The 42395-nt window shown below is 72.8% G+C and carries 31 protein-coding genes and 1 pseudogene; 30 read left to right on the top strand and 2 right to left on the bottom strand.

The window, feature by feature from the left end:
• From E1269_RS26840 to E1269_RS26770, 15 genes and pseudogenes are all read left to right on the top strand, one after another.
• Positions 1–188, top strand: a pseudogene (locus E1269_RS26840) (ATP-dependent Clp protease ATP-binding subunit ClpX); the annotation flags it as partial.
• 139 nt (positions 189–327) lie between these two features.
• Positions 328–1905: an N-acyl-D-amino-acid deacylase family protein gene (locus E1269_RS26835; RefSeq protein ID WP_203434114.1), complete on the top strand. Its 1578-nt coding sequence runs from the start codon at positions 328–330 to the stop codon at positions 1903–1905.
• 248 nt (positions 1906–2153) lie between these two features.
• Entirely contained in the window at positions 2154–3755 is a 1602-nt protein-coding gene (locus E1269_RS26830; protein WP_131900369.1) for an ABC transporter substrate-binding protein, read from the top strand.
• Positions 3752–4771 (top strand): ABC transporter permease, encoded by a 1020-nt coding sequence (locus E1269_RS26825; RefSeq protein WP_203434113.1) that lies wholly within the window; start codon positions 3752–3754, stop codon positions 4769–4771. The genes E1269_RS26830 and E1269_RS26825 overlap by 4 nt, the downstream gene beginning before the upstream one ends.
• Positions 4771–6777 carry a dipeptide/oligopeptide/nickel ABC transporter permease/ATP-binding protein gene (locus tag E1269_RS26820; protein ID WP_131900367.1) on the top strand — a complete coding sequence of 669 codons (2007 nt, stop codon included), beginning with the start codon at positions 4771–4773 and terminating at the stop codon, positions 6775–6777. The genes E1269_RS26825 and E1269_RS26820 overlap by 1 nt, the downstream gene beginning before the upstream one ends.
• Complete coding sequence (locus tag E1269_RS26815; RefSeq protein WP_131900365.1) at positions 6774–7757, top strand: ABC transporter ATP-binding protein; 984 nt, start codon at positions 6774–6776, stop codon at positions 7755–7757. Before E1269_RS26820 ends, E1269_RS26815 begins: the two co-directional genes overlap by 4 nt.
• Positions 7754–11131, top strand: coding sequence for a serine hydrolase (locus E1269_RS26810; RefSeq protein WP_131900363.1), 3378 nt, complete (start codon positions 7754–7756; stop codon positions 11129–11131). Before E1269_RS26815 ends, E1269_RS26810 begins: the two co-directional genes overlap by 4 nt.
• A gap of 1 nt (position 11132) precedes the next feature.
• Entirely contained in the window at positions 11133–12011 is an 879-nt protein-coding gene (locus E1269_RS26805) for a serine hydrolase (protein WP_131900361.1), read from the top strand.
• 44 nt (positions 12012–12055) lie between these two features.
• Complete coding sequence (locus E1269_RS26800; protein WP_131900380.1) at positions 12056–13216, top strand: M20 family metallopeptidase; 1161 nt, start codon at positions 12056–12058, stop codon at positions 13214–13216.
• Positions 13217–13248: 32 nt separating this feature from the next.
• Positions 13249–14187, top strand: coding sequence for a GNAT family N-acetyltransferase (locus E1269_RS26795; RefSeq protein ID WP_203434112.1), 939 nt, complete (start codon positions 13249–13251; stop codon positions 14185–14187).
• Positions 14184–15305: an o-succinylbenzoate synthase gene (gene menC, locus E1269_RS26790; RefSeq protein ID WP_131900357.1), complete on the top strand. Its 1122-nt coding sequence runs from the start codon at positions 14184–14186 to the stop codon at positions 15303–15305. The genes E1269_RS26795 and menC overlap by 4 nt, the downstream gene beginning before the upstream one ends.
• 114 nt (positions 15306–15419) lie before the next feature.
• Positions 15420–17114: a PucR family transcriptional regulator gene (locus E1269_RS26785; RefSeq protein ID WP_131900355.1), complete on the top strand. Its 1695-nt coding sequence runs from the start codon at positions 15420–15422 to the stop codon at positions 17112–17114.
• A gap of 73 nt (positions 17115–17187) precedes the next feature.
• A complete protein-coding gene (locus E1269_RS26780; protein ID WP_203434111.1) occupies positions 17188–18828 on the top strand; it encodes a hypothetical protein in 1641 nt (546 codons plus the stop codon).
• A 33-nt stretch (positions 18829–18861) separates the two neighbouring features.
• Positions 18862–20298, top strand: coding sequence for a GuaB1 family IMP dehydrogenase-related protein (locus tag E1269_RS26775; RefSeq protein WP_131900351.1), 1437 nt, complete (start codon positions 18862–18864; stop codon positions 20296–20298).
• Positions 20295–21221, top strand: coding sequence for an NADP-dependent oxidoreductase (locus E1269_RS26770; protein ID WP_239001041.1), 927 nt, complete (start codon positions 20295–20297; stop codon positions 21219–21221). Before E1269_RS26775 ends, E1269_RS26770 begins: the two co-directional genes overlap by 4 nt.
• Before the next feature lie 30 nt (positions 21222–21251).
• Here the strand turns inward: E1269_RS26770 and E1269_RS26765 are convergent, their stop codons facing one another.
• Positions 21252–22244, bottom strand: a complete 993-nt coding sequence (locus E1269_RS26765) for a ketopantoate reductase family protein (protein ID WP_131900349.1) — start codon at positions 22242–22244, stop codon at positions 21252–21254.
• Between the two features lie 44 nt (positions 22245–22288).
• Between E1269_RS26765 and E1269_RS26760 the strand changes: the two genes are divergently transcribed.
• From E1269_RS26760 to E1269_RS26750, 3 genes are all read left to right on the top strand, one after another.
• On the top strand, positions 22289–24910 hold the full coding sequence (locus tag E1269_RS26760) for a valine--tRNA ligase (RefSeq protein ID WP_131900347.1): 2622 nt from the start codon (positions 22289–22291) through the stop codon (positions 24908–24910).
• A 98-nt stretch (positions 24911–25008) separates the two neighbouring features.
• Positions 25009–26343: a bifunctional folylpolyglutamate synthase/dihydrofolate synthase gene (locus tag E1269_RS26755; protein WP_203434110.1), complete on the top strand. Its 1335-nt coding sequence runs from the start codon at positions 25009–25011 to the stop codon at positions 26341–26343.
• Entirely contained in the window at positions 26340–26690 is a 351-nt protein-coding gene (locus E1269_RS26750; RefSeq protein WP_203434109.1) for a DUF4233 domain-containing protein, read from the top strand. The genes E1269_RS26755 and E1269_RS26750 overlap by 4 nt, the downstream gene beginning before the upstream one ends.
• 150 nt (positions 26691–26840) lie before the next feature.
• Here E1269_RS26750 and ndk read toward each other — a convergent pair whose 3' ends face one another.
• Positions 26841–27248, bottom strand: coding sequence for a nucleoside-diphosphate kinase (gene ndk / locus E1269_RS26745; protein WP_131900345.1), 408 nt, complete (start codon positions 27246–27248; stop codon positions 26841–26843).
• Positions 27249–27702: 454 nt separating this feature from the next.
• Between ndk and E1269_RS26740 the strand changes: the two genes are divergently transcribed.
• From E1269_RS26740 to E1269_RS26685, 12 genes are all read left to right on the top strand, one after another.
• A complete protein-coding gene (locus E1269_RS26740; protein WP_131900343.1) occupies positions 27703–28434 on the top strand; it encodes an SAF domain-containing protein in 732 nt (243 codons plus the stop codon).
• Positions 28435–28438: 4 nt separating this feature from the next.
• Complete coding sequence (locus E1269_RS26735) at positions 28439–29218, top strand: CpaE/TadZ family protein (protein WP_131900341.1); 780 nt, start codon at positions 28439–28441, stop codon at positions 29216–29218.
• Between the two features lie 6 nt (positions 29219–29224).
• Positions 29225–30529 (top strand): TadA family conjugal transfer-associated ATPase, encoded by a 1305-nt coding sequence (locus E1269_RS26730; RefSeq protein WP_131900339.1) that lies wholly within the window; start codon positions 29225–29227, stop codon positions 30527–30529.
• Positions 30526–31392 (top strand): type II secretion system F family protein, encoded by an 867-nt coding sequence (locus tag E1269_RS26725; protein WP_131900337.1) that lies wholly within the window; start codon positions 30526–30528, stop codon positions 31390–31392. Before E1269_RS26730 ends, E1269_RS26725 begins: the two co-directional genes overlap by 4 nt.
• A complete protein-coding gene (locus tag E1269_RS26720) occupies positions 31389–32312 on the top strand; it encodes a type II secretion system F family protein (protein WP_131900336.1) in 924 nt (307 codons plus the stop codon). Before E1269_RS26725 ends, E1269_RS26720 begins: the two co-directional genes overlap by 4 nt.
• A 45-nt stretch (positions 32313–32357) precedes the next feature.
• Positions 32358–32588: a hypothetical protein gene (locus tag E1269_RS26715; RefSeq protein WP_203434108.1), complete on the top strand. Its 231-nt coding sequence runs from the start codon at positions 32358–32360 to the stop codon at positions 32586–32588.
• 16 nt (positions 32589–32604) lie between these two features.
• Positions 32605–33015, top strand: a complete 411-nt coding sequence (locus tag E1269_RS26710) for a TadE family protein (RefSeq protein WP_203434107.1) — start codon at positions 32605–32607, stop codon at positions 33013–33015.
• Between the two features lie 47 nt (positions 33016–33062).
• A complete protein-coding gene (locus E1269_RS26705) occupies positions 33063–33437 on the top strand; it encodes a TadE/TadG family type IV pilus assembly protein (protein ID WP_203434106.1) in 375 nt (124 codons plus the stop codon).
• Positions 33434–33901: a TadE/TadG family type IV pilus assembly protein gene (locus tag E1269_RS26700; protein ID WP_203434105.1), complete on the top strand. Its 468-nt coding sequence runs from the start codon at positions 33434–33436 to the stop codon at positions 33899–33901. Before E1269_RS26705 ends, E1269_RS26700 begins: the two co-directional genes overlap by 4 nt.
• Positions 33898–36909: an AfsR/SARP family transcriptional regulator gene (locus E1269_RS26695; protein WP_131900332.1), complete on the top strand. Its 3012-nt coding sequence runs from the start codon at positions 33898–33900 to the stop codon at positions 36907–36909. The genes E1269_RS26700 and E1269_RS26695 overlap by 4 nt, the downstream gene beginning before the upstream one ends.
• 266 nt (positions 36910–37175) lie before the next feature.
• Entirely contained in the window at positions 37176–37448 is a 273-nt protein-coding gene (locus E1269_RS26690; RefSeq protein WP_131900330.1) for a WXG100 family type VII secretion target, read from the top strand.
• A 219-nt stretch (positions 37449–37667) separates the two neighbouring features.
• Positions 37668–42302, top strand: a complete 4635-nt coding sequence (locus E1269_RS26685; protein ID WP_203434104.1) for an FtsK/SpoIIIE domain-containing protein — start codon at positions 37668–37670, stop codon at positions 42300–42302.
• Positions 42303–42395 lie beyond the last annotated feature (93 nt).

Raw genomic sequence — 42395 nt, 5'->3', positions numbered from 1 at the left:
GGACCGGGGCGCGGGGGTTGCGGGCAATCCTGGAAGAGGTGCTGTTGCATTCGATGTATGAGGTGCCCTCGCGTGATGATGTGGCCCGGGTAGTGATCACTCGGGAGGTGGTGGGGCAGAACGTGTTGCCCACGCTGGTGCCGCGGGAGGGTCCGCGTAAGCGGGAGCGTCGGGAGAAGACCGCCTGACCCGAGCCGCATGGCCCTTCCCGACCCCAGCTGAGCCGCCGTAGACGGCGCCGCGTTGTCGCCGGCGCCCAAAGACGCGGGCAATCTTGGTGCCCACGCCCACAGATCGCTCCCCACCGGGTCTGAGACGCTGGGCCCTGTGACTCCTGAACCCCTGGTCTTGAGCGGCGGCACGGTGTTCGACGGGCTCGGCTCCCCCGGCACGGTCGCTGACGTCGTCGTCGAGAACGGTGCGGTCCGCGCGATCGAGCCTGCCGGCTCACACCGCCCCACTGGTGTCCGCGTCATCGACTGCGACGGCCTTTACGTCGCTCCGGGCTTCGTCGACGCCCATTCGCACAGCGACATGGTCCCGCTGATGGACCAGCCACAACCCTTCAAGCTGCTGCAGGGCGTCACCACCGAGATCGCCGGCAACTGCGGGTTCAGCTTCGCGCCGCTCACCGACGAGTCCGCGGCCGTCGTCCGCGCCATGTACGCCGAGCTGGCCTGCGGTGTCGACGTCGGCGCCGGGTCATTCGCCGAGTTCCTCGATCAGGTCGAGAAGAGTGGGCCAACCAACCACCTGGCGTACCTGGTCGGCCACCACACGTTGCGGGTGACCGCCAACGGGGCCGGCGACGAGCTGCGTCCGGGCGCGGTCGACGAGATGTGCCGGCTGGCCGCGGAGGCGTTCGAGGCCGGCGCCGTCGGTTTCTCGACCGGCCTGATCTACCCGCCCGGATGCTTCGCCGACCAGGCCGAGGTGATGCGGATCGCCCGCGTCGCCGGCGCCTACGGCCGCACCTACGCCACCCACATGCGCGACGAGGGACGCTTCGTCGAGGACGCCATCGACGAGGCCGTGGCGATCGCCCGGGCCGGCGGCATCCGGTTGCAGATCTCGCACTGCAAGGCCGCCGGGAAGGCCGCACACGGCAAGGGTGCCGCGCTGCTGGAGCGGCTCGAACAGGCGCGGCTGGCGGGCGTGGACGTCATGGGCGACCAGTACCCGTACCTCGCCGGCGGGACGGTGATGCTGGCGCTGCTGCCCAACGACGCCGTCGCCGGTGGCGCCCATGCCATGGTCGCCCGGCTCGGCGACCCGGCCGAGCGGGAGCGGCTGCGGACCCAGGCGGCATTGGGCCGTCCGGCCGACGGCATGTGGGCCAACACCGAGCCGTCGAAGATCCTGGTCACTACGCACCGCGACGCGTCCGTCGTGGGCCGCACCGTCGCCGAGGCGGCCGGCTCAGCGGGTGACGCCGATCCGTTCGACACCCTGTGCGAGCTGCTCATCGCCGATCCCGGCGCCATGATCGTCCTGGAGATGATGGCCGAACCGGACGTGCGCGCCATCATGGCCAGCCCGCTCGTCGGCATCGGCTCGGACAACGGCCCGCCGATCGGCATGCAGCACCCGCGCACGTACGGCTGCTTCCCCCGGCTGTTCGGCACATACGTCCGCGAGGAACAGGTGCTGACGTGGCCGGAGGCGATCCGCAAGGCGTCGTCGCTGATCGCCCGGCAGTTCGGGCTGGCCGGTCGGGGCGTGCTGCTGCCCGGTGCCCACGCCGACGTCACCGTCTTCGACCCGGCCACCATCGGCCACGGCGGCTCCTACGTCGAGCCCGACGTGCCCACCGAGGGCATCCGCACGGTCCTGCTCGATGGCCGGGTCGTCGTCGACGACGGGGTCTTCACCGGCGAGCGGGCCGGTCGCGTCCTGCGGGCCTGACCCGGCTGCCGATCGCCGGCTCGGCGTCCATCACGAGGGCGTCCCGCGCATCACCAGGGCTTCCCGCGCGTCACCAGGCTTACAAGCATGGTGCGACACGAGATTTCGTGCTGAACGTGATCATTTCGATCGGGGGGAGTGGGTGAGGTGGACGAGATATGGGGGTGTGACTCGTCGGTCTCGACAAAGACGTAGGACCACGTGGAGGGCCAGTCTGGCCCGAACACCTGCTCGCGAAGGAGTTGGCCATGCGCATCGGTCCTAACGTCGCACTCGCCGCCGCCCTGACGGTGCTCCTCGCGGCTTGCGGCGGTGACGGCGGCGGCAACGGGGCCGGCACCGACGAAGGCGGCGAACCCGTTGTCGACGGGACCTTCACCACCGCCGTCGCCGCCGATCCGGGCAACCTGCACCCGCACCTGACGGTGCTGGCGGCCACGCGCGCCGTCGACGCCTACATGTACGACAAGCTCGTCTACTTCACCGTCGAGGGCGAGGCGCTGCCGTGGCTGGCGGAGTCGTGGGAGGCCACGGCCGACTCCGTCACCTACACCCTGCGCGACGGCATCACCTGTTCCGACGGCACGCCGCTGACGGCGAGCGTCGTGGCGGCGAACTTCCAGTTCGTGGTCGACGACGCGAACGTGTCGCCGGTGCGCGGCGTGCTGGTCCCGGCCGAGCTGACCGCGACCGCCGACGACGCCGCCCGCACGGTCACCATCACGGTGCCGACGCCGGACCCGTTCCTGCTGGAGAGCACCGGCGATCTCTTCATCGCCTGCCAAGCCGGCCTGGACGACCCGACGCTGCTGGAAGAGACCGGGATCGGCACGGGGATGTTCGAGCTGACGGAGATGGTCCGCGACGACCACTACACGTTCCAGCGCCGCGACGACTACGCGTGGGGGCCCGACGGGAGAGCGGCCGCCGACCCCGGCACGCCGGCGACGGTCAACATCCGCGTCATCGCGAACGAGTCGACGTCGGCGAACCTGCTGCTCTCGGGCGAGCTGAACTCGGCCTCGGTGGTCGGGCCGGACCGGCAGCGGCTGGAGGGGACGTACGAGCAGGTCACGCTGCGGGCGATCGTCGGCGAGCTGTTCTTCAACCAGGCCGCGGGCAATCCCGGCGCCGACGACGCGGTCCGCGCCGCGCTCGCTCAGGCGCTGAACTACGAGGAGCTCATGTCGGTGATCACCGGCGGCTACGGGCAGCGGTCCGAGGCGCTCGCCGTCATCGACCCGGTGGCGTGCCGCTACGACGCCGTCGACGGCAACCTGCCGGAGCAGGACACCGAGGCGGCCGCCGCCGCGCTCGACGCGGCCGGCTGGACGGCGGGCTCGGACGGCGTGCGCACCAAGGACGGCGCACCGCTGGAGCTCGAGCTGATCTACAACAGCACGCGGGGCGACACCACTGCCGCGGCGGCCGAGCTGATCGCGTCGACGTGGTCCGACCTCGGTGTCGCCGCCACCACTCGCGGGATGCCGCCGACGGAGTACAACGAGGTGGTCTTCGGCACCGGGGCGTGGGGCGCGGCGCTGCTGCCGGTGAACCTGCGGCTGCCCAACCAGGTGGTGCCGTTCCTCTCCGGTCCGGCGCCGGCCGAGGGCGGGGTCAACCTCGCCTCGATCGACAACCCGGAGTACGCCGCCGCCGTCGCCGAGGCGATGACGCTGCCGGGCCAGGAGGGCTGCGCGAAGTGGCAGGAGGCCGAGGAGGCGCTGTTCGCCGCGAACGACGTGGTGCTCTTCGCCGACGAGACCATCCCGACCTTCCTCGACGGCGCCACCGTGGAACCCGGCGGTGACGGACCGGTCCCGGCGACGATTCGCCTGACGGCCTCGTGACGAGTACGCCCGTCACCCCGCCCGCCGCCCCGGCGGCGTCGGCCCCCTCGGCCGTGGCAGGGTGGGTCGGCAACCCGTGGGCCCGGTTCCTGCTGCGCCGGGCCGGGCGGCTGCTCGCGTCGCTGGCCGTGCTGGTGACGCTGGCGTTCCTGATGATCCACCTGATCCCCGGGGACCCGGTGCGGGCGGCGCTCGGCGTCACCGCCCCGCCGGACCTGGTCGAGGCGCGGCGCGAGGCGCTCGGGCTGAACGACCCGCTCGCCGTGCAGTTCGTGGACTACCTGCGGGCGCTGTTCAGCGGTGACCTAGGCGTCTCGATGACCTCCGGGGTGTCGGTGTCGGAGACGATCGGGCAGCGGCTGCCGGCGACCGCCGGCCTGGCGGTGGTGGCGTTCGTCGTCGTCATGCTCGCCGCCATCCCGCTCGGCCTGGCGATGGCCGTCCTCACCCGGGGCGGGCGCCGGCGCGGTGTCGAGCTCGGCTTCACGTCCACCAGCGCGGTGGTCGCGGCGATCCCGGAGTTCCTGCTGGCCGTCGGCCTGGTGTTCGTGTTCGGCGTGACGCTCGGCTGGTTCCCGGTCGCCGGTCGCGAGGGCGCGGCCTCGTACGTGCTGCCAGTGCTGGCGCTGGCGCTCGGGCCGGCGCTGCTGATGGCCCGCATCGTCCGGGTCGAAGCGCTCGCGGTGATGGATGAGGACTTCGTCCGCACCGCCCGGGCCAAACGGCTGCCGCCGCTGCGCGTCTACCTGCGCCACGTCTTCCCGAACGCGCTGACCTCGACGCTGACCATCGGCGGGCTGCTGCTCAGCGGCATGATCGTCGGCACGGTCCTGGTCGAGAACGTGTTCGCCTGGCCCGGCATGGGGATGACGATCGTCTCCTCGATCCTGGCCAAGGACTACCCCGTCGTGCAGGGCATCGTGCTCGTCTACGGCGCCGCGGTGCTGCTGGTCAACCTCGTCGTCGACGTGCTGCTGGCGATCGCCGACCCGCGCTCGACGATCAGGGAGGGCTGATGGGGCGGGCACAGTGGCGGGCGGCGCTGCGTAACCCCGTCGGCGCCGTGGCGGCGGGCCTGCTGGTCCTGCTGGCGATCCTGGCGATCGTCGCGCCGATCCTGTGGGGCGACGCCGCGGAGGCGACCGACCCGGCCGCGCTGTCACAGGGCTCGACCTCCGACCACCCTCTCGGCACCGACGCACTGGGCCGCGACATCATGTTCCGGGTCCTGGTGGCGACGCGGTACTCGCTCGGCCTGGCGCTGCTGGCCACGGCGATCTGCGTGGTCGCCGGCGTGATCCTGGGCGTGCTACCGGCGGTGCTGGGACGTCGCTCCGGCCGGCTGGTGGTCGCGGCGGTGAACCTCGCGGTCGCGTTCCCGGCGCTGCTGCTGGCGCTGTTCTTCGCGGTGATCTTCGGCGTCGGCGCGCGGGGAGCGGTGCTGGCGATCGGCCTGGCCGGTGCGCCGTCATTCGCCCGGCTGGTGCAGACGAACGTGGCCGCGGTGTCCGGACGCGACTTCGTGGCGGCCGCGCGGGTGGCCGGGGTCGGCCGGTTCCGGCTCATCGTGCGGCACCTGCTGCCGAACGTCGGCGAGCCGCTGGTGGTCAACGCGACCGTGCTGGCCGGCGGAGCGCTGCTGGCGTTCGCCGGGCTGTCCTTCCTCGGCCTGGGCGTGCAGCCGCCAGCCTACGACTGGGGCCGGCTGCTGGGTGAGGGCCTGGACCGCATCTATATCAACCCGTCCGCGGCGCTGGCCCCAGGTGTTGCGGTGGTGATCGCCGGGCTGGCGTTCACGCTGCTCGGCGAGGCGATCGCGCAGGTGGTCGGCATCCGCACGACGCGCCGCATCCTGCCGCGCAGGTCGGCGACACCGCCGGCGGACCCCGCGGACGGCGCGTCGACCGCGACCGCGCCGGCCCCGACCGAGCCCGCACCGGACGCCGTCCTCGCCGTCGAAGGGCTGCGCGTCGGCTTCCCCGGCGCCGGGCCGGACGGCTGGACGTACCCCGTCGACGGCGTCGACCTCACCGTCCGGCGCGGCGAGACCGTCGGGATCGTGGGCGAATCCGGCTCCGGCAAGAGCCTGACCGCGCTCAGCCTCGCCCGGCTCGCACCGGAGCGGGCCGTCGTCACCGCCGACCGGCTGGACGTCGTCGGTCTCTCGCTCGCCGGCGGGGACGGGGACGCGCTCGGCGACGAACCCCCGCGTGACGACCCCGCGGTCCGCAAGCACCTCGGCACCCGGCTGGCCATGGTGTTCCAGGACCCGATGACCTCGTTCAACCCGTCGATGCGGGTGGGATGGCAGCTGGCCGAGGTCGCCCGAGTGCACGAGGGCCAGGGCCGGCGGGCGGCGCTGGCCCGGGCGATCGACCGGCTGCGCACCGTCCGGGTACCGGCGCCGCAGCGTCGCGCCCACCAGTACCCGCACGAGTACTCCGGCGGCATGCGCCAGCGCGCCATGGTCGCGATGGGCCTGATGAGCGAGCCGGAGCTGATCATCGCCGACGAGCCGACCACGGCCCTGGACGTCACCGTCCAGCGGCAGGTGCTGCGGCTGTTGCGCGAGGTGCAGCGCGAGACCGGCGCGGCCGTCGTGCTCATCTCGCACGACATCGCGGTCGTGGCGCAGCTGTGCCAACGCATCGTCGTCATGTACGCGGGCCGGGTGGTCGAGGAGCTGCCGGCCGACCGGCTGGACCGGGCCGCGCACCCGTACACGCGGGCGCTGCTCGGCTCGGTCCCGGACCTGACCACCGACCGGGAGCTGCCGCTGGCGACCGTGCCGGGCCGCCCGCCGGACCCGGCGTCGCGCCCGGCCGGCTGCGCGTTCGCGCCGCGGTGCTCCTTCGCCGACGACGTCTGCCGGGCCGACCCGCGGCTGGCCACGGTGGCGCCGGACCAGCGCGCGGCCTGCTGGCACCCGCGCCTGGACGACCAGAAGCAGCACGGCCAGGAGCCGCACGGCCAGGAGCCGCACGGCCGACAGCCGCACGAGGAAGGGGTGAGCCGGGCGTGAGGGAACTGTCGTTCCACGGCGTGACGGTCCGGTTCGGCGCGGGGCGGTCGGCGCTGGCCGCTGTCGACGGGGTCGACCTCACCGTTCCCGCCGGCTCGGTGGTCGGCCTGGTCGGCGAGTCGGGCTCGGGCAAGTCGACGCTGGCCAAGGCCGCCGTCGGGCTGGTGCCGACGACCGACGGGGAGATCCGGCTCGACGGTGCGCCGCTGCGCGCCCGCCGTGACCGGCGCCGCCTGCAGATGGTCTTCCAAGACCCGTACGCCTCCCTGGACCCGCGGATGACCATCGGCGCCTCCATCGCCGAGGCGGTCCCCGGCCGCCCCGGCCGGACGGGGCGGGCCGCGGAGGTGGCCCGCCTGCTCGAGCTGGTCGACCTCGACCCGTCCCGGGCGGGTTCGCTGCCGTCCGGACTCTCCGGCGGACAGCGCCAACGCGTCGCCCTGGCCCGGGCGCTCGCGGCCGAGCCGGACGTGGTGCTGGCCGACGAGATCACGTCGGCGCTGGACGTCTCGGTCCAGGGGTCGGTGCTGAACCTGGTCCGCGACCTGCGCCGGCAGCTCGGCCTGACCATGCTGTTCATCTCGCACAACCTCGCCGTCGTGCGCTACGTCAGCGACGTCATCGCCGTCATGTACCTGGGCCGCATCGTGGAGGCCGGGCCGGCTGCGGAGGTGCTGACATCGCCCCGGCACCCGTACACGCGGACCCTGCTCGATGCCGCGCCGCGCTTCGGGGTGGCGCTGGACGACCCCGTCCCGGCCGACAGTGAGCTCCTGGACGACGAGCCGCCGTCGCCGCACGACCCGCCGCCGGGCTGCCGCTTCCACCGTCGCTGCCCGATCGGCCCGCTCACCGTGCCCGAACGCACCGTGTGCGTCGAGAAGGACCCGCAACCCGCCGCCGCGGACCGGCCGCACCGGGCGGCCTGCCACTTCGCCTCCGACGCCGCGCCGGCCTCCCTGGAGGTGCCCGCCCGATGACCCGACCGCTCGTCGAAGCCGACGTCCTGGACCTGCGGGTCCCCGCCGAGCCGGCCCTGTCACCAGACGGCACGCGCGTCGCGTACACGCTGCGCACCTGCGACGCCGCCGCCGACGAGAACCGCTCGGCGCTGTGGCTGGTCACCGTGGAGGCCACGGACGCGCCGCCGCGGCGGCTCACGAACGGTCACCACGACAGCGCACCGGCGTGGTCGCCCGACGGCACTCGCCTCGCGTTCCTGCGCGCCGACGGCGGCCCAGTGCAGCTGTGGGTGCTGCCGCTGGCCGGCGGCGAGCCGGAGCGGGTCACCGACCTCCCCGCCGGCGCCGGCGCGCCGGTGTGGAGCCCTGACAGCGGACGGATCGCGTTCACCGCGCCGGTCGACACGCTGGCGCTCCCGGGCGAGGACGATGCCGCCCGAAGCCGCCGTTCCACCGCGCCGATCGTCATCGACCGGACCGGCTTCAAGGCCGACGGCGCGGGCCTGCTGCGCGGCATCCGCCAGCACGTCCACGTCGTCGACCTCGACGCCGGCACCACCACGCGGCTCACCGGCGGCGATTGGCACGCTGGCGGTCCGGCGTGGTCGCCGGACGGCACCCGGCTCGCCTTCAGCGCGGCCACCGCGCCGGACGCCGACCTGACCGGCGAGTCCACCGTCCACGTCGTCGACGCCGCCGGAGGGGGCACGCCGCGCGAGGTCGGCGCCGCGGTGCGGCTGGCCGGGACGGTCACCTGGACGCCGGACGGCGCCTCGCTGCTGGTGGCGGGCCGGGAGGAGGTGAGCGTCGGCCCGAACCGGCTGCTGCGCGTCCCGCTGGACGGCGGGCCGGTGGTCGACCTCATCGCGGAGCTGGACCGCACCGTCATGCCCGGTGGCCCTGGCTATCCCGGCGGGCTGCCCCAGGTGGCCGCGGACGGGAGCACCGTGGTGTTCTGCGCTCGTGACCGCGGCTGCACGCACGTCTTCGCCGTCGACCTCTCCGGCGGGCCGGTCCGGCCACTGGTGACCGGCGCGACGCGGGTCGTGTCCGGGCTGTCCGTCGCCATCCGCGAAGGCCGCGCCGCCGTCGTCGTCGCCGATCCCGCGTCCTACGGCGACCTCGCCGTCGTCGACCTCGCCACCGGGCGGGAGACGCGGCTGACCCGTTACGCGCCCGAGGGCGTCGAGCTACCGGTCGCCGAGGAGCGGGTCTTCACCGTCGTCGACGGGACGCAGGTGCACGCCTGGCTGCTGCGGAACCCGGCGACGGCGACGGCGCCCGGGCCGCTGCTGGTCGACGTGCACGGTGGCCCGCACAACGCGTGGAGCCCGGTGCCCGACTCCGGTCACGCCTACCACCAGCTGCTGGTCGAGCGGGGGTGGTCGGTGCTGCTGCTCAACCCGCGGGGCAGCGACGGCTACGGCTCGGCGTTCTACACCGCGGCGGTCGGCGCCTGGGGCCTGGCCGACGAGCGCGACTTCCTCGAGCCGGTGGACCAACTGGTGGCCGAGGGCGTCGCGGACCCGGCCCGGCTGGCGGTGTCCGGCTACAGCTACGGCGGCTACCTGACCTGTTGGCTCACCGCCCGTACCGACCGTTTCGCCGCCGCCGTGGCCGGTGGCATCGTCTCCGACACCGCCAGCATGGCCGGCACCTCCGACGTCGGCCACCTGCTGGTCGGGATGGAGATCGGGCTGCCCTACGAGGACCGCGAGCCGACCGCGGCGCAGTCGCCGTTCGAGCGGGTCGCCGCCGTGACCACCCCGACGCTGATCCTGCACGGCCTGGCCGACGACCGTTGCCCGCCCGGACAGGCCGAGCAGTGGTTCGGCGCTCTGCGCGCCCGCGGCGTGCCGGCGCGGCTCGTGTTCTACCCCGAGGCGTCGCACCTGTTCATCCTGCAGGGGCGTCCCTCGCACCGGCTGGACTACTCCCGCCGGATCGTCGACTGGCTGACCCGCCACACGACGCCCGCGCACCGCACGACGGCCGCGCGACCCACCACGAAGGAGGCCCTGATGGCACCCACCACCCTGGACGCGGAGCACTGGCAGCGGCGGCTGGCCGAGCTGGCCGCCCGGTACAACGTCCCTGGCGCGACCCTCGGGATCGCCGCCGGCGACCGGAGCGTGGAGCTGGCGCACGGGCTGACCAACGTCGACATCGGGGTCGAGGTGACCCCGGACACCCTGTTCCAGACCGGCTCGATCACCAAGGTGTGGACCGCGACGGTGGTGATGGCGCTGGTCGACGCCGGCAAGCTCGATCTCGACGAACCGGTGGTGAACTACCTGCCCGAGCTGTCGCTGGCCGACGCCGAACTGACCGCTCGGGTCACCATGCGGCACCTGCTGACGCACACCAGCGGCATCGACGGCGACTTCTTCCTCGACACCGGCCGCGGCGACGAGTGCCTGGAGCGCTATGTCGCGGCGCTGGCCGGGTTGCCGCCGAACCACCCGCTCGGTGCCACCTGGTCGTACTGCAACGCCGGATTCACCCTGGCCGGCCGGGTGATCGAGAAGCTCAGCGGCCAGACCTGGGACGCCGCCATGCGCGACCAGCTGTTCGCACCGCTGGGCCTGACGCGCACCGTCACCCTGCCCGACGACGCTCTGCTGCACCGGACCGCCGTCGGCCACGTCCACGAGGGTGACGAGGAGCCGCGCCGGGCCCCGGTCTGGGTGTTGCCCCGGTCGGCCGGACCGGCCGGGCTCATCGCGTCCACCGTCGGTGACGTGCTCGCCTTCGCGCGGATGCACCTGGCCGGAGGCGTCGCCGCCGACGGCACTCGGGTGCTCGCCGCGGAGACGGCGGCGGCGATGCGGGAGGAACAGGTACGGCTGCCCGACCCGTACACGCTGGCAGACTCCTGGGGCCTGGGCTGGTTCCGGCTGGACTGGAACGGCACCAGGCTGTTCGGGCACGACGGCAACACCATCGGGCAGTCGGCGTTCCTGCGCATCCTGCCCGAGCAGGACCTCGCGGTGACGCTGCTGACCAACGGCGGGCACACCCGCGACCTCTACGAGACCCTGATCCGGGAGATCTTCCGCGAGGTCGCCGGCATCGAGATGACGGTGCCGCTGAGCCCGGCGTCGGAGTCCGGCGCCGACGTCGCACGGCACGCCGGCACGTACGAACGCACCGGCGTGCGCATCGACGTCTGGCAGGACGGCGACCGCGGCCGGCTCCGGATCACCAGCACGCAGGATGTCGCCGGCCTGGACCAGGAGCCGAAGGAGTTGGAGCTGTTCCCGGTGCGCGACGACATCTACGCCATGCGCCTGCCCGGCAACGAGACCTGGACCCCAGTGACCTTCTACACGCTGGCCGACGGCTCGCCGTACGTGCACCTGGGTGTGCGGGCCACCCCGAAGGTCGGCTGAGGTGGTCGGGCCGGACGTGGTCGACGCCGTCAAGGGCGCGTTCGCCGACGCGGGCGTGACCGGTCACCTGCACGCCGTCGACATCGACAGCGGCGCCGAGGCCGGCCTCGACGCCGACGCCCCAGTCGTGACCGCCAGCGTGTTCAAGGTGCCGGTGCTGGTGGAGCTGTGCCGGCAGGCCGCCGCCGGGGAACGGTCGCTCACCGACCGGGTCCGGGTGCCGGCGGCGCCGCGGACGCTCGGACCCACCGGGTTGTCGGTCATGCTGGACGACATCGAGCTGTCCCTGCGTGACCTCGCGTACCTGATGATGAGCGTCAGCGACAACCACGCCACCGACGTGCTCGTGCGGCTGCTCGGCATCGACCGCATCAACGCCGGCCTCGCGGCGCTGGACCGGCACGACACCGTCGTCATGGGGGACTGCGACTACCTGTTCTCCACCATCGCCGAGGACCTCGGCGGCTCGATCGACGCCATGGACGAGGCGCCGTCGCTGCTCGGCCTGCGCGCGCTGACCGCCGAGCAGACCAACCGCAGCACCGCGCGGGACACCACCGCCCTGCTGCGGCGGGTCTGGACCGACGACGGCCTGGCGCCCGATGCGGCCGCGGAGGTCCGCCGCATCATGGCCCTGCAGGTGTGGCCGCACCGGTTGACCTCGGGGTTTCCAATGGACGACGTCAAGATCGCGGCGAAGACGGGGACCTTGTCGCACGTGCGCAACGAGGCCGGCGTGGTGGAGTACCCCGACGGTTCGCGGTTCGCCGTCGCGGTGTTCCTGCGGCTGCCCGGGCGGGAGTTCCGCAACCCGGCCGCCGACGCGGTCATCGGCCGGGCCGCGCGGATCGCCGTCGACCACCTGCGGGCGGCCAGATGAGCGGCGGCGCAACGACGGGCGCGGCGACCGGTGGTGCCGAGAAGATGGCCGACGACCTCGGGCTGCTGGTGCGGTGCGAGTCGCCGTCGGCGGACATCGCCGCGGTCGCGGCCAGCGCCGACGTCGTCGCCGAGCTCGGCGCGCGGCTCACCGGGGTCGCGCCGGAGCGGATCGTCGTCGACGGACGGACCCACCTGCGCTGGCGGTTCGGCCCGGCCGGCGCCGTGCCGGGCATCCTGCTGCTGGGCCACCACGACACCGTGTGGCCGCTGGGTTCGCTGGCCGAGCACCCGTGGCGGGTGGCTGACGGGCGCGCTTACGGGCCGGGCTGCTTCGACATGAAGGCCGGGCTGGTGCAGCTGTTCCACGCGCTGGCGTCGCTGGACTCGCTGGACGGGGTGAGCGTGCTGGTCACCGGCGACGAGGAGCTCGGCGCGCCGTCGTCGCGGCCGCTCATCCTCGAGGAGGCCGCCCGGGCGGACGCGGCCTTCGTGCTGGAGGCGTCGGCCGACGGCGGTGCGCTCAAGACCGCGCGGAAGGGCGCGTCCTGGTACGAGGTGCGCGTCCGCGGCCGGGCGGCACACGCCGGACTGGAGCCGTGGAACGGCGTCAACGCGGCGGTCGAGTTGGCGCACCAGGTGCTGGCGATCGCCGCGCTCGACCGGGGCCCCGACGGCGCTACCGTCACCCCCACCGTGGCCATCGCCGGGACCACCGCGAACACCGTGCCCGGGACGGCGACGGTGCACGTGGACGCACGGGTGCCCACCGTGGCCGAGCAGCGTCGGGTCGACGACGCCCTGTCCGACCTGGTGCCGCGGCTGCCGGGTGCCCACGTCGAGGTGGTGCGCGGGCCGCGGCACCCGCCGTTCGAGCCCGTGGCATCGGCGGGGCTCTTCGCGCTGGCGTCGTCGGTGGCCGTGCGGCTGGGGCTGCCCGCGCTCACGTCGGCGCACGTCGGCGGCGCGTCGGACGGGAACATCGTGGCCGGCGCCGGGACGCCGACCCTCGACGGGCTGGGCGCGGTCGGCGCGGGGGCGCACGCGCCCGGCGAGTACGTCGAGGTTGCCGAGATGCCGCGGCGGGCGGCCCTGCTGGCGGGACTGGTGACCGCGGTCCGCTCGGCGGAATGGGTGGCCTCCGAGCCGGCGGGCTGGTCGCCTGGGACGAAACCGGGTAGCCGGCATGATACGGCCCGACCATGACGAAACGGCCAGATGGGGGCAGCATCGAAGCTGTGGTGCACGATGTGGGCAGGCCGGTGCCGGAGGGGGAGCTCGCCGTGTCGCACGAACCGGCGTTCGCACCGGCGGACGAGGCTGCGCGGGCGGACGAGGCTGCGCGGGCGGCCGAGCTCGCCGCGCGGCGGTCCGGGGTCCAGGTGCGGCTGCTCGACGCCCTGGCGGAGCTGGAGCAGGTGTATGAGCTGTTCGACCGGATCTGGCAGCCGGACGCGTCGAACCCCCCGGTCACCGTCGAGCACCTGCGGGCCATGACCCACGCCGGCAACTACGCCGCGGGTGCCTTCCTCGACGGTGAGCTGGTCGGGGCCTGTGTCGGGTTCTTCGCCTCGCCGCCCGGGCATGCGCTGCACTCGCACGTCGCCGGTGTCGCCGCCGCCGCCCGCGGCCGGCACGTCGGCTTCGCCCTCAAGGTCCACCAGCGGTCCTGGGCGCTCGAGCGCGGGCTGCGCGACGTCACCTGGACCTTCGACCCGCTGATCCGCCGCAACGCGTACTTCAACCTGGCCAAGCTGCGGGCCCGTCCGCAGGAGTACCTCGTCGACTTCTACGGCGACATGGACGACGCCATCAACGAGGGACAGGGCTCGGACCGGCTGCTGGTGCGGTGGGCGCTCGGCGACCCCGCGGTGGTGGCGGCCTGCTCGTCCGGCGGCGGGTCCGGTCCGGACGAGCCCGCCGGTGCCGTGGCGGCGCTGACGGAGTCAGCGTCGGGCCGGCCGGTCGCCGCGCCGGCCGCGGCCTGGGAGCGGGCACCGTCGTGCCTGGTGCGCACGCCCACCGACATCGAGGCGCTGCGTCGCGCCGACCCGGTGCTGGCCCGGCAGTGGCGGTTGGCCATGCGCGACGTGCTGGGTGGGATGCTCGGCTCGGGCGCCCAGGTGGTGGGCTTCACCGGGTCCGGCGCGTACGTCGTCGAGAGGACGGACGGATGAAGATCACCGGGTTCGAGCTGCGCCGGGTCGCGATGCCCCTGGTGGCGCCGTTCCGGACGTCGTTCGGGGTCGAGACCGCCCGCGACGTGCTGCTGGTCCGGGCGGCCACGCCCGACGCCGACGGCTGGGGCGAGTGCGTGGCGATGCGTGAGCCGCTGTACTCGCCGGAGTACGCCGACGGCGCCGCCGACGTCATCACGCGGTTCCTCGCGCCGCGGTTGTTCGCCGCGGGGTCGGTGGCGCCGGACCGGGTGGCGTCGGTGCTCGAACCGGTGCGCGGGCACCGGATGGCCAAGGCCGCGCTCGAGGCCGCCGTTCTGGACGCCTGGCTGCGGGCGCGCGGGGAGTCGTTCGGCGCGCACCTCGGTGCGGTGCGAGACCGCGTCCCGGCCGGTGTCTCCGTCGGCATCATGGACACCATCCCGAAGCTGCTCGACGCCGTCGCCGGCTACCTCGACCAGGGCTACCCGCGCATCAAGCTGAAGATCGAGCCCGGCTGGGACGTCGAGCCGGTACGCGCGGTGCGGTCGCGGTTCGGCGACGACCTGCTGCTGCAGGTGGACGCGAACGCGGCGTACACGCTGGCCGACGCCCAGGTGCTGGCCCGCCTCGACGACTTCGGCCTCCTGCTGATCGAGCAGCCGTTGGCCGAGGACGATCTGCGCCAGCACGCCGCGCTGGCCCAGCTGATCCGCACGCCGATCTGCCTCGACGAGTCCATCGAGTCGGCCAAGGACGCCGCCGACGCCCTGATGCTCGGCGCGGCGCGCGTCATCAACATCAAGCCCGGCCGGGTCGGCGGCTACCTCGAGGCCAAACGCATCCACGACCTCGCCCGGGCCCACGGGGTCGCGGTCTGGTGCGGCGGGATGCTGGAGTCCGGCATCGGCCGCGCCGCGAACGTCGCGCTGGCGGCGCTGCCGGGGTTCACGCTGCCCGGCGACACGTCCGCGTCGGACCGCTACTTCGCGCAGGACCTCACCGAGCCGTTCGTGCTGGAGGAGGGCCACGTCCGCGTGCCTGCGGGTCCCGGCCTCGGCGTGACTCCCATCCCGGAGGTCCTCGACGACCTGACGACGTCGACCACCTGGCTCCCCGCCGAGCCCGCACCGCGTTGATCATGGAGTAGGTCAGCTTCCGTTCGTTCGAGTCGACGAACGGGCCCCGGCTTCTCGTAGGATGCGACGAACCTTCAGGTGCGACGGCCGTGCTTGGGTTCAGGAGTGTTGCCCATGACCGTGTTGCGAGCGCGGGCGACCCTCGGGCGCGTCCTCGACGATCTCGGGTCGACGCTGCTCGAAGTGGTCGCCGGGCGGGTCGACCCGGGGCTGTCGGTGGGCGGGGTCGTCATTCACGACCCGCTGGACCCGCCGGCCATGCCTGGCAGCGCGCTCGTGCTGGGCGTGGGGCTGGCCGGGCCGGGCGAGATCGCCGACGTGGTCCGCGCGGTCGCCGCCGACGGCGCGGTGGGGTTGGTGCTGCGGCTGCCGGTCGACATCGACGCGGACGTGCGGGCGGCCGTCGACGAGTCGGGGCTGGTGGTGTTCGGGCTCACCCGGGGTGCCTCGTGGGCGCAGGTGGCGGCGCTGCTGCGGTCGCTGCTAGCCGTCGACGACCTCGGCGGCGTGGACGACGAGACGCTGGCAGGGGCGGGGGCGGGTGACCTGTTCGCGCTGGCCGGAGCGGTTTCGGCGCTGTTGGACGCGCCGCTCACCATCGAGGACCTGAGCTCACGGGTGCTGGCGTTCTCCGCGGACCAGGAGCGGGCCGACGAGTCGCGCAAGGAGACCGTGCTCGGCCGCCAGGTGCCCGAGCGCTACCTGCGCGAGCTGGAGCGGCGCGGGGTGTTCCGGGCCCTCTACGCGTCGGACCGGCCGGTCTACATGGACGGTATCGAGGGCACCCAGCTGCCGCGGGTCGCGATCCGGGTCCGTGCCGGCGACGAGATCCTCGGCTCCATGTGGGCCGCGGTTCGCGGTCCGTTGTCCGCCGAGCGGGAGCAGGCGTTCGTCGACGCTGCCAAGCTGGTGGCGCTGCACCTGCTGAGGCAGCGAGCCGGCGCCGACGTGGAGCGCAGGCTGCGCGCCGAGCTGGTCGCCACGCTGCTCGAGGGCGGGTCGGCCGCGCCGGAGGCGGCCAGCCGGTTGGGCCTGGCGGCCGGGCCGGCGTGCGTCCTCGCGCTCGGCGTGCCCGAAGCCGGCGCGGAGTCCGGCACCGCGACCGCCGATGCCGCGAGCCTCGACGCCCCGAGCGTCGAGGCCGACCTCCAGCGAGTGAGCGGCGCGTTCGCCCTGCACTTGGCCGCGGTTCACCCGCGCTCCGCGGCCGCGCTCGTCGGCGGCGTCGTCTACGGCGTCGTTCCGCTGGCTGGCGACGACGCGGACGCCAACCTGCGAGCGGTCGCCGTCGCCGAGGAGTTCCTCAACCGGATCGGGAGCCGCACCCGTGTCGTCGTCGGCATCGGGGACGTCGTCGCGGGGGCGGCGGGGCTGCCGCGGTCGCGCGCCGACGCCGACCGCGCACTGCGGGTGCTGCGCACGCAGCGGTCCTGCGGGTCCGGCCCGCGGGTTGCCCGTCTCGCCGACGTGCAGATCGCGTCGTTCCTGCTCGAGCTGGGTGGTGCGATGGTGGCTGAACGACGGGTCCCGTCCGGCGCCGTCGCCCGGCTCGCCGCGTACGACCGCCGGCACCGATCCGCCATGGTCGAGACGCTCTCCGCCTGGCTGGACGCGTTCGGTGACGTGACGGTGGCCGCGGCGGCCATGCACGTGCACACCAACACGTTCCGGTACCGGCTGCGCCGGGTCGGCGAGATCGCCGGGATCGACCTGGCCGACCCGGAGGCGCGGTTCGCGGCGATGCTCGAGCTGCGGCTGCGCGACGTCGTCGAGCCGTCCACCGTTGATCACCTCGGGGCGGAGCCGTAGGGTCGGCCGCATGCCCTCGCCCCGGCCCCAAGACTTGAGCCCCGCGCAGCTCGGATTCGTCCGACAGAGACCGGTGGCGTGGCTCAACCCGGGCCTGCTGGCCGGCACCGCGCTGCGGGTCATGCTCGCGTACATGTTCGGCGGCTACCTCGACAAGCGTGAGCTGCAGGCGGCGCTGTCCGACCGTGACTTCGACCACTCCGCCGGCGAGGAGATCTGGTTCGACTACACCGCCGACGTCGGCGACGGCTTCGACGCCACCTACACCGTCGCGTACCTGCTGGCACAGCGGCGGCTGACCGTCGAACCGGCCGGCGATGGTGGCGCCGAGGGTGCCCCGCTGGAGCTGCCGCGCGGCGAGCTCTTGGTCCTCGGTGGCGACCAGGTGTACCCGACGGCGTCGAGCCCGGGGTACGAGAACCGCTGGAAGGGGCCGTACCGCGCGGCCATGCCCGAGCCGGCGGCGGATTCGCCGACCCTCTTTGCGCTGCCGGGCAACCACGACTGGTACGACGGCTTGACGGCGTTCCTGCGGCTGTTCGCGCAGCGCGACCCCGTCGGTGGCTGGCGGACCACGCAGGCGCGCAGCTACTTCGCGCTGGCCCTGCCGCACCGGTGGTGGCTGCTGGCCATCGACATCCAGCTGTCGGCGTACATCGACGAGCCGCAGCTGGACTATTTCCGCACGGTCGCCGAGGGCCTGGGCCCGGACGACCGCATCATCCTCGTTCCCGCCCAGCCTTCTTGGGTGAAGACGCACGAATCGCCGGACGCCTACGACAGCGTCGACTACTTCATCCGGACCATCATCGAGCCGACCGGCGCACGCATCCCGCTGCTGCTGGCCGGCGACGTGCACCACTATGCCCGGTACGCCGGAGGTGGCCCCGACGGACGCGGACGCCAGCTGCTCACCTGCGGTGGCGGCGGCGCGTACCTCGTCGGCACCGACCACCTCCCCGACACCATCGCCGTGCCGCCGGAGCAGACCATCTCCCGCCGCAGCAGCACCCCGCGCGCCTACGAGCTGGCCGGTGCCTACCCGACGCGGCCGCACTCACGCCGGCTGGGCTGGGGGATCTTCGCCCGGCTGCCGCGGCGCAACCCCGGGTTCGTCGGCCTGGTCGGCGTGATGCAGACGCTGCTGATGCTCGCGTTCGTCACCTCGCCGGGGCGCTGGATCACGCCGGCGACGGTGGCCGGTGTCGGCGCCGTCTTCGCCGGGACGCTGCTGTTCGCGCTGGTGCTCGGCACCCGCGGACGCCGGCACTGGATCGCCGGCGTGCTCCATGCCGTGCCGCACATCGCGTTGGGGGTGGCCGGTGCCGCCACCTGGTCCGCGCTGCCGCTGGACGACCTGCCCAACCCGTGGAGCACGCTGCTGGCGTTCGTCGTCTACCTGCCGGTCATCGGCATTGTCGACGCCTGGCTGGTCGGGGTGTACCTGCTGGTTGCACGGTACGTCGACGTCAACGTGAACGAGCTGTACGCAGGTCTGGGCATCGACGACCACAAGAGCTTCCTGCGCCTGCACATCGACCGCGACGGCACTCTCACCGTCTACCCCGTCGCCGTCGAGAAGGTGGCGCGGAGCTGGCGCGCGGACCCGTCCGGACCGGCGGATTCCTCGTGGATCGTCCCCGACCGGCCGGTCCGCACCCGGCTGGCCGAGCCACCCGTCGTCGTCGACCGTGCGAAGGTGTTTCCTGGGTAGGGTGAACCGAGGCCGACCTGGGGAGATGGGCGTATGAGGTTCCTTCACGACCGAGTTCCAGAGCAGGACCTCACCTACAGCGATGTCTTCCTGGTCCCCACCCGGTCGCGGGTCGGGTCCCGGCTCGACGTCGACCTCACCACCGACGACGGCAGCGGCACCACCATCCCGCTGATCGCCGCCAACATGACCGCTGTGTCGGGACGGCGGATGGCTGAGACGCTCGCCCGCTGCGGCGGCATGGCGGTCATACCGCAGGACATCCCGGTCGACGTCATCGCCGACGTCATCGCGTGGGTGAAGCGCCGGCACGTCGTCTACGACACCCCGCTCACCATGCCGCCCACCGGCACCGTCGGCGAGGCGTTCAACCTGCTGCCCAAGCGCGGCCACGGCGCCGTCATCGTCGTCGAGGACGGCCGCGCGGTCGGCGTCGTCACCGAGGCCGACTGCCAGGACGTCGACCGATTCACCCAGCTGCACTCCGTCATGTCCACCGAGCTGCTGACCGTGCCGGCCGGCATCGCCGCGGAGGACGCGTTCAACCAGCTGCACGACGGACGGCACCGGCTCGCCCCCGTGGTCGACGGCGACGGGCGCATCGTCGGCATCCTGACCCGGGAGCGCGCGCTGCGGGCCACCCTGTACCAGCCGGCGCTCGACCCGGACGGACGGCTGCGCATCGGCGCCGCGGTCGGCATCAACGGCGACGTCGAGGGCAAGGCGAAGGCGCTGCTGGCCGCCGGCACCGACGTGCTCGTCGTCGACACCGCGCACGGGCACCAGGAGCGCATGCTCGACGCGCTGCGCCGGATCCGCGCACTGGACCCGCCGTTGCCGGTGGTCGCCGGCAACGTCGTCACCGCCGAGGGCGTCACCGACCTCGTCGACGCCGGCGCCGACATCGTCAAGGTCGGTGTCGGGCCGGGCGCCATGTGCACCACCCGGATGATGACCGGCGTCGGCCGGCCGCAGTTCTCCTCCGTTCTTGAGTGCGCCGCGCGGGCTCGCGAGCTGGGCGTCCACGTGTGGGCCGACGGCGGTGTGCGGCATCCGCGCGACGTCGCCCTGGCCCTGGCCGCCGGCGCCGACAACGTCATGATCGGCTCCTGGTTCGCCGGCACCTACGAGTCGCCCGGAGATGTGCAGCGCGACGGCGAGGGCCGGTTGTACAAGGAGAGCTTCGGCATGGCGTCGGCGCGCGCGGTCAAGCTGCGCACCGCCGAGGACACCCCGTTCGAACGCGCCCGCAAAGGCATGTTCGAGGAGGGCGTGTCGACGGCGCGCATGTACCTGTCACCGTCGCGGCCGAGCGTGGAGGACCTGGTGGACACCATCGTGGCCGGCGCGCGCAGCGCGTTCACGTACGTCGGCGCGGGGACGCTGGCGGAGTTCCGGGAGCGGGCGGTGGTCGGCATCCAGAGCGCGTCCGGCTACACCGAGGGCATGCCCGTGGACGTCAGCTGGTGAAAGGCGCGCAGGCGGTCCGATACACGCGTTACGGCGGTCCCGAGGTGCTGAGCCTCGACACCGTACCGATGCCGTCGCCGCAAGCGGGTCAGGTGCGCGTCGCCGTCCACGCCGCCGGCGTCAACCCGTACGACTGGAAGGCGCGGCGCGGGCTCTACGCCGGCGACGAGGCACCCGCCCGGCCGGTGCGGGTGGGCCTGGAGTTCGCGGGCACGATCGACGAGCTCGGCCCGGACGTCACCGGCTGGACGGTTGGCGCACCTGTCCTCGGGCAGGCCGCCGGCGCGGCGGCGACCCACGTCCTCGCCGCTGCCGATGGCCTGGTGGCCAAACCGGACTCGCTGTCGTTCCCGCAGGCCGCCGCGCTGCCGGTCGCCTGCGAGACGGCGTATCGCGCGGTCCGTGTGCTGGACGTCCAACCCGGCCAGACCGTCCTGATCCATGCCGCCGCCGGAGCCGTCGGGCTCATCGCGGCACAGCTGGCCCTGGCCCGCGGCGCACGGGTCATCGGGACGGCGAGCGTGGCCAACCACGAGTATCTCCGCTCGCTCGGGATCGAGCCGGTCCTCTACGGCGACGGCCTGGCCGACCGCGTCCGCGCCGTCGCACCCGACGGCGGCGTCGACGCCGCGCTCGACGTGTCCGGGCGCGGCGTGCTCCCCGTCTCTATCGAGCTTGCCGGCGGCCCCGAGCACGTGGTCACCATCGCCGACGGCACCGCCTCGCAGTACGGCGTGCGGTCGACCTGGAGCGCGGACCTCCCGCTGCCGGCGGTCTTCCAGGCCGTGCTGCCCCTGATCGAGCGCGGCGAGGTGCGGCTGCCCATCGCGGCGACATTCCCGCTGGAGCAGGTCGGCGACGCGCAACAGCTCAGCGAGGGAGGACACCTGCGCGGGAAGATCGTGCTCTCGGTGGGTGCCTGAGGGGTGAGGCGGGTCTGGTACCCCCCGTGATCATGGGGCGCAACGAGGGTCGGGCGCCGACAGCTTCTCCAGTAGCTCGCTCGCCGGCACGCAGCCGGGTTGGCGCTGCTCGCGGGCGGCGACGACGGCCAGCGCACACACCAGTTCGTTGGCCGGCGTGGGTATGCCGTGCAGGCGGCCGAGGAGGACGATCTCGCCGTTGAGGTAGTCGGCCTCGATGGAGCCGGTGCCGCGCAGGAGGCTCTGGACCGACGATCCGCCGCCGGGTGCCCGGCCTTCGAAGGGCGGGAACCTCAGGATGCCGGCTCGCCGTGCCTCGTCCTCCTCCTCGCTGACGACGTCGACGCCGGTGGCGGCCAGCACCGCCTCGCCTTCGGCCCGCACCAGCTCGGACACGCGTGGTGCGTCGTCGTCGCCGGGGCCGCACAGGGCACCGACGGCGTTGCCGAGGTTCATGATCAGTTTGCGGTGCTTCCACCGCATGATGTCCGCGCGCGGCTCGGACACGAACCCCGCCTTGGTGAACGCGGCCGCCACCTCGCGGGCGGTGTCGTCGACGCCGCCGGGGTAGCGGCCGAGGTCGAGGATGCCCGGTACCGGCGCCGACCGCGACTGTACGACGCCCGGCCGCAGGTGCGAGGCCGGGAACATGACGCACACGCCGTAGACATTCTCGAACAGCCGCAGCGCCAGCCGCTCGTTGACCACGCCGTTCTGCGCGCACACCACCGGGGTGCCGGGACCCGCGACGGCGCGCAACGCCGCCAGGGCGTCCGCGGTGTCCTGGCTTTTCATGGCCAGGACGACGACGTCCTCGGTGCCGATGCCGGCCTCGGCGGGCGACGACGCCACCGTCACCGGCAGCGTCGTGGTGCCCTCCGGCGACTCCAGCCGAAGTCCGTGGTCGCGGACGGCGGACAGGTGCTCGCCGCGAGCGATGAGGCGGACGTCGAACCCGGCGGTGAACAGCCGTGCGCCCAGCACACCGCCGATGGCGCCGGCACCGTAGATCACGAAGGCCATGACCGTACGGTATCCAGGGCCACCTGGCAGTAGAATTCCGCGGCGTGACCGAGACGACTCGCCCCGACCCCGCCCTGCCGCCCGTCTTCGACCCGGCGCAGGTAGAGGTACCGCTCTACGAGCGGTGGGTCGAGCGCGGGTATTTCGAGGCCGACGAGAAGAGCGACAAGCCGCCGTACTGCATCGTCATCCCGCCGCCCAATGTCACCGGTTCGCTGCACCTGGGCCACGCGTTCGAGCACACCCTCATCGACGCGCTGGTCCGGCGCCGGCGCATGCAGGGCTACGAGGCGCTGTGGATGCCCGGCATGGACCACGCCGGCATCGCGACCCAGAACGTCGTCGAGCGTGAGCTGGCCAAGCAGGGCGTGTCGCGGCACGATCTGGGCCGCGAGGCGTTCGTCGAGAAGGTCTGGGAGTGGAAGGCCGAGTCCGGCGGCAAGATCCTCGCCCAGATGCGCCGGCTCGGCGACGGCGTCGCCTGGAGCCGCGAACGCTTCACCATGGACCACGGACTGTCACGCGCCGTGCAGACCATCTTCAAGATGCTGTACGACGACGGCCTCATCTACCGGGCCGAGCGCATCATCAACTGGTGCGTGCGCTGCCACACCGCGCTCTCCGACATCGAAGTCGAGCACAGCGACGACGACGGCGAGCTGGTCTCGATCCGCTACAGCGACGAGGTCGTCGTCGCCACCACCCGGGCGGAGACGATGCTCGGCGACACCGCCGTGGCCGTCAACCCCGGCGACGAGCGCTACAAGCACCTCATCGGCACCGAGCTGGTGCTGCCGCTGACCGGCCGGCGCATCCCGATCGTCGGCGACGAGCACGTCGACCCCTCGTTCGGCACCGGCATGGTCAAGGTGACTCCGGCCCACGACCCCAACGACTTCGAGATCGGCCGCCGCCACGGCCTGCCGGCGCTGACCATCATGGACGAGCAGGGCGTCATCACCGCGCACGGCCCGTTCCAAGGGCTGGACCGGTTCGAGGCCCGGCCGGCCGTCGTGGCGGCGCTGCGCGCCGAGGGCCGCATCGTCTCGGAGAAGCGACCGTACGTGCACGCCGTCGGGCACTGCTCCCGGTGCAAGACCGTCGTCGAGCCGCGGCTTTCGCTGCAGTGGTGGGTCAAGGTCGGCCCGCTGGCCCAGGCCGCCGGCGACGCCGTCCGGGACGGCCGGGTGGCCATTCACCCGACGAGCATGGAGCCGCGCTGGTTCGGCTGGGTCGACGACATGCACGACTGGTGCATTTCGCGGCAGCTGTGGTGGGGCCACCGCATCCCGGTCTGGTACGGCCCTGACGGCGAGGTCGTCTGCGTCGGACCCGACGACGCCGTACCAACGGGCGAGGGCTGGCACCAGGACGAGGACGTGCTGGACACGTGGTTCTCGTCGGCGCTGTGGCCGTTCTCCACGCTCGGCTGGCCGGACGAAACCCCGGCACTGGAGAAGTTCTATCCGAACCAGGTGCTGGTCACCGGCTACGACATCCTGTTCTTCTGGGTCGCCCGGATGATGATGTTCGGGCTCTACGCGCACGGGGCGGCCGAGCCGTCGAAGGCCGTTCCCTTTCACACGATCGCGCTGCACGGCATGGTCCGCGACGAGCGCGGAAAGAAGATGTCCAAGTCGTTCGGCAACGCCGTCGACCCGCTGGACTGGATGGACGCCTACGGCTCCGACGCGCTGCGCTTCACGCTGGCCCGTGGCGCGAACCCGGGCGCCGACGTGCCCATCGGCGAGGACTGGGTCCAGGCGTCGCGCAACTTCTGCAACAAGCTGTGGAACGCCACCCGGTTCGCGCTGATCAGCGGCGCGCGGGTGGGTGAGCTGCCGCCGTCGCCGGAGCTCACCGCGCCGGACCGGTGGATCCTGTCGCGGCTCAACACCGTCCTCGCCGAGGTCGACGAGCACTACGAGGACTTCCAGTTCGCCAAGGCCTCCGAAGCACTGTTCCACTTCGCCCGGGACGAGTTCTGCGACTGGTACGTCGAGCTGGCGAAGACGCAGCTGGCCGGAGACGACGCCGTCGCCGAGCGCACCCGGCTGGTGCTGGGCAACGTGCTGGACAACCTGCTGCGGGTGCTGCACCCGGTGGCACCGTTCGTCACCGAGGCGCTGTGGACGACACTGACCGGTCAGGAGACGGTGGTGACGGCGGCCTGGCCGGCGGCGGACCGGTCGCGCCGTGACCCGGCGGCGGAGGCCACCGTGGCCGAGTTGCGGCGCCTGGTCACCGAGGTGCGCCGGTTCCGCAGCGACCAGGGCCTCAAGCCGGGCCAGCGGGTCCCGGCCCGGCTGGTCCTCGCCGCGGACACCCCGGCACTGACCGACCACGAGGCCGCGTTCCGTTCGCTGACCCGGCTGGAGCCCGAGGCCGACGGGTTCAGCGCCACCGCCCGCGTGGTGGTCGGCTCGGTGACGGTCGAGGTCGACCTCTCCGGCGCCGTTGACGTCGAGGCCGAGCGCCGCAGGCTCACCAAGGACCTCTCGAACGAGCGGAAGGCGCTGGAGCAGGCCGCGCGCAAGCTCGACAACGAGCAGTTCCTGGCCAAGGCGCCCGAGGCCGAGGTCGACAAGGTCCGCACCCGTCGCACCACCGCCGAGGCCGAGATCGCCCGCCTGGAGGCCCAACTCGCCGCCCTCCCGCAGACCTGAGCCTCGTGTCCGCCGCGTCGCGGGCGGGGGACGCGGGCCGGACCCGGGACCGTAGGGGAGAATGCACAGTGAGCCATCCAGCGGGAATCAGGTGAGACGTGAGCGCTGACGCACTGCGCGAGATCGAGGACGAGCTCGTCGCCCGGCGGCCGGAGTCCAAGGTCGAGCCGTCGCTGGAACGCATCCGCGACCTGGCCGACCTGCTGGGCAACCCGCAGCGCTCGTACCCCGTCGTGCACGTCGGCGGCACGAACGGCAAGACGTCCACGGCCCGCATGGTCGACGCGCTGCTGCGCGAGCTCAACCTGCGCACCGGCCGCTACACCAGCCCGCACCTGCAGTCGGTCACCGAGCGCATCGTCGTCGACGGCGAGCCGATCGCGCCGGAGCGCTTCGCCGCTGTCTACCGCGAGATCGAGCCGTACCTCGACATCGTCGACTCCAAGCACGACGTCCGGCTGGGCTACTTCGAGGTGCTGACGGCGCTGGCGTACGCCGCGTTCGCCGACACCCCGGTCGAGGCGGCCGTCGTCGAGGTCGGCATGGGCGGGGCCTGGGATGCCACCAACGTCGCCGACGGACGGGTCTGCGTCATCACGCCTATCTCCGTCGACCACGTCGAGTACCTGGGCGACACCGTGGAGCTGATCGCTCAGGAGAAGGCCGGCATCATCAAGCCCGGCGGGTACGCGGTCCTCGCCCCGCAGGAGCCGGTCGCCGCGGAGGTGCTGCTGGCCCGGGCCGCCGAGGTCGGCGCCACGGTCGCCCGGCAGGGTGTGGAGTTCGGCCTGCGCGGCCGCGAGATGGCCGTCGGCGGTCAGCTCATCGGCCTGCAAGGGCTCACCGGCCCGTACGACGAGATCTTCCTGCCCCTGCACGGCGAGTACCAGGCGCACAACGCCGCGGCGGCCCTCGCCGCGGTCGAGGCGTTCGTCGGCGGCGGGCGCGAGGCACTCGACCCCGACCTGGTGCGGGCCGCGTTCTCCCGCGTCACCTCGCCCGGACGGCTCGAGGTGCTGCGCCGCGGCCCGGTGGTCATCGCCGACGCCGCGCACAACCCGGCGGGCGCGCAGGCGCTGGCGGCCGCGCTGGCCGAGGAGTTCGCGGCCACGGCGATGGTCGCGGTCGTCGGGGTGCTCGGCGACAAGGACGCCGAGGGCATCCTGGCGGCCTTGGAGCCCGTCGTCGACGCGGTGGTGGTGACGGAGAACTCCTCGCCGCGCCGGCTGCCGGCCGACGACCTCGCCAACGTCGCCATCGACGTGTTCGGCCAGGACCGCGTGCACCAGGCGGTGCCGCTGCCCGAGGCGATCGACGCCGGCCTGCGGCTGGCCGAGCGGGAGGGCTCGCTGGGCGGCTACGGCGTCGTCGTCACCGGTTCCGTGGTCACCGCGGGCGACGCCAGGATCGCGTTCTCCAGGAGCGACTCGTGACCCGCATCGCTGCGATGATCCTGTCCGTGGAGGCGCTCGTCGTGCTGCTGGCGGTGCCGGTGGCCATCAACGTCTCCGATGTCGGCACCGGGGCGGCCTGGCTGGGCGGTGGCGCGGTGGCTGTGCTGTGCGTCCTCGGAGCCGGCATGGTGCGGCGCGGCCGGCCGGGCTACGTCGTCGGGTCGGTGGCCCAGGTGGCGGCGCTGGCCACCGGGATCGTCGTGCCCGCGATGCTCGTGCTGGCCGGCATCTTCGCGCTCATGTGGTTCGTGCTGCTGCGCATCGGCCCGGAGGTCGAGCGGGTCAAGGCCGCCCGGGAGGCCGCCGCCCGCGACGGCGACGCCTGACGCCGGCGTCTCCGAAGCTCCGCGACCGCGACGACGGCCACCGCCCAAGGTGTCACGTCACCAGGATTTTGTGTGACGCACCAGGCTCACAAGCATGGTGGGGCACGAAATCTCGTGCTGAACGTGATCATTTCGGGCGGGTGGGGGAAATCAGAGGCCGGGGAACCAGAGGTCGAGCTCGCGCTTGGCGGCGTCGGCGGAGTCCGAGGCGTGCACGAGGTTCTCCGAGTTCGACAGGGCGAGGTCGCCGCGGATGGTCCCCGGGGCCGCCTTGCGCCCGTCGGTGGCGCCGTTCATCGCGCGGACGACGTCGATCGCCTGGTCGCCCTCGAGCACCAGCGCCACCAGCGGACCGCCGGTGACGAACTCGCGCAGCGCGGGATAGAACGGCTTCTCGACGTGCTCGGCATAGTGCGCGTCGGACAGGGTGGGGTCGATGGTGCGCTGGTCCATCGCCACGATGGACAGGCCCTTGCGCTCGTAGCGGGCCAGGATCTGCCCGATCAGGCCGCGCCGGACGGCGTCGGGCTTGATCAGGACGAGCGTGCGCTCGGACACGAGGTCTCCAGTGCGTTCGAGTAGTACGGCAATGTGCAGAGACAGAGACAGTATCCGTCGCCGCCGGGCCGAGCGCGCTCAGGTTGCCGGTGGACGCCGGGTGAAAGCGGCGTGAAAGCGGGCTGCCGTACAGTCCTGGAAACGGTCCGGGAATCCACAGTCTGGACCTGAGGTCCGAAGTGTGGTCGTGCGATGGCCGGCGATCACGGTTCGGTCGAGAGTTGACGTGGATGAATGGGCGAGGCATGACCTCGGTCGTGATTCCAAGGTAAGGTTCCCCCGAAACGTCCAGGGGGCAGCGGGGATGGCTCGACTCCGACGCGTCCGAAGGGGGCGCGCCGGGTGCCACGTCGGCGCGCCCCCAGCTGTGCCCGGTCGTCCCGAAGCAGAACTCGGGCCGGCTGACGCGACGTCGCCGGGAACGTGACGAGGCGGGAGCGGTAGAGGCAAGCTCATGGCGGGGACAACGCAGACCACAGACGCAGCGAGCGAGCGGCAGCGCGCCCGAGAGCAGCGCGGCATCCGCAGCAATCAGCGGGTCCGCTCCGACAGCACCCGGCTGCCGGCGCCGCCCCGGCAGCGCCGCCCGGCGCTGGCGGCGCTGGCCGTGCTGCTCATCGCCGGCGGTGCGGCCATCGCGGCGCTGTTGGCGATGCGGGTCGACGAGCGCACCCCCGTGCTGGTGCTGCGCGGCGACGTCGCCGCCGGCCAGCAGATCACCGAGGAGCACCTCGACACCACGCAGGTCGCCTCCGAGGACACCGACCTCATCCCCGAGTCGCAGCTGGACCAGGTGGTCGGCCAGTACGCCAGGGTCGAGCTCGTGAGCGGCCAGCTGCTCGACACCACCATGCTCGCCGGCGCCGGGCTGATGACCGAGGGCCGAGCCGCGGTCGGCGCGTCGCTGGCGCCCGGCTTCCTGCCCGCCGGCGGGCTCCGCGAGGGCGACGTCGTCGACCTCGTCTCCATCGTCAGCGGGTCCGGCGAGGTCGTCGTCGAGGACGCCCGCGTGAGCTCGGTGTACACGGTCGAGGGCCAGGCGGCGGAGAACGGCGCCACCGGCGTGGTGGCGACCTTCGTCGTCGACCGTGAGGACGAGGCCGAGGTGGCCGGGCTCGCGGCGCTCAACCAGCTGGTCGTGACGCTGGTTGAGCGCGGCGCGCCGCTCGCCGCCGAGGAGGAGTGACCTCGTGCTGATCGCGTTCGCGTCCGCCAAGGGTTCCCCGGGCGTGACCACGGCGGTGAACGCCCTGGGCGCCATCTGGCCGACGGATGTCGTGGTCGCCGACTTCGACCCCGCCGGCGGCGACTTCGCCCTGCGTCACCGCAACGCCGAGGGTGAGCCGCTGGACCCCGAGCGAGGCCTGTTGTCGCTGGCCGCGGCCGCCCGCCGGGGCGTCACCGAGGCGGCCATGGGTGAGCACCTGCAGACAGCCGACGGCGGCCTGGAGGTGCTGGCCGGGGTGACGCGCCCCGAGCAGCTCACCGGCATCGGCTCGGTGTGGCCGGCGCTGGGGACCATGCTGCACGGCCTGTCCGCGGACGTGCTGGTCGACTGCGGCCGCATCGTCCCCGGCACCCCGCTGCTGCCCATCCTGACCGGCGCCGACGCCGTCGTGTTCGCGGTCCGCCCGGGGGTGGAGTACTACGCGCACCTGCGTGAGCGGTTGCGCTGGATGGCCGAGCCGCTGCAGATCGGCAGGGCCGGCAGCACGCCGGTCGGCATCGTGCTGATCACCGACAGCTCCGACAGCTCGTCGACCCGCGACCTGGACCGCCTGCTCCAGCACGACGGCCACCAGGTCGCCGTCCTGGGCCGCATCGCCGACGACGCCAAGGCCGCCGGCGCGCTGGCCGGGCGGTGGAACCGCCGCATTGACCGCTCGCTGCTGATCCGCTCCGCACGCGAGCTGAGCGAGTCGATCCGCGCGCTGGCCGTGACCCGGACGCGGATCTCGGCAAGGAGCTGATGCACCATGGATCAGAACCTCGTCCGCACCCTCCGCGAAGAAGTCGCCGACACCCTCGCCCGGCAGCGCCGCGACGACGCCGCCAACGGCATCCCGCCCATGTCGTCCGAGGACGAGCGGCAGTTCGCCCGGGCCGTCATCGGCCGGGTCCTCGACTCGCACGCCCGCGCCGAGATCGCCGCCGGCCGCACCCCGCCGTCGGCGGAGGAAGAGGAGGAGATCTCCTCCGGCATCCACGCCGCGCTCTTCGGCGTCGGACGGTTGCAGCCGCTGCTGGACGACCTCGACGTCGAGAACATCGACATCAACGGCTGCGACCAGGTGTTCATCCAGTACGCCGACGGCCGCGAGGTGCTCGGCGCGCCGGTCGCCGAGAGCGACGACGAGCTGGTCGAGCTGGTCCAGATCCTCGGCGCCTACTCCGGCCTCACCAGCCGGCCGTTCGACTCGGCCAACCCTCAGCTGGACCTGCGGCTGCCCGACGGCAGCCGGCTCTCGGCCGTCATGGGGGTGTGCGCCCGGCCGTCCATCTCCATCCGGCGCGCGCGGCTGTCCCGCGTGCACCTGGACGACCTGGTCCGATACGGCTCGGTCACCGACGAGCTCGCGGCGTTCCTGTCCGCGGCGGTCGCCGCCCGCAAGAACATCATGATCGCCGGGGCCACCAACGCCGGCAAGACGACGATGCTGCGCGCGCTGGCCAACGAGATCCCGGCGGCTGAGCGGCTCATCACCGTCGAGCGGGCGCTCGAGCTCGGGCTGGGCGAGTTCGCCGACCTGCACCCGAACGTCGTCGCGTTCGAGGAGCGGCTGCCCAACTCCGAGGGCCAGGGCGCCATCACCATGGCCGAGCTGGTCCGCCGCAGCCTGCGCATGAACCCCAGCCGGGTCATCGTCGGTGAGGTGCTCGGCGACGAGATCGTCACCATGCTCAACGCGATGAGCCAAGGCAACGACGGGTCGCTGTCGACCATCCACGCCAACAGCTCGATCGAGGTGTTCAACCGCATCTCGACCTACGCCATCCAGTCGGTGGAGCGGCTGCCGGTCGAGGCGACCATGATGCTCGTGGCCGGCGCCATCGACTTCGTCGTCTTCGTGGAGAAGCGCAACGAGTTCTCCGAGGGCGGCCGGCTGCGCCGCTTCGTCTCCAGCATCCGCGAGATCAACGGCGTCGACGGCCGGGTGCTGTCCAGCGAGATCTTCGCCTCGGGCCCCGACGGCGTCGCGGTTCCGGCCGCGCCCATCGCCTGCATCGACGACCTCATCGCCGTCGGCTACGACGCGCACGCCGGTCAGGTGATCGCGTGAGCCCCACCATCCTGCTCATCACGCTGCTCGGCGCCGCCGTCGGCGCCTCGGTGCTGCTGCTCGTGGTGGCGGTGCGGGGCAGCGAGCCGAAGCCGCCGACACCCTCCACCAGTCACCGTTCGCTGGTCGAGATGCTCGGCCGGCAGACGGTGTTCGGCATCGGCGCCGGCGTGGCGACGCTGGCACTGACCCGCTGGCCGGTCGCGGCCATCGGCGGTGGCCTGCTGGTGGCGTTCTGGCCGGCGCTGTTCGGTGGTGCCCGCGAGGAGCGCGGCTCGATCGCGCGCCTGGAGGGCCTCGCGTCGTGGACGGAGTCGCTGCGCGACACCATCGCCGGTGCCGTCGGCCTCGAGCAGGCCATCCCGGCGACGGTCTACGCAGCGTCGCCGTCCATCCAGCCGCAGCTGCGCATGCTGGCCGACCGGCTGCGCATCCGCATGCCCATGCCCGAGGCCCTGCAGCGCTTCGCCGACGACCTCGACGACGCCAGCGCCGACCTCGTGGTGTCCGCGCTGATCCTCAACGCGCGGCTGCGCGGTCCGGGTCTGCGCCAGGTGCTCAGCTCGCTCGCCGACTCCGCCCGCGCCGAGCTCGACATGCGCCAGCGGGTCATGGCAGGGCGTGCCAGCACCCGCCGCTCAGTGCAGATCGTCGTGGCGGTGAGCCTGTTTTTCATGGTCGGCCTGTCGCTGCTCAACCGCGACTACGTCGAGCCGTACTCCACACCGGTTGGGCAGATCGTCCTCGGCGTGGTCATCCTGATCTTCGCCGTCGGCTTCCTGTGGATGCGCAGGCTGGCGAAGTTCGAGATGCCGGCCCGCTTCCTCGTCACCGCCGCCGACCAGGGCGAGGTGCGGACATGACGTTGATCCTGCTGGCCGGCGCGGTCGTCGGCGCCGGCGTGCTGCTGCTCGGCCTCATGCTGTCCACGCAGCGGGTCAACCCGGCCGCAGCGCTGGCCAGGCTCGACGCCGAACGGTCCCGGGCCCGCCGCGAGCAGCTGGTGTCCAGCGCGGCCGTCTCCGGGCAGGGCGGCGAGTCCGCGGCGATGCGCCGCTTCGGCGGGCAGCTGCGCGAAGCGCTGGAAGGCGTCGGCATCAACCTCGGCTCGATCCGCCGCGACCTCTCGCTCATGGGCAGGACCCTGGAGGGTCACCTGGCCACCACGGTGCTCAGCGCGCTGGCCGGGTTCCTGATGCCGCTGGTGGTGGCGGCCATCCTGTCCGTCGCCCAGGTCAACATCGGCATCCCGGCCTCGGCCGTGCTGGGCATCGTCCTGGCCATGATCTTCGCGGTCCTCCCGACCCTGACCGTGCGCTCCAACGCCGCGGACCGCCGTCGCGACTTCCGCCACGTCGTCGGCTCGTTCCTCGACCTGGTGGCCATGAACCTGGCCGGCGGCCGCGGCGTGCCGGAGGCCCTGCAGGCGGCGTCGTCGCTCAGCGACGGCTGGGCCATGGTGCGCATCCGTGACACCCTGCTCACCGCCCGGCTGCACGGCGTCACCCCGTGGGCGGCGCTGGGCGAGCTGGGCGACGAGGTGGGCGTCGACGAGCTGCGCGACCTCGCCGCCGCCCTGGCGCTGGTGGCCGAGGACGGAGCGAAGGTGCGCGAGTCGCTGGCCGCCCGGGCCGGCTCGCTGCGCCGCCGCGAGCTGGCCGAGGTCGAGGGCAAGGCCGGGCAGCGCTCGCAGTCCATGCTCGTCGCGCAGCTCGTGCTGTGCGTCGGCTTCCTGCTGTTCCTCGTCTATCCCGCGCTGATTGGAGTGCTCGAACAGAGCTGACATCCATCCGAACCGACCCGAACCATACGACCAGGAGACCCCAGCATGAATCGCCACCTCTCGCCGGCAACGCCACTGGGCTGGCTGTTGCTGAGCCTGCAGATCCACACCGACCGGGCCCGCCGCGCGCCCGAGCGCGGTGCCTCCGCCATCGAGTTCGTGATCATCACGGCGATCCTCGTCGCACTCGCCGCCGCCGTCGGCGTCGTGATCTACAACCTGGTCACCGACGAAGCCGAGTCGATCGACATCCCGGACGCGCCCGGCGGGCCCTGAGGCCTGAGGACCCGACGTGCTGGCACGATTCGAACGACACCGGTCGAGAACACAGCGGGGCGCGAGCTCGATCGAGCTCGCCCTGTACACCCCGATCATGTTCTTCATCATCTTCGTGATCGTGCAGTTCACCCTGACCTGGCACGGCAACCAGATCGCGGCCGCCGCGGCTCGCGAGGCCGCGCGGGAGGCCCGCATCGGCGGCGGCACGCCGGCGGCGCTGGCCGCGGCCGAGGCTCGCGGCCGCGAGTACGCCGAGGCCGTCGGCAACGGCCACCTCATCGAGATCGAGGTCGACGCGGTGACCATCGGCGACAACGTCAGGGTGACCGTCAGCGGCCGGGCCACCGAGCTCATCGAGGACCTCGCACCGAGGGTCTCGCAGACCATCGAAGGCCCCATCGAACAGTTCGTACCGGACCTATGAGCATCAGGCGACGGGCCGCACGCGCGGCGAGAAAGGAGGTGGGCTCCATGGCTGTCGAGGTCGTCATCCTGGCGCCCATCCTCGTCGCCGTGATGATGCTGGTCGTCGGGCTCGGCCGCTACGTCGACCGCTCCGGCGACGTCGAGGCCATGGCGCGCGACGCGGTCCGCGCGGCATCCCTGCAGCGCGACGCAGGGTCGGCCCGCGCTGCGGCGCAGGACATCGTCGACAGCACCCGACCCGACGGCGTCACCTGCCAGCCGATCGACCTGGGCGGCCAGTTCGCGCCCGGCGGCACCATCAGCGTCGAGGTCCGCTGCCAGGTGTCCTTCGACGGGCTCGGCTTCGTCGGCTTCCCGGGCAGCGCCACCATGGAGGGCGTGAGCTTCGCGCCGATCGACACGCTGAGGAGGACGTCGTGAGGCGCCGGCCGCCAGCCGGCGGACGGCTGGGTGAGCTGCGGCGTGGCGGGGGCGAGCGCGGCGCCATCAGCGCCATGGTCGTCACGCTGATCGTGATGCTGTTCATGCTGGCCGGCCTGGTGGTCGACGGGGGTCTCGCCATCAACGCCCGGCAGCGCATCTACGACGACGTCGAGCAGGCGGCTCGCGCGGCGGCCAACGAGATCGACCTCGACGCCTTGTACTCCACCGGTGAGGTCATCCTGCTGCAGGACCAGGCGGCGGCCAGGGCCCGCCAGTACATGAGCGACCGCGGCTACGACGCCGGCAGGGTCACCGTCCAGGTCGGTGCGAACCAGGTCTACGTGCACGCGGAGGACACCGTCCCGACCTCCATGCTCCAACTGATCTTCATAGACGACTTCGACATCGAGGGCGAGGCCACGGCACGGCCGGCGGTCGGCATCACCGGGGAGGTGCCATGAGCGAGCCGACGAACGAGGGGAGCGGGTGGCGCGACGACACCGCGCCGACCGCGGAACGAACCAGAACGGGAGCGCGACCGGGCGACATGAGCATGAACGCGGGTGGGGGACGCCGTCGGGCGGCGCAGCGAGGCGAGCGCACGGGCCGGCCGGTGTCTCCGGTCGAGGCGATCGCCGCCTCCGGTGTGCCGCGTGAGGTCGGCCCGCAGCGGTTCCAGCAGCGCGGCGTCCCGGAGCCGCAGCGCAGCCTCCCGCAGGCATTGGCCGCCGGATTCGCCCTGCTGTTGCTGGTGATCGGCGTCCCGGTGCTGCTGCTGGTCCTGGGCGGTCCGCCCCCGATCCCGACATCGCTGCCCACGCGCGACGACCTCACCGCCACCATCGGCCCGGAGCAGCTGGTCGGCGTGCTGCTGTGGGTTGTGTGGCTGGCCTGGCTGCAGTTCACCCTCTGCGTGCTGATCGAGCTGCGCAGCGCGGTGCGCGGCGTCGGCCTGCCCGGCCGGGTGCCCCTGTCCGGGCCGACCCAGCGCTTCGCCCGTGCCCTGGTGGCGTCGGTGCTGGTGGCGACCGCCGCGGTGGGTCAAGCGGCTGCTGCGGCTCCCGCGGCGGCGCCGGAGGCCCCGCCGACCACCGTCGCGGCGGCGGAGAGCTACGACGGGCAGGCCGAGGCCACCGTCCAGCAGGAGACCCCGCCGGCGGCTCCCGTCGCTGAGCAGGAGGTCGAGTACCGGCTGGGCGACATGGTCCTCGATCCCGAGGAGGGTGCGGAGCTGGTCGGCCAGAAGGTGTACGTCGTCCAGCCGCCCGACGGCCGCTACCACGACAACCTCTGGGACATCGCCGAGCGCACCCTGGGCGACGGCCGTCGCTACCAGGAGATCTTCGAGCTCAATCGCGGCCGCGAGCAGCCCGACGGCCACGAGCTGTCGCTGGCCCGGCTCATCTACCCGAACTGGCTGCTCATCGTCCCGGCCGACGCCGCCGGTGTCGACGTCGTCACGGCCGAGACGCCCGCGCCGCCGGAGACACCGCCGGTGCCGCCGCCACCGACCGCGCCGGACCAGGGCGGCGGTCAGGGCGAGGCCGGCGGCGGCCTCGATGCCGGGCTGTTCGCCGATTACACCGCCAGCGCGGAGGCCGAGCAGGTCAACACCAACCCGCACGCCGGGCTCATCGATGCCGGCCTGCTGGCCGCCGGTGTGCTGGCCGCGTTGGAGACTATCCGTCGCCGGCGCCGCACCCCGGAGCCGGGCGACGACCAAGTCGAGGCCGAGGTCGCGCTGCGCATCGGCGCCGACCCCGACCGCGCTCGCTGGCTCGACCACGCCCTGCGCACGCTGGCCGCGTCCTGCCAGCAGGAACGCCGGCCGCTGCCGCCGGTCTACGCGGCGGTCGTCGACAGCACCTCGGTCGAGCTGCTGCTGGCGCCGCCCCGGGAGGACGCGCCGGCGCCGTGGACCGTGCTCGACGACGGCCGCCGCTGGCTGCTGGCGCGCTCGGACGTGGCCGTCGACACCGATCTGCGCGGGCAGGTGCTCGCGCCGTACCCGGGCCTGGTCTCGCTGGGCCGCAGCGGCGACCGCGACGTGCTCATCGACCTGGAGGCCGCGGGCGGCCCGATCTGCATCGACGGCGACCCCGAAGCGACGTTCGAGGTGGTCACGGCGCTGGCGGTGGAGTTGGCCACCAACCAGTGGTCCGATCACCTGCGGGTCACCGCCGACGGCCTGCCAGAGGCGCTCAGCGTGTTCGACCCGGGCCGGCTGCGGCTGGTCGACGGCGTCGAGCCGCTGCTGCCCGAGCTGGCGGCGCGTCGCTCGGACCGGCTCGGTACCGACGTGCTCACCGGCCGGGTGCGGCCCGGCGGCGCCGGCACCTGGATGCCGGAGTACCTCGTCCTCGGCACCCCGCCCACGGGCGAGCTGGCAGAGCAGTTGGTGGCCCTGACCAACGCTGCCGGCCGGTCGCCGCTGGGCGTCATCTGCGCCGGCGACGTGCCGGGCGCACGGTGGCGCATCTCCGTCGACGCAGCTGGAACGCTGGAGCTGCCGGCGCTGGGGTTGTCGGTGCGGGCGAACCAGCTGTCCTGGCGCAGCATCGAGGCACTGGTCGGCCTGGTCGACCCGGACCGCAGCAGCGACCCGGACCCGTCCGGGCCGACCTTCAGCGAGGCCTGGCTGCCGGAGGTCCGTCCTGAGGTGCCGCAGATCCGCGCGCTGGTCACCGAGGCGGAGCTGGCCACCGCGCCGGTCCGGGTGTACATCCTCGGCCCGGTGGTGGTGCAGGCCCGCGAGGAGATCGAGGCCGAGCGCCGGGCACTGGCCACCGAGATCGTCGTGCATCTGGCGCTGCACCGCGACGGCGTGCACCCGACGGTGCTGGCATCGGCGGTGTGGCCGCGCGGGGTCACGGCCGCGGTCCGCGAGGCCACCTTCGCCCGGGTGCGCGAGTGGCTGGGCGTCGACCGGACCGGCTCACCGTACCTGCTGACCACCGAGGACGGCCGGCTCAAGCTGAGCGAGGCTGTCGTCCTGGACTGGGACGTGGTGTGCGCCCTGTTGAGCCAGGCCCGGCAGGTGCGCCGACCGTCGGAGGAGGCCGACCTGCTGCGCCGTGCGCTGCGGGTAGCCCGCGGCCCGGTGCTGAGTGACCGTCCGCAGGGCCGGTACGCGTGGATCGCGCGGGCCCGAGTGGAACGAGTGGCGTCGGACCTGCTGGTCGACGCCGCGCATCGATTGTCCGTCATCACCCGCGACGGCGGCGACCCGGCCACGGCGGCAGCCGCGGCCCGGGCCGGGCTGCGGGTCAGGCCGGCGGAGCAGCTGCTCTGGCGCGACCTGATCCAGGCCCAGCACGCCGTCGACGGGCGGGGCGGAGTCATGGCGGTGGAGGGCGAGATGAGCGAGACCCTCACGAGCATCGGCGGCATCGAGCTGGCGCCTGAGACTCAGGCACTGCTCGAGGAGCTGGTGCCCAGTTCCAGAGGGAGACATCGTGATCTCGCTTAGTCGACGGTTCTGTATTGGACGATCGGAGGTGACACGAAGACAACGGTGATTTCCTCTCCGGAACGCCCGGTGAATTCGCCGATCCACACGGATCGACGACGCATCGGACCGGCCGCGTCACAGTTTGTCGCGGAGAAATCGCCGGGTCATGAGAACAGGCCTGACCGAATGTCGCCGAGTCATCGGCGACCGGTAGGCTCTCCGATGTCGTGCCGCACCCGACGCGGTGGGGCCAGCACATTTAGTCAACAAGGGAGAAAAGAACCATGGGTGTTGGTGCAGAACTAAGTACCCTTCAGGAGCTTCACCGCACGTTCACCAGCAACGCCGAGGCGGCCGAGAGCATCAAGACCGAGGTCGACGGCGGTGTCTCCAACGCGGTGTGGACCGGTCGGTACGCCGACGACTTCCGCACGGCGTGGGAGGACTACAAGCAGAACCTCGACACGCTGCGTGACGCTCTGAACGGCGCCGCGGACGACGTTCGTATCAACCACAACAACATCGCCGAGGCGACTGGCGAGCCGGACCGTATCTGAGTCCGTCGCATTGCCACAGGGTGGCCCGCATCCGCATCGCGCGGATGCGGGCCACCGCCCTTTTCCCAAGTCGCCGGGCCAGCGCGTTCCGGCGAATGTCCCGAATGCCGCGGGCCCGCACTCGAAGCACCCGCTCGAATCGGCCGGCGGCGCCGGTAGGATGCCATTGGGGACGGTGACCTCCGGCTCGACGCGAAAGACGGTGACGTGCGCTTACTGGTGAGTGCCACCGCTGCGGGCGACGGCGACGTCGTCGACCTCGCCATCGACTGCGAGGACGACGCGACGATCGCCGACATCGCCCGGCAGCTCGCTACCCGGGTGCGCCCGGCGCCGGAGCCGCAAATCGTCCACAGCGCGGGCCGTCACCTGGGCGTCGTCGGCGAGAGCGTCTTCGACGACCACCCGGCCGACGTGCCGCCCACGCTCTACCTCGGCAGCGTGCCGCTCGACCCGACCACGAAGGTGGCCGAGTCCGACCTGCGCAACGGCGCCCTGGTCGGTGTCGGGCTGCCGCTGCCCGACGTGTTCGCCGAGCGCACCGGCGTGGTCCAGGTGCGCACGGTGTCCGGTCCGGGCGCCGGCCACGTCGACTACCTCTCGCCCGGCAGCCACGAGGTCGGCAGCAGGACCACGGCGGGGGTCCGGTTGCGCGGCGAGGACGACCCGCCGGTCGCGCTGCGCCTCGACGTCTCCGTCGACGGCGCGGTCACGGTGACCCCCGAGCGGTCGCTGGTCGGTGTCATGCTGCCGCCGCCACCGCGGGAACGGCTGCTCGAAGGGCCCATCGTCGTCCCGAAGGACGAGGAGCCGGCGACGAAGAAGAAGCGCCGGGCCCGCCGGTTCAAGAAGCGCATGGAGGAGCTGGCCCGGCTCAAGCACCCGAACCTCACCGTCGACCCCGAGGCCGACCGGCCGTTCCTGCACCTGGACCGGGTGCCGTTGGACGGGCCGGCCACGTGGCCCGCGGGCAGCGCCGTCGTCGTCGGCGACACCGTCCTGGAGCTGTCGCTGCCGGCCGAGCCGGACGCATCGCTGTCGCCCAGCCCTGGCGGCGTCACCCTCGACTACAACCGCCCGCCCCGGCTGCTGCCGCCGCCGCGGCAGACGGAGTTCCGACTGCCCAACGAGCCGCGCAAGCCGGACAAGGAGCCGATGCCCTGGGTCATCGCGATCGCTCCGATGATCATGGGCGGGGCGATGTTCTACTTCACCCGGTCGCCGTTCAGCCTGATGATCATGGTGCTGTCGCCGATCATGATGATCTCCCGCTGGCGCAGCAGCAAGCACCAGCAGCAGGGTCGCTTCTCCGAAGAGATGAAGACCTACGTCGAGCGCATCCGCAACATCGAGAGCCAGGCGTACCGCGGCCTGGTCACCGAGCGCGCCGCGCGCCGGCGCGACCTGCCCGACCCGGCCGCCACGCTGCTGTTCGCCACCGGTCCCCGGTCCCGGCTGTGGGAGCGCCGGCGCACCGATCCCGATTGGATGCTCGTCAGGGTCGGCACGGCCGACGTGCCCAGCGAGGTCTCTATGACCGATCCGGCGCGCGAGGACCACGAGCGGGTGCTGCACTGGACCGCGCCGGACGTCCCCGTGGGCGTGCAGCTGGAGCAGGCCGGAGTCACCGGGGTCGCCGGCCACGACGACGTCCGTCGCCAGGTGGCCGGCTGGATGGTCGCGCAGATCGCCGCGCTGCACAGCCCGGCCGACATCGAGATGGTCGTGTTGTCCGACCCCGACGGCGGCTCGGCCTGGAACTGGACGCGCTGGCTGCCGCATGTGCGCCGGGGCGAGGAGTCCGAGGTCATCGCCGGCATCGGCACCGATGACGAGACGACCGCCCGGCGGGTGGCCGAGCTGATGGCGACCATCGAGCGGCGCAAGGCCGTCGCGGCCGACCGCGGTGGCGGCCTGATGGCCGCCCGCGAGATCAACTTCCCGCCGATGTTGGTCATCCTGGACGGCGCCCGGCGCATCCGGTTGCTGCCGGGTCTCATCACGCTGCTACGCGACGGCCCCCGCCTCGGCATGTTCTTCCTTTGCATCGACGCCGACGAGCGGCTGCTCCCGGAGGAGTGCCGGGCGGTCGTGTCGGTCGGCCCTTCCGCCACCACGGTCCGGCGCACCGGCCAGCCGACGGTCGAGGGCATCCGCCTCGACATCGTCTCGCCGGCGTGGTGCGAGCGGCTGGGACGGGCGCTCGCGCCGGTCAAGGACGTCAGCTCCGAGGACCTCTCCTCGTCGCTGCCGATGTCCAGCCGGCTGCTCGACGTCCTCAAGCTCGACCCGCCCACGCCGGAGGCGATCGTCGGGTGGTGGACCAGTGTCGGGCGCACCACCCGCGCGGTCATCGGCGAGGGCATGGACGGCCCGTTCTCCGTCGACGTCCGCGCCGACGGCCCGCACGGCTTGGTCGCCGGCACCACCGGTTCCGGAAAGTCTGAGCTGCTGCAGACCCTCATCGCGTCGCTGGCGGTGGCCAACCGGCCGGACGAGATGACGTTCGTGCTGGTCGACTACAAGGGCGGGGCGGCGTTCAAGGACTGCAACCACCTCGCGCACACCGTCGGCATGGTCACCGACCTCGACGGTCACCTGACCACCCGGGCGCTGGAGAGCCTCGCCGCCGAGCTGCACCGCCGCGAGCACCAGCTGGCGCACGCGGGCAAGAAGGACATCGAGGACTACCTCGCGGCCAAGGGCCCCGACGACGAGCCGATGCCACGGCTCATGATCATCATCGACGAGTTCGCCGCACTGGTCACCGAGCTGCCCGACTTCGTCAAGGGCCTGGTCGACATCGCCAGGCGCGGCCGGTCGCTCGGCGTCCACCTGCTGCTGGCCACGCAGCGGCCTGCCGGCGTCGTCAGCGCGGAGATCAAGTCCAACACCAACCTGCGCATCGCGCTGCGGGTCACCGACGGCAACGACAGCCAGGACGTCATCGAGTCCAAGGACGCCGCGGAGATCTCCAAGTCCACCCCCGGTCGCGCCTATGCCCGGCTCGGCGCGTCGTCGCTGGTGGCGTTCCAGTCCTCGCGTGTCGGTGGCCGGCCCTCGGCGCCGGGCGCCGCGGTCTCCGTCGACCTGCGCCAGCTCTCGTGGGAGAGCCTGGGCCGGCCACCGGAGCGGCCCGAGACCGACGACGCCGAGGAAGACGTCTCCACCCCGACCGACCTGGAAAGCCTGGTCGCAGCCATCAACACCGCGTCGGAGCGCACCGGGGTCAAGGCTCCGCCGCCGCCGTGGCTGCCGCCGCTGTCGGACACCGTCACCCTCGACGAGGTGCTGGCCGACCCCGCCGGCGCGGTCCAGCGCGGCCGCGAGATCCGCATCCCGTTCGGCATCGTCGACGTCCCGCGCGAGCAGCGTCGCACCGTTGCCGCCTACGACCTCTCCGGCGGCGGGCACCTGTCCATCGTCGGTGCCCCGCGCAGCGGCCGCTCCACTGTGCTGCGGGCGGTGGCCGGTGTCGTCGGGCGCACCATCTCTCCCCGCGACGTCCACCTGTACGGCATCGACTGCGGCAACAACGCGCTGCTGCCCATGGTCGGCCTGCCGCACACCGGCGCCGTCGTGAGCCGCGACCAGCCCGACCGGCTGTCCCGGCTCTCCGCCCGCATCCGCGCGGAGATCGGGCGCCGCCAGCAGATCCTCGCCGAGCAGGGCTACGCCGACCTCAGCGAGCAGCGGGCCAACGCCGAGCCCGACGCCCGGCTGCCCTACATCCTCATCCTGTTCGACCGCTGGGAGGGCTTCGTCCAGTCCTTCGAGAACTTCGACAGCGGCCGGCTCATCGACCAGTGGATGCAGATCATGCAGGAAGGCTCCGGCGTCGGCGTCAAGGTCGTCGTGGCGTCGGACCGCACCACCCTGGTCGGGCGCATCTCGGCGCTCCTCGAGGACAAGCTCATGCTGCGCATGACCGACAACGCCGACTTCGGCGCCATCGGCATGAGCCCGAAGAAGGTCCCGGAGTCCATGGCCGCCGGTCGCGGGTTCCGCACCGAAGGCCTGCAGGAGACCCAGGTCGCGCTGCTGGTCGACGACGTCGAGGGCACGGCGCAGGTGGCGGCACTGCAGCAGATCGCGCGCGAGGCCAAGGAACGCTACGCCGACGTGCCGCGCGCATTCCTGCCGTTCCGGGTCGACCCGCTGCCCACCCGCATCAGCTACGCCGACGCGATGGAGCTGGTCGAGCGGCCGCTGCGGCCCACCGAGCTGCCCGTCGCCGTGGGAGGCGACACCCTCACGCTGAGGGCTCTGGACGCCATCGACCACGGCCCAGGCATCCTCGTGCTGGGTCCGCGCCGGTCCGGCCGCAGCACGACGCTTCTCACTATGACCACGTCGATGCTGGACCGTGGCTGGAAGCTGCTCGTCGTCACACCGAGGCGCAGCCCTCTGGGCGCGCTGGCCGGCCGTGACGGCGTCGAGGCGGTCATCGACCTCGAGGCCGAGAAGGACGAGACCACCAAGCTCTACGAGTCGATGGTCCCGGAGAAGGGCGGCCAGCCCACCGCCGTCATCATCGACGACCTCGAGCTCATGGGAGTCGACGGCTGGATGGTCGACCTGCTCACCAAGCACCTGCCCAAGCTGCGCGACACCGGCAGCGTCATCGTCGCCGCCGGCACCACCGACGACCTCGGCAGCAGCTACCGCGGCCCGGCGGCGGTGCTCAAGAAGTCCCGGTCCGGCGTGCTGCTGTCCCCAGGCGCCCCTGCCGACGGCGACCATTTCGGCGTCAAGCTGCCGCGGTCGCTCACCGGCGGCATGCCGCCCGGCCGCGGCCTGTTCGTCGCCGCCGGTCAGTGGCAGCTGGTCCAGGTGCCCGAGACGACGACGTAGCACCGCGCGATCCTGCCCATGACCGAGACCGGATGACACGCCCCCTCGGGCTGGGCTGGGTCAGAAGGGTGGGGGGTCGGCTGAGTCCTGGGT

The organism is Jiangella asiatica (assembly GCF_004349065.1).
GTDB classification, from domain to species: domain Bacteria; phylum Actinomycetota; class Actinomycetes; order Jiangellales; family Jiangellaceae; genus Jiangella; species Jiangella asiatica.
The sequence above is the reverse complement of the archived record's forward strand: the minus strand, read 5'-3'. Positions and strand labels throughout refer to the sequence as shown.

What these genes read in the sequence shown, in the direction of transcription:
- E1269_RS26800 (WP_131900380.1), top strand. Translation starts at nt 12,056, where the DNA reads ATGGCCGACGACCTCGGGCTGCTGGTGCGGTGCGAGTCGCCGTCGGCG.
- E1269_RS26830 (WP_131900369.1), top strand. Translation starts at nt 2,154, where the DNA reads ATGCGCATCGGTCCTAACGTCGCACTCGCCGCCGCCCTGACGGTGCTC.
- E1269_RS26730 (WP_131900339.1), top strand. Translation starts at nt 29,225, where the DNA reads ATGGATCAGAACCTCGTCCGCACCCTCCGCGAAGAAGTCGCCGACACC.
- E1269_RS26695 (WP_131900332.1), top strand. Translation starts at nt 33,898, where the DNA reads ATGAGCGAGCCGACGAACGAGGGGAGCGGGTGGCGCGACGACACCGCG.
- E1269_RS26690 (WP_131900330.1), top strand. Translation starts at nt 37,176, where the DNA reads ATGGGTGTTGGTGCAGAACTAAGTACCCTTCAGGAGCTTCACCGCACG.
- menC (WP_131900357.1), top strand. Translation starts at nt 14,184, where the DNA reads ATGAAGATCACCGGGTTCGAGCTGCGCCGGGTCGCGATGCCCCTGGTG.
- E1269_RS26705 (WP_203434106.1), top strand. Translation starts at nt 33,063, where the DNA reads ATGGCTGTCGAGGTCGTCATCCTGGCGCCCATCCTCGTCGCCGTGATG.
- E1269_RS26765 (WP_131900349.1), bottom strand. Translation starts at nt 22,244, where the DNA reads ATGGCCTTCGTGATCTACGGTGCCGGCGCCATCGGCGGTGTGCTGGGC.
- E1269_RS26785 (WP_131900355.1), top strand. Translation starts at nt 15,420, where the DNA reads ATGACCGTGTTGCGAGCGCGGGCGACCCTCGGGCGCGTCCTCGACGAT.
- E1269_RS26820 (WP_131900367.1), top strand. Translation starts at nt 4,771, where the DNA reads ATGGGGCGGGCACAGTGGCGGGCGGCGCTGCGTAACCCCGTCGGCGCC.
- E1269_RS26775 (WP_131900351.1), top strand. Translation starts at nt 18,862, where the DNA reads ATGAGGTTCCTTCACGACCGAGTTCCAGAGCAGGACCTCACCTACAGC.
- E1269_RS26720 (WP_131900336.1), top strand. Translation starts at nt 31,389, where the DNA reads ATGACGTTGATCCTGCTGGCCGGCGCGGTCGTCGGCGCCGGCGTGCTG.
- E1269_RS26810 (WP_131900363.1), top strand. Translation starts at nt 7,754, where the DNA reads ATGACCCGACCGCTCGTCGAAGCCGACGTCCTGGACCTGCGGGTCCCC.
- E1269_RS26715 (WP_203434108.1), top strand. Translation starts at nt 32,358, where the DNA reads ATGAATCGCCACCTCTCGCCGGCAACGCCACTGGGCTGGCTGTTGCTG.
- E1269_RS26740 (WP_131900343.1), top strand. Translation starts at nt 27,703, where the DNA reads ATGGCGGGGACAACGCAGACCACAGACGCAGCGAGCGAGCGGCAGCGC.